At 72.4% G+C, this 55,767-nt stretch carries 55 protein-coding genes (1 of these 55 running past the window's edge); 23 read left to right on the forward strand and 32 right to left on the reverse strand.

Translation table 11 applies throughout. From position 1 onward, the window contains the following. Nucleotides 1–408, reverse strand: the 5' end (the start) of a protein-coding gene (locus tag ACZ7LT_RS22200) for an ATP-dependent helicase (protein ID WP_471237785.1). It extends 3,009 nt beyond the left edge of the window; only the first 408 of its 3,417 coding nucleotides appear in the window; its start codon is at nucleotides 406–408; its stop codon lies beyond the left edge, outside the window. 218 nt (nucleotides 409–626) lie between these two features. Next, entirely contained in the window at nucleotides 627–1,022 is a 396-nt protein-coding gene (locus tag ACZ7LT_RS22205; RefSeq protein WP_471237786.1) for an MGMT family protein, read from the reverse strand. A 206-nt stretch (nucleotides 1,023–1,228) separates the two neighbouring features. Here ACZ7LT_RS22205 and ACZ7LT_RS22210 point away from each other — a divergent pair, with 206 nt between their 5' ends. From ACZ7LT_RS22210 to ACZ7LT_RS22220, 3 genes are all read left to right on the forward strand, one after another. Further along, the gene (locus ACZ7LT_RS22210) at nucleotides 1,229–4,033 is read left to right on the forward strand and encodes a lysylphosphatidylglycerol synthase domain-containing protein (RefSeq protein WP_471237787.1); all 2,805 of its coding nucleotides are present in this window, start codon (nucleotides 1,229–1,231) and stop codon (nucleotides 4,031–4,033) included. A 93-nt stretch (nucleotides 4,034–4,126) separates the two neighbouring features. Next, a complete protein-coding gene (locus ACZ7LT_RS22215; RefSeq protein ID WP_471237788.1) occupies nucleotides 4,127–5,701 on the forward strand; it encodes an alpha/beta hydrolase in 1,575 nt (524 codons plus the stop codon). A 71-nt stretch (nucleotides 5,702–5,772) separates the two neighbouring features. Beyond that, nucleotides 5,773–7,353, forward strand: a complete 1,581-nt coding sequence (locus ACZ7LT_RS22220; protein WP_471237789.1) for an alpha/beta hydrolase — start codon at nucleotides 5,773–5,775, stop codon at nucleotides 7,351–7,353. Between the two features lie 77 nt (nucleotides 7,354–7,430). On the opposite strand, the gene moeZ is transcribed toward ACZ7LT_RS22220, so the two are convergent. From moeZ to ACZ7LT_RS22255, 7 genes are all read right to left on the reverse strand, one after another. Beyond that, nucleotides 7,431–8,609 (reverse strand): adenylyltransferase/sulfurtransferase MoeZ, encoded by a 1,179-nt coding sequence (gene moeZ, locus ACZ7LT_RS22225; RefSeq protein ID WP_471237790.1) that lies wholly within the window; start codon nucleotides 8,607–8,609, stop codon nucleotides 7,431–7,433. Between the two features lie 72 nt (nucleotides 8,610–8,681). Beyond that, nucleotides 8,682–9,407 (reverse strand): spherulation-specific family 4 protein, encoded by a 726-nt coding sequence (locus tag ACZ7LT_RS22230; RefSeq protein WP_471237791.1) that lies wholly within the window; start codon nucleotides 9,405–9,407, stop codon nucleotides 8,682–8,684. Next, complete coding sequence (locus tag ACZ7LT_RS22235; RefSeq protein ID WP_471237792.1) at nucleotides 9,395–10,351, reverse strand: NAD-dependent epimerase/dehydratase family protein; 957 nt, start codon at nucleotides 10,349–10,351, stop codon at nucleotides 9,395–9,397. Before ACZ7LT_RS22235 ends, ACZ7LT_RS22230 begins: the two co-directional genes overlap by 13 nt. Nucleotides 10,352–10,489: 138 nt before the next feature. After that, the gene (locus ACZ7LT_RS22240) at nucleotides 10,490–11,722 is read right to left on the reverse strand and encodes a hypothetical protein (protein ID WP_471237793.1); all 1,233 of its coding nucleotides are present in this window, start codon (nucleotides 11,720–11,722) and stop codon (nucleotides 10,490–10,492) included. Further along, nucleotides 11,715–13,358 (reverse strand): DUF3492 domain-containing protein, encoded by a 1,644-nt coding sequence (locus ACZ7LT_RS22245; protein WP_471237908.1) that lies wholly within the window; start codon nucleotides 13,356–13,358, stop codon nucleotides 11,715–11,717. Before ACZ7LT_RS22245 ends, ACZ7LT_RS22240 begins: the two co-directional genes overlap by 8 nt. A 253-nt stretch (nucleotides 13,359–13,611) precedes the next feature. Then, nucleotides 13,612–14,913, reverse strand: a complete 1,302-nt coding sequence (locus ACZ7LT_RS22250; protein WP_471237795.1) for a DUF3152 domain-containing protein — start codon at nucleotides 14,911–14,913, stop codon at nucleotides 13,612–13,614. Nucleotides 14,914–14,921: 8 nt separating this feature from the next. Further along, entirely contained in the window at nucleotides 14,922–15,905 is a 984-nt protein-coding gene (locus ACZ7LT_RS22255; protein ID WP_471237796.1) for an alpha/beta fold hydrolase, read from the reverse strand. 160 nt (nucleotides 15,906–16,065) lie between these two features. On the opposite strand from ACZ7LT_RS22255, the gene ACZ7LT_RS22260 reads away from it, so the two are divergent. The 4 genes from ACZ7LT_RS22260 to ACZ7LT_RS22275 all read left to right on the forward strand — a co-directional run bounded on the left by ACZ7LT_RS22260 (nucleotide 16,066) and on the right by ACZ7LT_RS22275 (nucleotide 17,946). Beyond that, a complete protein-coding gene (locus ACZ7LT_RS22260; RefSeq protein WP_471237797.1) occupies nucleotides 16,066–16,290 on the forward strand; it encodes a hypothetical protein in 225 nt (74 codons plus the stop codon). Nucleotides 16,291–16,434: 144 nt separating this feature from the next. Next, nucleotides 16,435–17,076, forward strand: a complete 642-nt coding sequence (locus ACZ7LT_RS22265; RefSeq protein WP_471237798.1) for a TetR/AcrR family transcriptional regulator — start codon at nucleotides 16,435–16,437, stop codon at nucleotides 17,074–17,076. A 148-nt stretch (nucleotides 17,077–17,224) separates the two neighbouring features. Next, complete coding sequence (locus ACZ7LT_RS22270) at nucleotides 17,225–17,452, forward strand: DUF3107 domain-containing protein (protein WP_471237799.1); 228 nt, start codon at nucleotides 17,225–17,227, stop codon at nucleotides 17,450–17,452. Nucleotides 17,453–17,676: 224 nt separating this feature from the next. Further along, the gene (locus ACZ7LT_RS22275) at nucleotides 17,677–17,946 is read left to right on the forward strand and encodes a hypothetical protein (protein WP_471237800.1); all 270 of its coding nucleotides are present in this window, start codon (nucleotides 17,677–17,679) and stop codon (nucleotides 17,944–17,946) included. A gap of 72 nt (nucleotides 17,947–18,018) precedes the next feature. Here ACZ7LT_RS22275 and ACZ7LT_RS22280 read toward each other — a convergent pair whose 3' ends face one another. Then, the gene (locus ACZ7LT_RS22280; RefSeq protein ID WP_471237801.1) at nucleotides 18,019–18,768 is read right to left on the reverse strand and encodes a ferritin-like fold-containing protein; all 750 of its coding nucleotides are present in this window, start codon (nucleotides 18,766–18,768) and stop codon (nucleotides 18,019–18,021) included. Between the two features lie 467 nt (nucleotides 18,769–19,235). On the opposite strand from ACZ7LT_RS22280, the gene ACZ7LT_RS22285 reads away from it, so the two are divergent. Both ACZ7LT_RS22285 and ACZ7LT_RS22290 read left to right on the forward strand, forming a co-directional pair. Next, a complete protein-coding gene (locus ACZ7LT_RS22285; RefSeq protein WP_471237802.1) occupies nucleotides 19,236–21,260 on the forward strand; it encodes a DEAD/DEAH box helicase in 2,025 nt (674 codons plus the stop codon). 88 nt (nucleotides 21,261–21,348) lie between these two features. Next, nucleotides 21,349–22,269, forward strand: coding sequence for an alpha/beta fold hydrolase (locus tag ACZ7LT_RS22290; RefSeq protein WP_471237803.1), 921 nt, complete (start codon nucleotides 21,349–21,351; stop codon nucleotides 22,267–22,269). 18 nt (nucleotides 22,270–22,287) lie between these two features. Here ACZ7LT_RS22290 and ACZ7LT_RS22295 read toward each other — a convergent pair whose 3' ends face one another. After that, complete coding sequence (locus ACZ7LT_RS22295) at nucleotides 22,288–23,223, reverse strand: NYN domain-containing protein (RefSeq protein WP_471237804.1); 936 nt, start codon at nucleotides 23,221–23,223, stop codon at nucleotides 22,288–22,290. Between the two features lie 172 nt (nucleotides 23,224–23,395). On the opposite strand from ACZ7LT_RS22295, the gene ACZ7LT_RS22300 reads away from it, so the two are divergent. Continuing rightward, the gene (locus ACZ7LT_RS22300) at nucleotides 23,396–23,548 is read left to right on the forward strand and encodes a hypothetical protein (protein ID WP_471237805.1); all 153 of its coding nucleotides are present in this window, start codon (nucleotides 23,396–23,398) and stop codon (nucleotides 23,546–23,548) included. 81 nt (nucleotides 23,549–23,629) lie between these two features. On the opposite strand, the gene ACZ7LT_RS22305 is transcribed toward ACZ7LT_RS22300, so the two are convergent. The 4 genes from ACZ7LT_RS22305 to ACZ7LT_RS22320 form a co-directional block, all read right to left on the reverse strand. Next, nucleotides 23,630–24,235, reverse strand: coding sequence for a MarC family protein (locus ACZ7LT_RS22305; RefSeq protein WP_471237806.1), 606 nt, complete (start codon nucleotides 24,233–24,235; stop codon nucleotides 23,630–23,632). Nucleotides 24,236–24,375: 140 nt separating this feature from the next. Continuing rightward, nucleotides 24,376–25,236 carry a PHP domain-containing protein gene (locus tag ACZ7LT_RS22310; protein ID WP_471237807.1) on the reverse strand — a complete coding sequence of 287 codons (861 nt, stop codon included), beginning with the start codon at nucleotides 25,234–25,236 and terminating at the stop codon, nucleotides 24,376–24,378. A gap of 150 nt (nucleotides 25,237–25,386) precedes the next feature. After that, nucleotides 25,387–26,028 (reverse strand): DUF6758 family protein, encoded by a 642-nt coding sequence (locus tag ACZ7LT_RS22315; protein WP_471237808.1) that lies wholly within the window; start codon nucleotides 26,026–26,028, stop codon nucleotides 25,387–25,389. A gap of 85 nt (nucleotides 26,029–26,113) precedes the next feature. Further along, on the reverse strand, nucleotides 26,114–26,698 hold the full coding sequence (locus tag ACZ7LT_RS22320; RefSeq protein ID WP_471237809.1) for a suppressor of fused domain protein: 585 nt from the start codon (nucleotides 26,696–26,698) through the stop codon (nucleotides 26,114–26,116). Between the two features lie 452 nt (nucleotides 26,699–27,150). On the opposite strand from ACZ7LT_RS22320, the gene ACZ7LT_RS22325 reads away from it, so the two are divergent. Continuing rightward, nucleotides 27,151–28,287 carry a magnesium and cobalt transport protein CorA gene (locus ACZ7LT_RS22325; protein WP_019889228.1) on the forward strand — a complete coding sequence of 379 codons (1,137 nt, stop codon included), beginning with the start codon at nucleotides 27,151–27,153 and terminating at the stop codon, nucleotides 28,285–28,287. Nucleotides 28,288–28,301: 14 nt separating this feature from the next. After that, the gene (locus tag ACZ7LT_RS22330) at nucleotides 28,302–28,811 is read left to right on the forward strand and encodes a hypothetical protein (protein WP_471237810.1); all 510 of its coding nucleotides are present in this window, start codon (nucleotides 28,302–28,304) and stop codon (nucleotides 28,809–28,811) included. A gap of 90 nt (nucleotides 28,812–28,901) precedes the next feature. On the opposite strand, the gene ACZ7LT_RS22335 is transcribed toward ACZ7LT_RS22330, so the two are convergent. Then, the gene (locus ACZ7LT_RS22335; protein ID WP_471237811.1) at nucleotides 28,902–29,657 is read right to left on the reverse strand and encodes a hypothetical protein; all 756 of its coding nucleotides are present in this window, start codon (nucleotides 29,655–29,657) and stop codon (nucleotides 28,902–28,904) included. A gap of 175 nt (nucleotides 29,658–29,832) precedes the next feature. On the opposite strand from ACZ7LT_RS22335, the gene ACZ7LT_RS22340 reads away from it, so the two are divergent. The 3 genes from ACZ7LT_RS22340 to ACZ7LT_RS22350 are packed head-to-tail and all read left to right on the forward strand — an operon-like array spanning nucleotide 29,833 to nucleotide 32,861. Then, nucleotides 29,833–31,119, forward strand: coding sequence for a magnesium transporter MgtE N-terminal domain-containing protein (locus ACZ7LT_RS22340; protein WP_471237812.1), 1,287 nt, complete (start codon nucleotides 29,833–29,835; stop codon nucleotides 31,117–31,119). Further along, a complete protein-coding gene (locus ACZ7LT_RS22345) occupies nucleotides 31,106–31,684 on the forward strand; it encodes a DUF1003 domain-containing protein (RefSeq protein ID WP_471237813.1) in 579 nt (192 codons plus the stop codon). Before ACZ7LT_RS22340 ends, ACZ7LT_RS22345 begins: the two co-directional genes overlap by 14 nt. A gap of 43 nt (nucleotides 31,685–31,727) precedes the next feature. Further along, entirely contained in the window at nucleotides 31,728–32,861 is a 1,134-nt protein-coding gene (locus tag ACZ7LT_RS22350) for an Mrp/NBP35 family ATP-binding protein (RefSeq protein ID WP_028797941.1), read from the forward strand. A gap of 61 nt (nucleotides 32,862–32,922) precedes the next feature. Here the strand turns inward: ACZ7LT_RS22350 and ACZ7LT_RS22355 are convergent, their stop codons facing one another. From ACZ7LT_RS22355 to sigE, 5 genes are all read right to left on the reverse strand, one after another. After that, complete coding sequence (locus ACZ7LT_RS22355) at nucleotides 32,923–33,552, reverse strand: hypothetical protein (RefSeq protein WP_471237814.1); 630 nt, start codon at nucleotides 33,550–33,552, stop codon at nucleotides 32,923–32,925. A 101-nt stretch (nucleotides 33,553–33,653) separates the two neighbouring features. Next, nucleotides 33,654–34,100 (reverse strand): sec-independent translocase, encoded by a 447-nt coding sequence (locus tag ACZ7LT_RS22360; RefSeq protein WP_471237815.1) that lies wholly within the window; start codon nucleotides 34,098–34,100, stop codon nucleotides 33,654–33,656. A gap of 90 nt (nucleotides 34,101–34,190) precedes the next feature. Next, a complete protein-coding gene (locus tag ACZ7LT_RS22365) occupies nucleotides 34,191–36,254 on the reverse strand; it encodes a S1C family serine protease (protein WP_471237816.1) in 2,064 nt (687 codons plus the stop codon). Between the two features lie 90 nt (nucleotides 36,255–36,344). Then, complete coding sequence (locus ACZ7LT_RS22370; protein WP_471237817.1) at nucleotides 36,345–37,310, reverse strand: zf-HC2 domain-containing protein; 966 nt, start codon at nucleotides 37,308–37,310, stop codon at nucleotides 36,345–36,347. Further along, entirely contained in the window at nucleotides 37,307–38,065 is a 759-nt protein-coding gene (gene sigE / locus ACZ7LT_RS22375) for an RNA polymerase sigma factor SigE (RefSeq protein ID WP_471237818.1), read from the reverse strand. Before sigE ends, ACZ7LT_RS22370 begins: the two co-directional genes overlap by 4 nt. Before the next feature lie 163 nt (nucleotides 38,066–38,228). Between sigE and ACZ7LT_RS22380 the strand changes: the two genes are divergently transcribed. Beyond that, complete coding sequence (locus tag ACZ7LT_RS22380) at nucleotides 38,229–38,894, forward strand: O-methyltransferase (protein WP_471237819.1); 666 nt, start codon at nucleotides 38,229–38,231, stop codon at nucleotides 38,892–38,894. Nucleotides 38,895–38,983: 89 nt separating this feature from the next. On the opposite strand, the gene ACZ7LT_RS22385 is transcribed toward ACZ7LT_RS22380, so the two are convergent. Beyond that, a complete protein-coding gene (locus tag ACZ7LT_RS22385; RefSeq protein WP_006346801.1) occupies nucleotides 38,984–39,151 on the reverse strand; it encodes a DUF3117 domain-containing protein in 168 nt (55 codons plus the stop codon). A gap of 299 nt (nucleotides 39,152–39,450) precedes the next feature. Between ACZ7LT_RS22385 and chcB the strand changes: the two genes are divergently transcribed. Then, a complete protein-coding gene (gene chcB, locus ACZ7LT_RS22390; RefSeq protein ID WP_471237820.1) occupies nucleotides 39,451–40,251 on the forward strand; it encodes a 2-cyclohexenylcarbonyl CoA isomerase in 801 nt (266 codons plus the stop codon). 30 nt (nucleotides 40,252–40,281) lie between these two features. On the opposite strand, the gene ACZ7LT_RS22395 is transcribed toward chcB, so the two are convergent. Next, a complete protein-coding gene (locus tag ACZ7LT_RS22395; protein ID WP_471237821.1) occupies nucleotides 40,282–40,872 on the reverse strand; it encodes a DNA-3-methyladenine glycosylase I in 591 nt (196 codons plus the stop codon). After that, nucleotides 40,869–41,237, reverse strand: a complete 369-nt coding sequence (locus ACZ7LT_RS22400; protein WP_471237822.1) for a DivIVA domain-containing protein — start codon at nucleotides 41,235–41,237, stop codon at nucleotides 40,869–40,871. The genes ACZ7LT_RS22395 and ACZ7LT_RS22400 overlap by 4 nt, the downstream gene beginning before the upstream one ends. A 105-nt stretch (nucleotides 41,238–41,342) precedes the next feature. Here ACZ7LT_RS22400 and folP point away from each other — a divergent pair, with 105 nt between their 5' ends. Continuing rightward, nucleotides 41,343–42,203 (forward strand): dihydropteroate synthase, encoded by an 861-nt coding sequence (folP, locus tag ACZ7LT_RS22405; protein WP_471237823.1) that lies wholly within the window; start codon nucleotides 41,343–41,345, stop codon nucleotides 42,201–42,203. A 72-nt stretch (nucleotides 42,204–42,275) separates the two neighbouring features. Here folP and ACZ7LT_RS22410 read toward each other — a convergent pair whose 3' ends face one another. After that, on the reverse strand, nucleotides 42,276–43,025 hold the full coding sequence (locus ACZ7LT_RS22410; protein WP_471237824.1) for an LOG family protein: 750 nt from the start codon (nucleotides 43,023–43,025) through the stop codon (nucleotides 42,276–42,278). Between the two features lie 96 nt (nucleotides 43,026–43,121). Beyond that, entirely contained in the window at nucleotides 43,122–44,222 is a 1,101-nt protein-coding gene (gene dapE / locus ACZ7LT_RS22415; protein WP_471237825.1) for a succinyl-diaminopimelate desuccinylase, read from the reverse strand. Between the two features lie 31 nt (nucleotides 44,223–44,253). Between dapE and ACZ7LT_RS22420 the strand changes: the two genes are divergently transcribed. After that, on the forward strand, nucleotides 44,254–45,198 hold the full coding sequence (locus tag ACZ7LT_RS22420; RefSeq protein ID WP_471237826.1) for a VldE C-terminal domain-containing protein: 945 nt from the start codon (nucleotides 44,254–44,256) through the stop codon (nucleotides 45,196–45,198). 326 nt (nucleotides 45,199–45,524) lie between these two features. Further along, complete coding sequence (locus ACZ7LT_RS22425; protein ID WP_471237827.1) at nucleotides 45,525–45,980, forward strand: ATP-binding protein; 456 nt, start codon at nucleotides 45,525–45,527, stop codon at nucleotides 45,978–45,980. A gap of 85 nt (nucleotides 45,981–46,065) precedes the next feature. On the opposite strand, the gene ACZ7LT_RS22430 is transcribed toward ACZ7LT_RS22425, so the two are convergent. Together ACZ7LT_RS22430 and fdxA are read right to left on the reverse strand one after the other, a co-directional pair. Continuing rightward, a complete protein-coding gene (locus tag ACZ7LT_RS22430; protein WP_471237828.1) occupies nucleotides 46,066–47,163 on the reverse strand; it encodes a bifunctional succinyldiaminopimelate transaminase/glutamate-prephenate aminotransferase in 1,098 nt (365 codons plus the stop codon). Nucleotides 47,164–47,244: 81 nt separating this feature from the next. Then, nucleotides 47,245–47,565 (reverse strand): ferredoxin, encoded by a 321-nt coding sequence (gene fdxA / locus ACZ7LT_RS22435; protein WP_019889199.1) that lies wholly within the window; start codon nucleotides 47,563–47,565, stop codon nucleotides 47,245–47,247. A gap of 113 nt (nucleotides 47,566–47,678) precedes the next feature. Here fdxA and ACZ7LT_RS22440 point away from each other — a divergent pair, with 113 nt between their 5' ends. Both ACZ7LT_RS22440 and ACZ7LT_RS22445 read left to right on the forward strand, forming a co-directional pair. Beyond that, nucleotides 47,679–48,725 (forward strand): GNAT family N-acetyltransferase, encoded by a 1,047-nt coding sequence (locus ACZ7LT_RS22440; RefSeq protein ID WP_471237829.1) that lies wholly within the window; start codon nucleotides 47,679–47,681, stop codon nucleotides 48,723–48,725. Between the two features lie 4 nt (nucleotides 48,726–48,729). Further along, nucleotides 48,730–49,563: a transglutaminase-like and tetratricopeptide repeat-containing protein gene (locus ACZ7LT_RS22445; RefSeq protein WP_471237830.1), complete on the forward strand. Its 834-nt coding sequence runs from the start codon at nucleotides 48,730–48,732 to the stop codon at nucleotides 49,561–49,563. A gap of 82 nt (nucleotides 49,564–49,645) precedes the next feature. On the opposite strand, the gene ACZ7LT_RS22450 is transcribed toward ACZ7LT_RS22445, so the two are convergent. From ACZ7LT_RS22450 to ACZ7LT_RS22465, 4 genes are all read right to left on the reverse strand, one after another. After that, nucleotides 49,646–51,706 (reverse strand): hypothetical protein, encoded by a 2,061-nt coding sequence (locus ACZ7LT_RS22450; RefSeq protein ID WP_471237831.1) that lies wholly within the window; start codon nucleotides 51,704–51,706, stop codon nucleotides 49,646–49,648. A gap of 154 nt (nucleotides 51,707–51,860) precedes the next feature. Next, complete coding sequence (locus tag ACZ7LT_RS22455; protein WP_471237832.1) at nucleotides 51,861–52,265, reverse strand: DUF6113 family protein; 405 nt, start codon at nucleotides 52,263–52,265, stop codon at nucleotides 51,861–51,863. Continuing rightward, nucleotides 52,262–53,149, reverse strand: a complete 888-nt coding sequence (gene mshB / locus ACZ7LT_RS22460; RefSeq protein ID WP_471237833.1) for an N-acetyl-1-D-myo-inositol-2-amino-2-deoxy-alpha-D-glucopyranoside deacetylase — start codon at nucleotides 53,147–53,149, stop codon at nucleotides 52,262–52,264. The genes ACZ7LT_RS22455 and mshB overlap by 4 nt, the downstream gene beginning before the upstream one ends. 86 nt (nucleotides 53,150–53,235) lie before the next feature. Continuing rightward, entirely contained in the window at nucleotides 53,236–53,430 is a 195-nt protein-coding gene (locus tag ACZ7LT_RS22465; RefSeq protein WP_028797933.1) for a hypothetical protein, read from the reverse strand. A gap of 179 nt (nucleotides 53,431–53,609) precedes the next feature. On the opposite strand from ACZ7LT_RS22465, the gene ACZ7LT_RS22470 reads away from it, so the two are divergent. Then, nucleotides 53,610–55,748, forward strand: coding sequence for a S9 family peptidase (locus ACZ7LT_RS22470; protein WP_471237834.1), 2,139 nt, complete (start codon nucleotides 53,610–53,612; stop codon nucleotides 55,746–55,748). The last annotated feature ends 19 nt before the right edge of the window (nucleotides 55,749–55,767 follow it).

Consider the following 55,767-nt stretch of genomic DNA (forward strand, 5'->3'; position numbering starts at 1 on the left):
CTCGGCGAAGAGATCCGCGTCCTGGTGCGCGCGGATCAAGGCGTAGCAGTAGGAGTGGAAGGTGGTGGCCTGCGGCGTCCGCGCGCCCCCAAGACGCGCCGCCATGCGGTCCCGCAGTTCCACCGCCGCCTTGCGGCTGAAGGTGAGGACGAGCAGCCGTTCCGGATCCGCGCCCCGAGCCACGCGCGCGGCGACCGACTCGACCAGGGTCGTCGTCTTGCCAGTGCCGGGACCTGCGAGAACGAGCAGCGGTCCGCGCTCGTGCTCAACCACGGCCCGCTGCGACGCGTCCAGGAGAGGGGGGTCCACCGGGTCCGGCGGGGTACGCACCAGTCGGTACGCGCCCGGGGGCTTCGGCCGCACCGGTCCCTGGTACGGCGTACGCCGGGTGGTGGAGGAGGAACTCACGTGGATCGCCGGTCCTGGTGGGTGTGCTGGTGGTGAGGGAGCTCGGGGTGCCGGAAAACGCTACGCGACGTGAGGCCCGGCACGCAGGCGGTCCACGCCGGAGGCCGTGGGGCGCCGGTACCCGCCGTCCGCGGCCACCGCACAACTCGAACCAACGCCCGGCACGTACTCCGTACGCTCCTCAGGGTGCCCGTCGCACCGCCGGATGGCCGAAGCTGTCACGTGTGAGCTCCCGCACTCCCCTCGGCGTCCGCGCGATCGCCGCCGCCACCGCCGCCGTCCCACCGCGCCCTGCGCATGTCGAGGCGCGGCACATGCCCCTGCGCGCTGCGCGCCGCCTCCCGCAGGGGCGTACCCTCCGCGCGGTAGTGGCCGAGCGCCCTCAGCTCATGGCCGGGCAGCAGCGTGCCGTCGGAGCGCACCACGCGCCACCACGGGACCGCGGAGCCGTACAGCGCCATCACCCGGCCCACCTGGCGCGGGCCGCCCTCGCCCAGCCATTCGGCGACGTCCCCGTACGTCATCACCCGGCCGGGCGGGATGTGTTCGGCGACCTCCAGCACCCGCTCGGCGTACTCAGGCAGCTCGGGCAGATCCGGCACCTCATCGCTCATCCGGCCCATCCTGCCTTACGGCGCGGACAGTGCACGCTGGAACGTGAGACCGGTGGCACGGTGGAGCTGAGGGCGCCGCTTGCGCACCGCGCGCCCCCGCCATGCACCCTGATGGCTTCCGCTGTCGGCCGGTCATGCCACCATCGTGCGGGCGGTGACTGGTGATACGAGATCAAGAAGAGACCGAGATGACGAAGGGGCACGGCGTGCAGCCTCCGAAGGGCGAACGCACCCCTGACGCCCAGCCACGCCCGGAATCACCGCGTCCGGAGCGCGGCCCCGAGGCGGGCCCCGACCACCGCGATCCCGAGGCCGGCCACGCGCCCACCCCCGGCCCTGATCCCGTTCCCGACCCGGACGCCGACCGCGAGCCCGACGACCGCCCCCAGCCCGACGAACGCCCCGACGAGCGCTCCGAGGAGCACGTCGAGCGGGTCTCCGGCGACGAGCCGCTGCTCGCTGCGCGCGTGCACCGCCCCTCCGACCTGCTCCGCCTGCTCGTCGGCGTCCTCGCGATCGCCGTCGTCCTCGCCATCGCCGCCTTCGCGCACGGCACCACCACCGGCCTCGAACAGGACATCAGCAAGGGCACCCAAGGCGCCCCCCGCGTCTTCGTCAACTTCGCCGGACTCGCCTCCAGCATCGCGGTCCTGCTCGTCCCGGTCGCCTTCGCCATCGAGCGGCTGATCAAACGCGACGGCCTGCGCATCGCCGACGGCGTCCTCGCAGCCGTGCTCGCGCACGGAGTCACCCTCGCCACCGATCTCTGGGTCGCCAGGGCGGCTCCCGGCTCGCTCCAGGAGGCCCTGACCCGTATCCAATCGGGCGGCGGCCTGACCGATCCGGTGCACGGCTACCTCGCACCGGTCATCGCGTACATGACCGCCGTCGGCATGGCCAGGCGGCCCCGCTGGCGCGTGGTGCTGTGGGCGGTGCTGCTGCTCGACGCGTTCGCGATGCTGGTCGCCGGGTACACCACGCCGTTCTCGATCATCCTGACCGTGCTGATCGGCTGGACGGTCGCGTACGGCACGCTCTACGCGGTCGGCTCCCCCAACGTCCGGCCCACCGGGCAGAACCTCCTCGCGGGGCTGCGCCGGGTCGGATTCCGCCCGGTCACCGCGATGCGCGTCGAGGGCGCCCCGGAGTCGTCCGACCACGGCGACCGGGGCCGGCGCTACATCGTCACCCTGGAGGACGGCCCGCCGCTCGACGTCACGGTCGTCGACCGCGAACAGCAGGCGCAGGGGTTCTTCTACCGGGTCTGGCGTCGGCTGACCCTGCGCGCCATCACCACCCGGCGCTCCATCCAGTCGCTGCGCCAGGCCCTGGAGCAGGAGGCGCTGCTCGCGTACGCGGCCATCGCCGCCGGGGCCAAAGCGCCCAAGCTGATCGCCACCTCCGAGCTGGGGCCGGACGCGGTCATGCTCGTCTACGAGCACCTGGGCGGCCGTTCCCTGGACTCGCTGGCGGACGAGGAGATCACCGACCAGGTGGTAGGCGACGCCTGGCAGCAGGTGCGGGCGCTCCAGTCGCGCCGGATCGCGCACCGCAGGCTCACCGGCGACGCCATCCTGGTGGATCGTTCCGGCAAGGTGATCCTGACGGATCTGCGCGGCGGCGAGATCGCGGCCGGCGACATCGTGCTGCGGATGGACATCGCCCAGCTGCTCACCACGCTCGGCCTGCGGGTCGGCGCGGAGCGCGCGGTGGCCGCCGCGGTCGAGGTGCTCGGTCCCGACGCCATCGCCGACTGCCTGCCGCTGCTCCAGCCGATCGCGCTCAGCCGCTCCACGCGCGCGACGCTGAGGAAACTGGCCCGGGAGCGCTCCAAGCGGGAGCGCGAGGCGGTCCTCGCCGCGTCCGAGGCGGCCAAGCAGGCCCGGTCGGAGGCGGCGCGGACCGGTGAGGGGAAGGCGGCGCGCAAGGCCGTGCGGGCCGAGAAGCTGGCCGAGAAGCGCGCCGAGAAGCGGGCCCTGGACGTCGCGCTCGACGAGGCCCGCGAGGAGGACCTGCTCGCCCAGATCCGCCAGCAGGTGCTGTTGATCAAGCCGCAGGCCCCGGTGGAACCGGTGCGTCTGGAGCGCATCAAGCCGCGCACGCTCATCAGCCTCATCGCCGGTGCCATCGCCGCGTACTTCCTGCTCTCCCAGATCGCCCGTACGCCGCTGTCGACGATCGCCCAGGCCAACTGGGGCTGGCTCATCGCGGCGGTGCTCTTCTCGGCGCTGACCTACGTGGCGGCCGCGATGAGCCTGCTCGGGTTCGTGCCGGAGCGGGTCCCGTTCTGGCGGACGGTGGTGGCGCAGGTCGCCGGGTCCTTCGTGAAGATCGTGGCGCCGGCGGCGGTCGGCGGTGTCGCCCTGAACACCCGCTTCCTGCAGCGCTCCGGGGTCCGCCCCGGCCTCGCGGTCGCGAGTGTGGGCGCCTCGCAGCTCTTCGGGCTCGGCGCGCACATCCTGCTGCTGCTCGCCTTCGGCTATCTGACCGGCACGGAGAAGACCCGGTCGTTCACCCCGTCCAGGACGGTGATCGCCGGGCTGCTGACCGTGGCGGTCCTCGTGCTGGTGGTCACCGCGATCCCGTTCCTGCGGAAGTTCGTCTCGACCCGGCTGCGGTCGCTGTTCGCCGGTGTCGTCCCGCGCATGCTGGACGTCCTGCAGCGGCCGATGAAACTGGTCACCGGCATCGGCGGCATGCTGCTGCTCAGCGGCCTCTTCGTGCTCTGCCTGGACGCGTCGATCAGAGCCTTCGACCACGGAAACCAGCAGCTGACCTATGCCAGCATCGCCGTCGTCTTCCTGGCCGGCAACGCGCTGGGGTCGGCCGCGCCGACACCGGGCGGTGTCGGCGCCGTGGAGGGCGCCCTGACCTTCGGTCTGGTCGCGTTCGGACTGCCGCTGGAGGTCGCGACACCGGCGGTGCTGCTGTACCGGCTGCTGACGCTGTGGCTGCCGGTGCTGCCGGGGTGGTTCAGCTTCAACTCACTCACCCGGCGTGGCTCCCTCTAGGCACGCCCGGACGGCTGTCCGCGCCGACCGGCCGAGCCACCCGCTTGGCCTCCGCCCCGCGCGGGGCCGGGCGGCCCGGCGCACGATGGACGCATGCCGACCTCCTCCGCCGCGCGGCGCGCCGCGTTCCTCGCCACCGCCGCCGCCGGCGCGGCAGCCGTCCTGATCACCGCCGGATGCACCGACAACGGAGACAAGGACGCGGCCGCGGACGGCCCCAGGGACCTGGCCACCCAGACGCTGGAATGGTCGAAGTGCCCGGCGCCGTCCGAGGCGGAGGGCGGCGGCACCGCCCCTTCGCCGCTGCCCGGCGGCACCATCTGGGAGTGCGCCTTCATGGACGCCCCGCTCGACTACGCCAAGCCCGACGGCGAGACCATCGAGCTCGCGCTGATCCGCGCCCGCGCCACCGACCAGGCCCGTCGCATCGGCTCGCTGATCTTCAACTTCGGCGGCCCCGGCGGCTCCGGCATCACCGGCCTGCCGTCCTTCGCGAAGGACTACGAGCGGCTGCGCACCCGCTACGACCTGGTCAGCTTCGACCCGCGCGGGGTCGGCCGCAGCGAGGCCGTCGAGTGCCTGGACAACCGCCAGCTCGACGCGTACTACGCCGAGGACTCCTCCCCCGACGACGCCGCCGAGGAGAAGACCTTCACCGACGGCCTGAAGAAGTACGCGGAGGGCTGCGAGAAGAACTCCGGCGACGAGCTGCCGTTCGTCGGGACCACCAACGCCGCGCGTGACCTGGACCTGATGCGCCAGGTCCTCGGCGACGACAAGCTGTACTACTTCGGCGTCTCCTACGGCACCGAACTCGGCGGCGTCTACGCCCACCTGTTCCCCAAGAACGTCGGCCGCGCCCTCTTCGACGCCGTCATCGACCCAACCGCCGGTACGCAGCAGGGCGCGCTCGCCCAGACGAAGGGGTTCCAGCTGGCGCTGGACAACTTCTCCGCCGACTGCGTGGCCCGCGGCGGGGAGTGCCGGCTGCCCGGCTCCACCCCCAAGGAGATCGAGTCGTTCATCACCGGGCTCCTGGCCGAGCTGGAGAAGAAGCCGATCGACGGCATGGGCGACCGCCGGCTCACCCAGTCGCACGCCGTGAACGGCATCCTCCAGGCGCTCTACTCCAAGGAGCTGTGGCCGCTCCTGGAGCAGGGGCTCGACGAGGCCGACGGAGGCAACGGCGCCCTGCTGCTCGCCCTGTCGGACGCGCTGAACGGCCGCAACCAGGAGGGCGACTACAGCAACCTCCAGGCCGCCAACGCCGCCATCAACTGCGTCGACTTCAAGGAGCGCTACAACGCCGAGCAGGCGAAGGCGAAACTCCCCGAGTTCCGGGCCGCGTCGCCGGTCTTCGGCGACTACATGGCCTGGTCCCTGATGAGCTGCTCGCAGTGGCCGGTGTCCGGCACCTGGGACCACCCCGATGTCAGCGCCCCCGGCTCCGCCCCCATTCTGGTGGTCGGCGGCACCGGCGACCCGGCGACTCCTTACGAGGGAACCCGCAAGATGGTCCAGGCCCTCGGCAAGGGCGTCGGTGTGGAGATCACGTACCGCGGTGAGGGCCACGGCGCCTACAACAGCGGCAGCAAGTGCGTGCAGAACACCGTCGACGCGTACTTCCTGTCCGGGAAGATCCCGGCCGCCGGAACGGTCTGCCAGTAGCCGTCGCTCCCGCCGAGTGTCCGAGCCGCCCCCTAGGATGGCGGTCCGGTTCCGGATAGCGGGGGTACGGCATGACGATGCGGGTACGGGCCGCGGCACTGACGGTCGCCGCGCTGATGGTCGTCGGCACGGCCGTCGGCTGCGACGCCCCAGGCGCCGAGGGCGCGGAAGGTGCCTCCCCGTCGCCCGGCGACGCCAAGAACCCCGCCTCTCCCTCCTCCGTCCCCTCCCCCACCGAAGATGGGGGTCCACTGCCCGTCTCGCTCACCGGACAGCGCCCGGTCTGGGGCGACTGCAAGGCTCCCGAGGGCGGCGAGCGCCCCGCTGCGGCCTGGCGCTGCACGCGCGTGAAGGTCCCGCTGGACTACGCGAAGCCGTCCGGCCCGACGATCTCCGTGGCGCTGATCCGCAAGGAGTCCCGCGACAAGGACCGGCGGATCGGCTCCCTCCTCTTCAACTTCGGCGGCCCCGGCGCCTCGGGCGTCGACATCCTGCCCCGGATGGCCGGCGAGTACGAGAAGCTGGGCGGCCGCTACGACCTGGTGGGCTTCGACCCGCGCGGCGTCTCCCGCAGCTCGGGCGTGGTCTGCCGGGACGACAAGGAGATGGCCCGCTCCGAGGCGGACACCGACCTCACCCCGGAGACGGACGCCGAGGTGGCGGCGTACATCAAGGACAACAGCGACTTCAGCGCCGGCTGCGCGCGCCGCTCCGGCCCGGTCATCCCCCATGTCGCCACGAGCAACGCCGCCCGGGACCTGGATCTGGTCCGCCAGGTCCTCGGCGACGACAAGCTCCACTACTTCGGTATCTCGTACGGCACCCAACTGGGCGGCGCGTACGCCCATCTGTTCCCGAAGAACGTGGGCCGGGTGGTCCTGGACGCGGTCATCGACCCGACCGCGGACTCCACGGGCCACGCGCGCGGCCAGGCCACCGGATTCCAGCGGGCGCTCAACAACTACCTCACCAGCACCGGCGAGGACCCGAAGAAGGGCACCGACCGGATCGCGAAGCTCCTGGCGAAGCTGGACCTTTCGCCGCTGCCGACCGCCGACGGCCGACGGCTCAGCGACGGGCTCGCCCTGACCGGCATCGCGCTGACCCTGTACTCCAAGACCAACTGGCCCTATCTGACCGAGGCGCTGGACCAGGCGGGGCGGGGCAAGGGCGACGCGCTGCTCGCCCTCGCGGACTCGTACAACGACCGGGACAAGAAGGGGCATTACGGCACCCAGTCCCACTCCCAGCGGGCGATCTCCTGCGCCGACAGCAGCCTGCGGCCCACGCCGGCGCAGGCCAAGGCGCTGCTGCCGGAGTTCCGGAAGATCTCACCGGTCTTCGGGGAGTTCCTCGCCTGGGACACGGCCGGCTGGTGCGCCGACTGGCCCGTCAAGGGCGAACACGACACCCCGCCGGCGAGCGCGCCGGGCGCCGCGCCGATCCTGGTGGTCGGCACGACCGGAGACCCCGCGACGCCGTACGAAGGCGCTCGGCGGATGGCGGACGAGCTCGGCCAGGGCGTCGGTGTGCTGCTCACCAACAAGGGTGAGGGGCACGGCGCGTACGGCACGGCCTCCTGTGTGACGAAGACGATCGACGCGTATCTGCTCGACGGCAAGGTCCCGTCGCACGGCACGACCTGCTCATGACGGCGTCCTGACCGCCGGCCGACGAGAAGGGGCCGGACCCGCCATGGGTCCGGCCCCTCGTGCGTCTCAAGCGCGGTCTAGTAGACCGGCTTCTCCGGCTCGATCTGGTTGACCCAGCCGATCACGCCGCCGCCCACGTGGACGGCGTCGGCGAAGCCGGCCGACTTCAGCACCGCGAGGACTTCCGCACTGCGGACACCCGTCTTGCAATGCAGGACGATGCGCTTGTCCTGGGGCAGGTCCTGGAGGGCGTTGCCCATCAGGAACTCGTTCTTGGGGATCAGCCGGGCGCCCGGGATCGAGACGATCTCGTACTCGTTGATCTCGCGGACGTCGATGATGTCGATGTTCTCGCCGTCGTCGATCCACTCCTTGAGCTGCTTGGGAGTGATCGTGGAGCCGAGCGCCGCCTCCTGGGCCTCCTCGGACACGACGCCGCAGAAGGCCTCGTAGTCGATGAGCTCGGTGACTGTGGGGTTCTCGCCGCAGACCGCGCAGTCGGGGTCCTTGCGGACCTTGACCTGGCGGTACTGCATCTCCAGGGCGTCGTAGATCATCAGGCGGCCGACCAGCGGGTCGCCGACCCCGGCCAGGACCTTGATCGCCTCGGTGACCTGGATGGAGCCGATGGACGCGCAGAGCACGCCCAGGACGCCGCCCTCGGCGCAGGAGGGGACCATGCCCGGCGGCGGGGGCTCGGGGTAGAGGCAGCGGTAGCAGGGTCCGTACTCGGACCAGAAGACGGAGGCCTGGCCGTCGAAGCGGTAGATCGAGCCCCAGACGTACGGCTTGTTCAGCAGCACGCAGGCGTCGTTGACGAGGTAGCGCGTGGCGAAGTTGTCCGTGCCGTCGACGATCAGGTCGTACTGGCTGAAGATCTCCATCACGTTCTCGGCCTCGAGCCGCTCTTCGTGGAGGATCACGTTCACGTACGGGTTGATGCCGAGGACGGAGTCCTTCGCGGACTCGGCCTTGGAGCGGCCGATGTCCGACTGGCTGTGGATGATCTGACGCTGCAGGTTCGACTCGTCGACCTCGTCGAACTCCACGATGCCGAGCGTGCCGACACCGGCCGCGGCCAGGTACATGAGGGCCGGCGAACCGAGGCCGCCGGCGCCGACACAGAGCACCTTGGCGTTCTTGAGCCGCTTCTGCCCGTCCATCCCGACATCCGGGATGATCAGGTGGCGGGAGTACCTGCGGACCTCGTCTACGGTGAGCTCGGCAGCCGGCTCGACCAGGGGTGGCAGCGACACGGAGACCTCATCAATACAGCTGGTCGGTGAGTCAAAACGATTGTTCTCCCCGTAACACTGCCACGGCCCTTCTCATTCCGAGACACTCGGTCCAATGCGCGAGACGATTTCGTCCCAGTAGCCGGGCAGGGCCTGGAACGACCCGTTCTGTCCGGTGCGGTCCGTGAAGAAGATCGTCGCGGCGCCCTGCCAGCGGGCGATCCGCATGGCCTCCTCGAGGTGGGTGCGCGGCACTCCGTGGACGAGGTGGACGAAACGCTCCGGGGGATGGTCCGCGGTCCACTCCGCCACCTGCGACCAGCGGTAGTCCGTCCAGGGCCCGGAGAAGGTGACCAGCTGGTCGGCGATCTCCAGGTAGCCCTGATACGGGTGCGAGCCGTGGCCGAGGACGAGATGGCCGCGGTGGTCGAGGACGGCCTCCAGGGTGGCCGCCATGCGCCGCACCTCCGGCAGGTCCACCCGGTCGGTGGGGCAGCGGTCCAGGTAGTAGCCGTCGACGTGGTACCAGTCCAGGAAGCGGTGGGCGTCCGCGATCACCTCGCCGAACGGGCGTGACCCATGGGCGAGGTCGAGGTGGCCGAGGACCCTGACTCCGGCGTGGCGGAGCCGGCCCGCGGCCTCCAGACAGTGCGGGTCGGGACGGCTGCCCGGCCCGTCGGCGACATTGAGCACGGCCCAGTGCAGGGGGGCGCCGGGGCGGGTGAGCTCGGCCCATTCGACGGGGGCGAGCAGCGGATGCGCGTATCCGGGAACGCCGACGCCGAGCCGCTCCGCCCCGGTGGTGGTCAGATACGGCACGCCGCCTCCATCCAGATGTCCGCGAGCGACTCCTCCAGATTGATCCGGGGGCGCCAGCCGAGCCGGTCGCGGGCCGTGCGGACGTCCGCCTGCTGCCAGCTGCCGCAGCCGTCGGGGTACGGGTAGGGGGCGGCCAGGTGCTCGGTGACCGTCTCGCCGCGCGGGGCGCCGATGACGGGGCGCTGGGGCGGGCCGTCCAGCTCGTGCAGGGAGCCGGCGTAGCCGGCGACCCTGGCGAGGACGGCGGCGGCGTCCCGCAGGCGCACGGCCCGCCCGGTGCCGATGTTGACGACGCCCTGGGCGGCCGAGAGCGAGGCGGCGTGGACGGCCCGGGCCACGTCCCTTACGTCGACGAAGTCGCGCTGGACGCCGAGACCGCCGAGCTTCAGCTCGCCGTCGCCGGACTGCATGGCGCGGCGCATCGCCTCGGCGAGCCGGCCGAGCGGCGACCCGGCGGGGGTGCCGGGCCCGACGGGCGAAAAGACCCGCAGGACGACGGCGTCGAGGCCGGAGCCGAGGACGAGTTCGGTGGCGGCGAGCTTGGAGACGCCGTACGGGCCTCCGGGGCGGGGCACCGCGTCCTCGGCCGTGGAGGAGCCCGGCTGGCTCGGCCCGTACTCGGAGGCGCAGCCGACCTGGACCAGGCGGGCGCCGCAGCCGCTGCGGCGCAGGGCCTCACAGACGGTGGCGACGGCGACGGTGTTGTGCCGGGTGAGCTCGCGGGCGCCGCCGCGGGTGGCTCCGGCGCAGTTGACGACGACACCGGGGTGGACGGCGTCGAGGAAGCGGGTGAGGGCGCCGGGGCTGCCTCCCGCCAGGTCGAACCGTACGTCGGCGTCGTCACCGCGTCCCAGGGCGGTGAGGTGCACCGCGGGGTCGGCGAGGAGCCGGTCCGCGACGAATCGGCCGATGAACCCGTTGGCACCGAGCAGCAGGACCCTCATCGCGCGGCCCCTTGGTGCCGACCGGCCGTTGCTGGGGGTTGGGGGGTCATCTCTGTGTCTCCTTGGTGAGGGTGCGGCGGATGCCGGGGAACCGGGGGGCACGCCCGCGGCGTCGGCTCCGCGGGTGCGCGTGGGGGTCTAGGGGGTGGCGTGCGCGGACGCCCGGGAGAGCGCGACGGTGGCGTGGGCCAGCAGCGCGGCGGCCGCGAGGCCGCAGATCAGGGTGGGGATCGCCGCGGGGCCCCAGGCCGCGGCGGCGGCCCGGGCCGGCAGGGCGAGGAGCTCGCAGCCGGGGAGGCGGGCGGCGAGGACGGACGCCAGGGCGAACGCCTCGGCGGCGCAGGCGGCGCCGAGTGCCCTGGCGGCGGGTTCGGGGCAGCCGTGGACGGTGAGGAGCCGGGCGACCAGCAGCAGCGTGCCGAGGGCCGCCGTGTGGACGGCGCCCGCTCCGCCGTAGGCCTGTGCGGTGAGGGTGAGCAGACCGGTCAGGACGCACAGGTGGAGGGCCACCGCGCCGAGGAGGAGGGGGCGGGTTCCGGCGGCGAAGTCGTCGAGGCCGCGGCTGCGGGCGAGCCTGCGGCGGGCCCCGGCGGCGAAGAGGCGGGCGCACCAGGCGGCGGGGGCGATGGAGAGGGCGAGGGCGAGCAGCGGGGCGGGGGTGAGCGGCCAGAGCCCTTCGGGGCCGCCGGTGAGCAGCTCGTCGAGGAGGCCGTCGCCGCCGGTCGCGTAGGCGAGCAGCCAGCAGACCCACAGTCCGGCGGTGGGGACGGTCCGTCCAGGGGCCCTCAGCGGTCCGCGCCGGAGACAGAGGGTGAGGGACAGGGCGAGCGCGACGGCTCCGGCGGTCGCGACGGCGGTCTTGGGGGTACCGTCGGTGACGAGGAGTCCGGCGGCGGTGAGCGCGGCGGCGGTGCCGGGCAGCAGGGCGAGGACGGCCCACCCGGGGGCGGGCGGGGCGGCGGCCGCCCCCGCAGGGGCGTGGGCGGTGTCGGTGGCGCGGGGCACGCGCGCGTAGAGCTCCTCGGCGAGCGCGAAGACGTCCCGGTGCCGGAAGCGGGCGGCGGTCCGGTCGGTCATGCCGTGGGCCTCCAGGCCGGCGGCGATCTCCAGCGGATCGACGGCCCGTTCGCACAGCTCCCGGTGCCGGTACAGCAGCGCCTTGACCGGGTCGGCGGGGCCGCGCCGGGGCGGCTTGAGGGCGGGGGCGCCGGGCGCCCCGGGGGTGGCGGCGTGCGGCGCCATGGCGGAGGCCGCCGTCAGGGCCTGCTCCTCCAGGAGCGCCTCGCCGTGGCTCTCCCCTTCCTCGTGGCCGTCGGCGGACCAGGGCTCGTCGCCGGTCCGCTCGCCCCACAGGGGCGCTCCGTCACGCATCGCCGCGCCTCCTTCCCGCCGCCGCGCCCGCCGGGGCGGGTCCGTCGGCCCAGCTGGGGGTGCGGCCCGGGCCGGTCCAGGTACCGGGGAGGAAGGCCTCGGCGGGGTGGGCGAAGGGGACGCCGGTCTCGGTGCGGCGGACCGGGGCGTGCGAGAGGAGCTCCAGGTAAATGCCGTGAAATGCGGCGATGTTCTGCTCGACGGTGAACAGTTCGAGCGCCCGTGCGCGCGCGGCGGCGCCCAGCCGCTGTCGTCGCTCGGGGTCGCGCAGCAGCGCCAGGCAGGCGTCGGCGAGCGCCCGCGGATTGCGCGGGGGTACGACGAGCCCGGTGCCGCCGATGACTTCGACCACCGCGCCGACGTCGGTGGAGACGGTCGCGCGGGCGCAGAACATGGCCTCGACGAGGCTGACCGGGAAGCCCTCGACGACGGAGGAGAGGACGACGACCGCACCGGCTGCGTAGGCGTCGGCGAGGGTGGGGGCCTCGGGGCCGCCGATCTCCTCGAAGGAGACGGGGTTGTCCCCGACGGCGTGCGGGTCGGCGGCCTCGTCTGGGAAGAGCTGGGCGGCCAGGGCGCGGCAGTGGGCGAGGTACGGAGCCGGGTCGCCGGCGCGTTCCGGCGCGGCGACGATCCGCAGCCGGGCGTGCGGCTCTTCCTTGCGGATCTCGGCGAAGGCGTGGAGGAGGGCGATGAGGTCCTTGGCGGGCTCGATCCGGCCGACCCAGACGAGGGTGTCGTCGTCGCCCTCGGTCTCGCCGACGGCGGTGAAGCGGCGGGCCTCCATGCCGGGGTGGACCGTGCGCAGTTTGGCCCGGTCGGCGCCGCACTTCTCCTGCCAGCGGCGGGTGTGGGTGTTGCCGGGGGTGATGACGGCTGCCTGACGGTAGACCTCTGCGGCCAGCCGGCCGTGAAACGCGGCGAGCAGGGCTCGTACGGGGGCGCTCGGTGCGTCGGCGGCGGATCCCGTGCCGAGGTAGTGCGCCCTCAGCTGGACTCCGTACTCGGTGACCAGCAGCGGCACGCCGAAGAAGCGTTTGGCCAACAGTCCGGGCAGGGCCGCCGGTCCGCCCGCGGTGGCGTGGCAGAGGTCGGCGGCGGCGAGGCCGTCGTCGCCGTACCAGTCGAGTGAGAGCGGGCGCAGCGCGCGCTCCAGCCGGTCGACGAAGTCGAGGTGGTCGAGGACGGTCGCACCGTGCACGCTCCGGCGCGCGCCGGGTGCGCGGCAGGCGGACTCCAGGGCCCTGACGGCGACTTCGGAGCGGAGGGCGGCATGGAGTCCGCCGCTTTCCCGGGCCAGCTCGGCGAGGCCGTAGAGCCCTTCGGCGAAGGCGTCGCCCGCGTCCTCGGCGCAGATCGAGGCGGCCAGTTCGGTGAAGTGGCGGGCGAAGCGGCGCCGGTCGCGGCGGCCGTGGGTGTGGCCGTCGTCCTCGGGAGCCCAGAGGGGGGCGGTGCATACCTGTCGTACGTGGGGAGGCAGGTCCACCAGGCCCGCGGCGGTCTGGCGGGCGCTGCGGCTGAGGGCGTAGAGGTCGAACTCATGCCGCGCGAGCCCGCGCACGAGCCGGTCGCACCAGACCCTGGACTCACCCGTCGCATACGGAAAACCACCGTCCATGAGCAGTCCGATCCGCACGAGCACACCCCCGATCTCCCTTGTGCGCGGCCACCGTTGGTCGGTGACTCGTAGCGGGACGACCGTAAGCGGACATGCCGGTGGCGCGATGGACGGTTGTCCGTCGCGCCACCGGAAGGGGTGAATACACGTAACTTTCACCCCACGGTCGCGTTTCGTCGCGCTACGGGGCGGAAAGATTACGGAGGGTCAGGCACCGGCCAACCCCTCGACCGCACGAGGGGCGAGAGAGGGGAACGGCCGGGCCGGGCGGTCAACCCCCGGGATGGACCCAGGGGTTGGGGCGGCACTTGATTCCCCCGATGTCCAGCGACTTGGTCTGCTGCTGCATTACCGGCGCCAGCGCACCGGGCGTACTGCAGTTCACATGGCTGTGCCCGAGGCGGTGCCCGACCTCGTGGTTGATCAGCATCTGGCGGTAGCTAAGCATCGCCTTGGGGCCGTAGGTGTCCGACCCCTGGGCCCAGCGGAACGCGTTGATCATCACGCGCTCGGTGGCGGCGGAGTCGCAGGAGACGTTGTCGACCGTGGTGTCCAGGCCCGACTTGGCACACCACGTGGCGGTGGTGCCGGGGCTGGCCAGGGTGATCACGAAGTCGGGTTCACCGCTCGCTATCCGCTCGAACGTCATCGCGCCGCCATGCGCCCAGCTGCGGTCGTCGTTGAGGGTCTTGTGGACGGCCTCGGCGAAGAGCTTGGCGTCGAGCCCGATGCCTTTCTCCACGTCGACGCGGTAGCGGACCTTGCGGCCCTTGCCCGGTGCCTTGGCGAAGCCCGGTACGGCCTCGAAATCGCCGGAGCCCGCGAGCTTCGGGTCGATGGGGAACTGACGCGCCATCTGCTGTTCGTAGCTCGGCGGCGGGGCGGGGCGGACCGGCTGCCGGGGCGGCGTCGGGCGGGCGTCGGAGCGTGAGGCGGAGCCGTCGGCGGTCCGCTCGCCGGCCTCACCGGCGGACCGGTTGACCGTGTCGCTGCCGGGCCGGCCCGCGACCTGCCCCGCGACGACGACGGCGAGGACGGTGGTGACGGCCGCGGCCGCGATGCCGGTGAAGGTACGTCCCTTGCCCGCCTTGGCGGGGCCGGACGCGGGCTCGGTGCCCTGGGGCGCCGTGAAGGCCTCGTCGGACTCCCGGCGCTGTGCCGGTATGAACGGCGTCTCGGGCCGGGGCGTGGTCTCAGGGGAGGTTGTGGGGTGGGGGGTTCGGGCGGCTCCCTGCCAGTCCCCGTACCTTTGCGGCGGTGTCTGCTGGGTGCCCCAGCCGCCGCCGGGCTCGTGATGCTCCGGGTGCCCGCCGCGGACGCGGGGTGCGCCGTGGGCGGGGGTGTCGTGGAGAGGGGTGCCGTGGGCCGGTGTGCCCTGATCGCCGTAGCCGTACACGGGCGTGCCGTGGGCCGGGGTGCCGTACTGCGCGCCGGGCGGCTGCTGCGGTCCGTCCGGGTTCCTTCGGCGGCGGCCCGTACCAGGCGCCACGGTCTGCGGCTCGCCGGCGCCCGTCCCGGCCCCGGTATCTCGAGGGGATACCGGGGCGGGGCCCTTGCGACTATGTCGTCCCACGCCCCGGATCAGCTCCCGCCCTGTTTCTCGTCCGTATCGTCGTTGTCGTCCATCAGCTCCCGTACGGCCTGGGCGACCGTCTCGGGGTACTCCATCATGGCGACATGGCCCGCGTCCGGGAGCGTCAGCAACCTGGAATCGCGGAACGCGGCGGCCGCCTTGCGGGCCATCCGGAACGAAATGAGCTGGTCACGGCAGCCATAGACGAGCAGCGTCGGCGCGAGCACCCGCTCGGCCTGTCGCCACAGCCCATGTTGACCGCCGAGAGTGTAGGCGTCGACGATGCCGCGCGCCGAGCGGGCCATCGCGTCCCAGAAGTACGGCAGCTCCAGGCGCCGCTCCATCTCCTCCACGGCGTCGCGCAGTCCCTGGTCGGTGACACGGCCGGGGTCTCCGTAGCAGAGCGCCATCACGCCGCGCACCCGCTGCTCGGCCGTCCAGTCCTTGGTGAGCCGGGCGAAGAGCGGGGCGACACCGGGCAGGGCGAGCATCGCGGTGGGCCAGGCGGCGCGCTGGGCGCGCAGCTCGGGGAGGGCCGGCGAGACGAGTGAGAGCGTACGCACCAGGTCGGGGCGGACGGCGGCGACGCGGGTGGCGACGGCGCCGCCCAGCGAGTTGCCGATCAGGTGCACCGGGCCGCGGCCGCCCGAGTCGAGCAGCCGGATGACGGCGCGCGCGTGTCCGGTCACCGAGTAGTTGCCGTCGTCCGGCGGCGGGGAGTCCCCGAAGCCGGGCAGATCGAGTGCCTCTCCGTCGACCTTGTCCGCGAGCAGCGGCATCAGGGACGACCAGTTCTGCGAGGAGCCGCCGAGCCCGTGTACATAGAGGGCGGGCGGCAGTCCGGCGCGCGTACCGGGCCGGGCCCGTACGGTCAGCGTCAGTCCGGGCAGGACCACGGACCGCAGCTCCTCGCCCGCGGCGACCCGCACGGCGCGCGCCCGCGCCACCGCGGAGGCGGCGGTGCGGGTTTCCGGCAGCTCGGTCGAAGACATGGCAGCGATATTACGAGACGATCACGCTCTGGCGCGTGTGTGCGCGGTCACAGCATCGCGTAGCGCCTGGAGAAGGGAACTCCTACGCTCGAAGAATGGGCCTTCCCCTTTGGGGAAGGCGCCCGACGGACCCTCCCGACATCGTGAGAAAGGGAGCCGTATGACTGTCGACCCGACGGACCCGGAAACCTTCCAGGAGAACGGCACCGACACGGTGGTCGAGCTCGGCGAGGAGACCCCCGAGGCCGACGCGGCGGAACAGCACACCGATGTCCAGCAGCAGGAGGACGATCGGGCGCACCGGCCCGACCCGGCGACCGCGAACGAGGCGGACGCGGCAGAACAGACGCGCGTGGTCGCCCTCGACGAGGACGACTACCGCTGATTTGATGCGTTCTCCCGTGAGCTGCGGGTTCCGCGCGCGTCCGGTCCGTGAAATTCTGCGTCCGCACCGCGCGATGCCGGGTTACCCAAAAGTACGATGGCGGGCGCGGCGCACAGCGCGCATGGATCGATCTTGGGAGGCGGCGTGACAGCCATCGAGCAGACAGAGGCGGCACGCCCGCGGGGCACGCGCCTTCCGCGCCGAGCCCGACGTAATCAGCTGCTGGGCGCGGCCCAGGAAGTGTTCGTGGCCCAGGGTTACCACTCGGCGGCGATGGACGACATCGCGGAGCGCGCGGGCGTCAGCAAGCCGGTGCTGTACCAGCACTTCCCCGGCAAGCTGGAGCTGTACCTGGCGCTGCTCGACCAGCACTGCGAGGCGCTGCTACAGGCGGTCCGTACGGCGCTGGCCTCCACCACGGACAACAAGCTGCGCGTGGCGGCCACGATGGACGCCTACTTCGCGTACGTGGAGGACGAGGGCGGCGCGTTCCGCCTGGTCTTCGAGTCCGACCTGACCAATGAGCCCGCGGTCCGCGAGCGCGTGGAGCGGGTGAGCCTGCAGTGCGCCGAGGCGATCTCGGACGTGATCGCGGAGGACACCGGGCTCTCCAAGGACGAGTCGATGCTGCTCGCCGTCGGTCTGGGCGGTGTCTCGCAGGTCGTGGCGCGCTACTGGCTCTCCAGCGAGTCGGCGATCCCCCGGGACAAGGCGGTGCAGCTGCTGACGTCGCTGGCGTGGCGGGGTATCGCGGGCTTCCCGCTGCACGGCGCCGAGGGGCAGTGACCCCGGTCACCGGCCCGGGGGCGGGTGACCACGCTCTGTTCGCTCCTGGCGTGCACGGGTGACCCGTTCCGGGTCCCCTCACCGGGCTAATGTGGGCGGGTACGGCGCGGCTGACCGCGCATCGCTGACCGTTCGGAGGGACATAGCCGTGGAGGTCAAGATCGGCGTGCAGCACGCGCCCCGGGAGATCGTTCTGGAGAGCGGGCAGTCCGCCGAGGAGGTCGAGAGCGCGATTGCCGACGCCCTGGCCGGTAAGTCGCAGCTGCTGAGCCTCACGGACGACAAGGGCCGCAAGGTCCTGGTGCCGGCGGACCGGATCGCCTACGTGGAGATCGGCGAGCCGACGCAGCGCCGGGTGGGCTTCGGCGCGCTCTAGGCACGGCAAGGCATGACGAAGGGCCCGGCGGGACGACCGCCGGGCCCTTCGTCATGCCGTGTCTGTTTTCATCGCGCCGGGTCGTGTCGACGGCGACCGCCGCGCGACCTCTCGTCGTGTCCACGACGATCACCGGGGTGGAGGAGGGTTGCATTCCGCGCGCTTCGGGTAGTACGGCCTACGACCGTTTTGCCCGCCCCGCACCGCCCGCGAGGTGATCCGCCGTGTTCTTGGAAGCTCTCGGTTCGGCCCTGCTCGGACTCGCCCTGGCCTGGGCCGCCGTGCACCGGCTGCCCGACCGCCTCCCCGCGCGCCCGGTGGTCCTCGCCACGGGTGGCCTGGGGGCCGCGTTCGGTGCGGTGGTGACGCACGCGGCGGTGGGGCCGGGCCATGTGCTCGGCACGCTCGCGGGGGCGGTCGCCGTCGGAGCCGTGCTGCTCTCGTTGCTGATCCGCCCGGCGGGCCGTCGCCTGCGCCGATCAGCGGCGGCGTGAATCACGCCGCCGCCGTCCTCCCGCCCGTAAGCCCTAGCCGTCCGTAAGCCTTGGCCGGCTCTGGCCGTACGCTCAGGCGGCCAGGCCCAGCGCGGCCATGCGCTTGGTGTGGGCCTTGGTGATACGGGTGAACATCTCGCCGACCGCGGCGAGGTCGAACCCGGCCGCCAGGCCGACACCGCCGACCAGCATGGTGGACAGCGCGTCCCGCTCGGCGACGACGCGCTGCGCCTGGGAGAGCGCCTCGCCCATCAGGCGGCGCGCCCACAGCGCGAGCCGGCCGCCGACCCGCGGGTCGGCGTCGATCGCGGCGCGCACCTTCTCCACGGCGAAGTTGCCGTGGCCGGTGTCGTCAAGGACGCCGAGCACCAGCGCGCGGGTGTCGGAGTCGAGGCGGGCCGCGACCTCGCGGTAGAAGTCGCTCGCGATCGAGTCGCCGACGTACGCCTTGACCAGGCCTTCCAGCCAGTCGGACGGCGCGGTCTGACGGTGGAAGTCGTCCAGCGCCTTGGCGAACGGCTCCATCGCGGCGGTCGGCTCCTCCTCGATGGCGGCGAGCCGGTCGCGCAGCCGCTCGAAGTGGTGGAACTCCGCGGAGGCCATCTTCGCCAGTTCCGCCTTGTCGGCCAGGGTCGGCGCGAGCTTGGCGTCCTCGGCGAGCCGCTCGAAGGCCGCGAGCTCGCCGTAGGCCAGGGCACCGAGCAGGTCGACGACCGCGGCGCGGTACTGCGGCTCGGCCGAGGCGGTGGCCCAGTCCTGGGCGGCGATCCCGGTGAGCTCTTCGGCTTCTTCGGGGGCAGTGGCGTTGTCAGGCGTCTCCATGAAGCGCACAATAGCCCGCTCCGCAGGCCGGGGAAGGCCCTGGTCAGTCACTGTGACCGCGCCCTCATTACGAATTCCCCCAACACACATGCGCGAATCCGGGGTACAGTGGTAAAGCGCCTGCTGAGTATTCAGACATGCCTGACATGTGTGAACGTGCTCGGTAGGCCATCTCATGAATGAGGATGCCCGGTCGGTCGCCCGGTCGGCTCCGACCCGACAGCCCTCCGTGCGCCCAGCCGCACACGAGGGAACCCTCAGCGGCACGACGCTCGAGCGACGGCCAGTGGTCCCGCGCCACCCGGCGGTGATCCTTTCGATCCACGGCCGGACGTGATCCGGCACGGTACGACCCCCGTCGTTCGCCTCGCGCCGCGTCTCACAGAAGAGGCAGCACCCTGACTACGACTTTCCGAGATCTCGGGATCCTCCCCGAGACCGCCGAGGCCCTTGAGGCCGTCGGCATCGTGTCCCCCTTCCCCATCCAGGAGATGACCCTTCCGGTCGCACTCTCCGGCACCGACGTCATCGGGCAGGCCAAGACCGGCACCGGCAAGACGCTCGGCTTCGGGCTTCCGCTCCTCGAGCGCGTCACCGTCCCCGCGGACGTCGAGGCGGGCCGGGCCAAGCCCGAGCAGCTCACCGACGCGCCGCAGGCGCTGGTGGTCGTCCCGACCCGTGAGCTGTGCACCCAGGTCACCAACGACCTGCTGACCGCCGGCAAGGTCCGTAACGTCCGCGTGCTCGCCATCTACGGCGGCCGGGCGTACGAGCCCCAGGTCGAGGCCCTCAAGAAGGGCGTCGACGTGATCGTCGGCACCCCGGGCCGACTGCTCGACCTGGCCGGCCAGCGCAAGCTCGACCTCTCCCACGTCAAGGCGCTCGTGCTCGACGAGGCCGACGAGATGCTCGACCTGGGCTTCCTGCCCGACGTCGAGAAGATCATCAACATGCTTCCGGCGAAGCGCCAGACCATGCTGTTCTCGGCGACCATGCCGGGCGCGGTCATCGGCCTGGCCCGCCGCTACATGTCGCAGCCCACGCACATCCGCGCCACCGCGCCGGACGACGAGGGCGCGACCGTCGCCAACATCAAGCAGCACGTCTTCCGCGCGCACTCGATGGACAAGCCGGAGTTGGTCTCCCGCATCCTGCAGGCCAACGGCCGCGGGCTCGCGATGATCTTCTGCCGGACCAAGCGCACGGCGGCCGACATCGCCGAGCAGCTGGAGCGGCGCGGCTTCGCCTCCGGCGCGGTCCACGGCGACCTCGGCCAGGGCGCGCGCGAGCAGGCCCTGCGGGCGTTCCGCAACGGCAAGGTGGACGTCCTCGTCTGCACCGACGTCGCGGCGCGCGGTATCGACGTCGAGGGCGTCACGCACGTCATCAACTACCAGTCGCCCGAGGACGAGAAGACGTTCCTGCACCGGGTCGGCCGTACGGGCCGCGCGGGCAACAAGGGCACGGCCGTCACGCTGGTCGACTGGGACGACATCCCGCGCTGGCAGCTGATCAACAAGGCGCTGGAGCTGGACTTCCACGAGCCGGTGGAGACGTACTCCACCTCGCCGCACCTCTTCGCCGACCTGGACATCCCCGAGGGGACGAAGGGTGTTCTGCCCCGGGCCGAGCGCACTCGCGCGGGCCTGGGCGCGGAGGAGCTGGAGGACCTCGGCGAGACCGGTGGCCGGGGTGGCCGTGGCCGCAAGGCCCAGGCCGCTCCCGTGGAGGAGCGTCCGGCCCGTACGCGTACGCCGCGCCAGCGTCGCCGCACCCGTGGTGGCACCCCGCTCGACGAGGCGGCCGCCACGCCCACGGCTGAGACGCCGGCGGCTCCGGCCGCTCCGGCGGACGAGCAGCCCACCGCGCCGCGCACCCCGCGCCGTCGTCGCCGCACCCGCGTCGGCGCGTCCGCCGAGGCCGCTGCGGCCGTCGCGACGGTCGAGGCCGTCCCGGCCCCCGCGGTCACCGAGGCCGCCCCGGCTCCTGTGACGCCGGTCGCGCCGGTCGAGGAGGCCCCGGTCGAGGAGGCGCCCAAGGCGCGCCGTCGCCGCACCACGAAGAAGGCCGCGGAGGCTCCCGCAGCGGAGGCCGCCGAGGCCGTCGTGGAGTCGATCGAGGCCGCGGAGGCCGTGGCGGAGCCCAAGCCGCGCCGCCGTACGGCGAAGAAGGCCGCCCCGGCCGCCGAGGCCGTCGTGGAGACGGTCGAGGCGACTGAGGCGACCGAGGCGAAGCCGCGCCGTCGCACGGTCAAGAAGGCCGCGCAGGCGCCCGTCGAGGCGGTGGCGGAGGAGGCTTCCAAGCCGCGTCGCCGTACGGTCAAGAAGGCCGCGCAGGCGCCCGTGGAGGCCGCGACGGAGGAGGCTCCCAAGCCCCGCCGCCGTACGACCAAGAAGGCCGTCGCCGCCCCGGTCGAGACCGTGGCGGACGAGGTGCCGAAGCCGCGTCGCCGTACGACGAAGAAGGCGGTCGCGGCTCCGGCCGAGAGCTGATCGCCCACAGGCACAGTCCAGCGGCCCGGTCCCCCACCAGGGACCGGGCCGCTGTGTGTCCGCGAAAGATCCCCATTACAGTCCCTGTATGAGCAAGCCCCGGTCCCTGGCCCTGCCGCCCCGCACGCGCGCGCGGCGGCTGGAGACCGCACGCGGGAGCTTCGCCGTGCTCGACGCCGCCGCGGCCGGTGAGGCGCGCGGGACCGTGCTGATGCTCCCCGGTTACACCGGCAGCAAGGAGGACTTCCTCGCGCTGCTCGGGCCGGTGAGCGAGGCCGGCTACCGCGTGGTGGCGGTCGACGGCCGGGGGCAGCACGAGAGTCCTGGGCCGCGCGGCCGGGCCGCGTACAGCAGGCGGGCGCTGGCGCTCGACGCGGTGGCGCAGGCCGCCGCCCTCGGGGACGGGCCGGTGCATCTGCTCGGCCACTCCTTCGGCGGACTGGTGGCGAGGGCGGCCGCGCTTCTGGCTCCGGCGGCCTTCCGCTCGCTGACCCTGCTGTCGTCCGGTCCCGGCCGGGTCGCCCGGCCGCAGCGGATCCGGGTCCGGCTGCTGCGCGGGGCGCTCGCGCTGCTGCCGAAGGAGCGGGTGTGGGAGGCGACGCGCTGGCTGGACAGCCGGGGCGAGGAGCCGGGGGTCACCGACCCGCCGGAGATCGTGCTGTTCCTGCGGCGGCGCTGGATGGCGACGCGGATCGCCCAGCTGTCGGCGACCGGGCGGCTGCTGCGCCGCGAGCCGGACGGCACCGACCAACTCGCCGCGCTCGGCCTGCCGTTGCACATCGCGTACGGCGCCGAGGAGATGATCTGGCCGACGCCGTTCCTGGCGGCGACGGCGCTGCGGCTCGGGGCGCAGCAGACGGTGGTGCCGGGGGCGGGCCACTCCCCCAATGTGTCGCACCCGGAGGAACTGGCCGCCCGGCTGGTCGCGTTCTGGGAGCAGTGCGCCCGCGTGGAGGCCGGGCCGCGCGCGGACGCGGGCGCCGACGAGGCGGGCGCCGGGACGGCCTGAGGCGGCGCCGGGCGGGCGCTAGTACTGGGCCTGGAGGTGCTGCCAGAAGCCGTCACGCAGGGCCCTGCGCAGCGCCGCGTGTCCGCGCAGCGAGCGGCTGAGCACCTTCTCCGCCTCTATCAGCAGGTCCTGGTCGACGGAGCCGGGCAGATACGGATGGCCGGGGAGCAGATCGGCCAGCGACTCGCGGCCCCGCTCGGCCAGCCAGGTCGCGGCGATCTGCGCGCCGACGAACCGCACCTCCTCGCGCGACGGCGGGGGTTCGCCCTCGTTCTCGTACGTCGTGACCGGACGGCGCGTCACATAGGGGCGGCAGAAGTCCAGGTCGAAGGTGCGCTGGCTGTCGACCTCCCAGAGCAGCGGCTCGGCCTGGTTGCGCCCTTCTCCGGCCTCGATGCCCCACAGGTGGACGCGGGCTCCGTAGCCCTGGGCGGCCTCGACCGCGGAGACGAGGTCCTCGTCGCCGCCGACCAGGGCGGCGTCGCTGATGGCGCGGTGGCGGGCGAGGGACTCCAGGTCCGAGCGGATCAGGGAGTCGACGCCCTTCTGCTGGTTGTTGGCGTTGAGGTTGCCGAGCCGGACCTTGACGTCGGGCAGTTCGGCTATGGACTGCTGCTCGGCGGTGTGGATACGGCGGCGGGCGCCGTCGTACCAGTACACGCGCAGCAGCCGGCTGTCGGCGAAGATCGTGCGGGCCTTGTCGATGAAGGCCTCGATGAGCCCCTCGGCGTCGAGGTCGAAGGAGCGGCGGTCCTCGGTGCCCGTCACAAGCAACCCGGCCGCAGCATAGACGTAACCGGCGTCGACGAAGATGGCATGGGTCGAGGGGGTCTTCGCCACCTCGGCGAGCATCCGCTGGAGGAGCTCATTGGTGCGCTCCAGGCGGGCGGCGAGGGTGCCGATGTCGGGGAGGTCTGCGGACCGATGGGGCTGGGGGTTCTTTGCGTCGTTCATACGGGGCTCATTGTCCGTTGATCACGATCCGCCCGCCAGCTCCCCACCTCCGGTCGTTAGTCATCCAAAAAATTTCCTTAGCGTAGGGAATGTTTGCTGGATGCATCCCGTTACACCGTACGTACCCCCAGTTCTCCTCCAGGAGGATCAACTCAGACGAAGGGAGAAGCCTGTGCGCTTCGAAATCCTGCGACTCGACGACATCGACGGCGCGGCCGTCGACAGCACGGTCGTGGACGCCGCCTCCGTCAACCGGATCGTTCAGCAGGCCGCCGCGATCGGCCAGCGCATCATGATCCGCCCGGCCGACAGCCCGGCCTCATAACCGCACCGACGCACTGCGCCCCCGCATGGACTCCGGCAGAGCCGGAATCCGTACGGGGGCGCAGTGGTGTCCGGGACCGGGCTATGCGCCCTGGATCACCTGCGTCACACCGTTGATGATCTGCTGTACGGCGATCGCGGAGAGCATCATGCCCGCGAGCCGGGTGACCAGCACCACACCGCCGTCCTTGATGACCCGGATGATCACCAGCGAGTAGCGCATGGTCAGCCAGAGCACGACGTGCATGGCGACGATCGCCGCCCAGACGGAGATCTGCTCCCCCACGCCGTTGGCGTGCTGCACGGCGAGGATCACCGAGACGATCGCACCGGGCCCAGCGAGCAGCGGCATGCCCAGCGGTACGAGGGCGACGTTGACGTCCTTGGTCTGCTTCGGCTCGTCGGTCTTGCCGGTGAGCAGGTCGAGCGCGATGAGCAGCAGGAGCAGACCACCCGCGATCATCAGCGCGGGGACCGAGACATGCAGATAGTCCAGGATCTGCTGGCCCAGGATGCCGAAGACGGTGATGACCCCGAAGGCCACCGCGACGGCCTGCCAGGCCATCCGGCGCTGCACCTTGGAGGCGCGGCCGGAGGTCAGGGCGAGGAAGATCGGAGTGATCCCGGGGGGATCCATGATGACAAAAAGGGTGAGGAACAGGGAGCCGAAGACGGCAACGTCGAACACAGTGAAGGGCCTTGCACGAGAGGGTGGTACGGAGGAGGCGGGCGCGGGACGAAAGGGGCCCGTGCCCCGGAGCCGGCCGGGCCGCGACGGGCGCGGCGTCGGACCGGAGGAAGAAGATGCGCCGGCGGGGCCGGACGGTGTCAGATACGTCCGCCGGTGCCGGGCACCGGGAAGGCGCCGGTCGCACGGCGCGTGATCTCGCCGTAGATTTCCGGGTCGGTGGTGTAGTCGCCGAGCCGACAGGTCTTACGGCTGCCGTGGTAGTCGCTGGAGCCGGTGGTGAGGAGGCCGAGCTCCTGGGCGAGCCCGCGCAGCCGGGCACGGGTGGGCTCGTCGTGGTCCATGTGGTCGATCTCGATGCCGTCGAGACCGGCGGCCGCGAGCTCGGCTATCGCGCTCTCGGGCACGGTCCGGCCGCGCTTGACGGCGCCCGGGTGTGCGAAGACGGTGACCCCGCCGGCCGCCTTGACCAGGCGGATCGCGGTGAACGGGTCGAGTTCGTGCTTCTCCACGTACGCGCGGCCGCCGTCCGCGAGCCACTGGGGCGTGAAGGCGTCGGAGACGCTCGCCACGACACCGAGCTCGACGAGGGCCTCGGCGATGTGCGGGCGGCCGACAGATCCGTCGCCGGCGATCCGGGCGACCCGCTCCCAGTCGACGGGCACGCCGAGCTCCTGGAGCTTTCCGATGACGGCGTGCGCCCGGGGCACCCGGTCGTCCCGCACCAGCTCACGCTCGCGCATCAGCTCGGGCTCGTCCGGGTCGAAGAGGTACGCCAGCATGTGCAGCCCGACACCGTCGAGCCGGCAGGAGAGCTCGGCGCCGGTGACGAGCGTGAGTCCCTCGGGGAGGGCGGCGACCGCCTCGGCGTGGCCGCGGGTGGTGTCGTGGTCGGTCAGCGCGACGACGTCCAGACCGGCGGCGGCAGCGCCGCGGACCAGCTCGGCCGGGGTGTCCGTACCGTCGGAGGCCGTGGAGTGGGTGTGCAGATCGATGCGCACGACGCGTGACTCCGGGGCTCGGGGACGGACAGGGGACGTTCAAGGATAACGGGCGAATCGAACGCCTCGGAGCACACCGCCGCCTCGCGGCCCACCGGCGCCTCGAAGCCCGTGGGTCGCACCCGCCCCTCCAGGACAGCGGCCTCGGCGTCAGCGCGACAGCAGCCTTGGCGTCAGCGCGCCGCAGGGCAGGAGTTCCACCTCCGCCCCCGCGTCCCTGAGGTCGGTCAGGACCAGTTCGTCGTACATCAGCAGCCCCGTCTGCTCGGGCCACACGACCGCCCACAGCCACAGGCCACGTGCCTCGCCCGCGAAGACCGCACGGTCCTCCGGAGTGCCGCTGACATGCCAGAGCGGCGTGGGACGGCCCGCGGCAAGCACCTTCGCCTGGGGCGGTCTGTCCACGCTCATCGCGGGCCCGGGATCGGGCCCGTCTATCCCGGCGAAGCGCGCGCCGAGCCCCACGCCGAGCTCCTCGGCGATCAGCAGCAGCTCGCCGACGCCCCCGAGCGGCCCGGGGCCCGAGCAGGCGACGGCCGTGGCGCGTCCGCCACTGCGGTCGTCACCCGCGTACGCCACGCCGGTGAACAGCCAGCCCACGGGCAGCGGCCAGGGCATCCATACGGGGACCTGTGCGCGGTGCACGACCACGCTGAGGGCCTCCACGCTGGGCGGGACCACGGGCTGCAACGGGTGGACCGCGCCATGCACATCGCACTGCCAGGAGTCGGCAAAGAGACCGGGCGCCCTGACCCGGCCACCACACTTCGGGCAACTGGGTTCGCCCCTCATAGCGTTCAACGGTCCTACCAGGCCGCCCTCGCGTCAAGGACGATCACCCGTCCGAACGGGTGAGTCGGCCGGAAGTCGGTCGCGGTCAGTCGAGGGTCACGGAGGTGCGCCGGGGATCGCGAAGGTCGGTCCCGTACGCCAGCCAGCGCTCCTCCAGCGCCTGTGCGCCGTGCACGCGCTTCCACGCCGCCTCGTTCGCCGTCATCGGCAGCAGCGGCAGGAAACGGACCGGATCCATGGGGTCGTCCAGCTCCAGGTCCTCCACCAGACCGCCCGGCTCGGCGACCAGGACGGAGCTGAACGGGGCGCCGGGCCACAGGGGTTCACCGACGTCCAGGGAGGCGCCAGGGGCCACGACGACACCCTCGACCTGCGGGGAGGCGGCGAGGACGGCGAGCGGCCGCAGCACCTTGTCGGTGTCGGCGAGCCCGGCCCGTACGGACAGCACCAGCTCGGCGCGCGGGCCCTTGACCGGGTCGGCGAGGACCGCCGTGGGATCCGCCATCGGCTGGCCGGACATACCGAGAGTGGCGTACCGCACCAGGTCACCCTCGGTGAAGCGCAGGACCTCGATCCGGTCCGTACCGAGGAACGTGACCGAGGCGCGCGCGTCCGGTTCGCCGAGCGCCGTCCGTAGCCGGGCCTCGACCAGAGCAAGAACTTCTCCCATGCAGGGAGCATAGAGCGCGTATGGAACGGGCAAAGTAAGGGATTGACCCTCTGTCGGCTGATAGTCTTGGCCGCTGGTCGGGACGGCATGCCGAGCATCGCCTTCGAGTCCCGACGACACGTCATCCCCCACGGGGGACCGGCCGGAGGAGGTGGGGCTGCGGTGGATCGAAGTCGATCGGGCAGTACCAACCGCTCTTCCGCACGACGCCTCCCTTCTTCGGTCTGACACCCTCCACGGGCCTTGTCCGACCGCACCGGGTGAGCGGCACTTCACGCATGCGCACGACGGAAGCCTGACGGAAGAGCGAAGAGCACTTCATCTTTGCCTGTCTGTAGCGAAAGCCGTCACCGCGATCCCACGGTGCCGCCCGCTTTGCGGACGTCGTTCTCCACGTCCCCATTCCGGGCTGCGCCACGCCTCGCGGCGGCCTCTCCGTGAAGGAGCACGCCATGTCGATGATCCGTGATCTGCGCGCAGCCGTACGCCCCTCGCTGCGTCCCGTCCAGCACAAGAGCAGCGCGCCCTACAGCTCGTACGACCCCACCCGGGACCCCTCCGCCTCCAGCGCCGTCGTCGACTGCGCGGTCTACCGCGACGGCCGTCGGCTGAAGGACTCGCCGGCCCGCAGCTGTCTGACGCCGCGCGAGGCGATGCGGCAGGTGCGCGAGGGCGGCGGGTTCGTCTGGATCGGGCTGCACGAGCCGACCGAGGCCGAATTCGCCGGTATCGCGGCCGAGTTCGGGCTGCACCCGCTGGCCGTGGAGGACGCCGTCCACGCCCACCAGCGGCCCAAGCTGGAGCGGTACGACGACACGCTCTTCACGGTCTTCAAGACGATCCACTACGTCGAGCACGCCGAGCTCACCGCGACCAGCGAGGTCGTCGAGACCGGTGAGGTGATGTGCTTCACCGGCCGGGACTTCGTCATCACCGTCCGGCACGGCGGCCAGGGCTCCCTGCGCAATCTGCGCCACCGCCTCCAGGACGAGCCGGAGCTGCTCGCCAAGGGCCCCTCCGCCGTCCTGCACGCCATCGCCGACCATGTCGTCGACGGCTACATCGCGGTCGCGGACGCCGTCGAGGTGGACATCGACCAGATCGAGATCGACGTCTTCTCGCCGCCCGCCAAGGGCAGTACGCGCGGCGCCGACACCGGGCGGATCTACCAGCTCAAGCGCGAGGTGCTGGAGTTCAAACGGGCGGTCACACCGCTGCTGCGGCCGATGCAGCTGCTGAGCGAGCGGCCGATGCGGCTGGTCGACCCCGACATCCAGAAGTACTTCCGGGACGTCGCCGACCACCTCGCGCGCGTGCAGGAGCAGGTCGTCGGATTCGACGAGCTGCTGAACTCGATCCTCCAGGCCAACCTGGCGCAGGCGACCGTCGCCCAGAACGAGGACATGCGCAAGATCACCTCCTGGGCGGCGATCGTGGCCGTGCCCACGGCGGTCTGCGGGGTCTACGGCATGAACTTCGACCACATGCCGGAGCTGCACTGGAAGTACGGCTACCCCATGGTGCTCACCGGCATCGTCGCCGTCTGTTTCACCATCCACCGCATGCTCAAGCGCAACGGATGGCTGTAGCTAAGCTTCGCCCCATGACAAACGCGCCGCTCGGGCCCGCCCTCGTCGAGGAGGCCACCAAGAAGTCCGGCCTCATCTGGGTGCGGGGCACGGGCCCCGCCCGCGCGCTGTGGCACGTGTGGCACGACGGCGCGGCCCACGTCGTGGGCGACGGCCCCGGCGAGCAGCCGCTGCCGGGGCTCGCGGACGGTTCCGTCGCCGAGGTGACCGTCCGCAGCAAGGACAAGGGCGGCCGGCTGGTCACCTGGACCGCGGCCGTCAGTGAGTTGGCACCCCGCTCGGAGGCCTGGCAGGCCGCGGTCGACGAGCTCAAGGGCAAGCGGCTGAACGCCCCGGACGGCGAGGCGATGCCGGAGCGCTGGGCGCGGGAGTGCCGGGTGCTGCGGCTGGAGCCCAGGGACGCGCTCACCGACCATCCGCACGGCTCGCTGGCCGAAACGCCCCTGGCCACCCCGGCCACGACCCGCCGGCCGATCCCGGCGGCCCTGCCCCGTCTGCTGCTCAAGCGGCGCGGACGGCGCTAGGGCGTGATTCGAAAGTAGCGTCGTCCGCCCGGAGGGCAGCCAGACGGGACTTTCGAAACACGCCCTGGCGGGCCCGGCGGGCGGTGCCGGTCAGGTTCGGGGCAGCTGCTTGCCGTAGTCGACCGTCTGGTCCTGCGAGGGCGGCGCCAGCGGGAAGTCCTTGTCCCACTCCGAGAGGACGACGACACCCGCGCCGCCGCCCCGGGCGAACTGGAGCGGGTACGGCTCGCCGTCCAGGGAGACGTCCATCGCGCCGCCCTCGCCCTGCTGACCGCCCAGGACCCGGATCGTGCGTTTGCCGCCGATCTTGTCCCGGTCGCCCTTGACGACCTCGCCGTGCAGCGAGATCAGCCCCTTCAGCAGCGGGCCCATGTCGGTGAAGCCCCGCAGCTGCTTGTACGACGGGTCGTCCTGGGGCACCTTCACGTACTTGTCGTCGAGCTTGTCCGCGGCCTCGGTGTCGGACTTGCTCGGCGCCTCGCCGCCCTCGCCGTGCGACCAGAAACCCTTGTCCGCCTTCAGATAGAGGGCGTCACCGATCCGCAGCAGCTCGAAGGTGCTGTTCTTGGTGACGACGGAGCCGGCCGCGCCGGACTGCTTCAGCCGCATGTTCAGCTTGAACGTGCCGCCCTTGCTGACCAGCGTCCCGGAGAGCCGTACCGCCTTGGCCGCGCCCGCCGTCGACCGGGCCTTGGACTCGATGGCGGCGGCCGGGAGCTTCCCGACCCCGTTCGTGCCCTCGTCGGGATCGTCGCCACAGCCGCTGAGCACGGCCGCCAGCCCGGCGCAGAGCGCGACGGGGAGCGCGGCCCTGCGGGTTCGCGAAGCCGGGGGGAGAGCGGTCACCTGCGCACTGCCTCTCATCTGCCTGTGGGGGATCGCAGACGGCAGCGTACCGGTGCCGCCCCGGGCGTCCGGCAAGCAGCCGGACGGACCCGCTTCCAGGGCGCACCGGATGGGTACGAGCTAGCCTGAACCAGGCATAAGTCGGCAATGGACGGCATAGAGGGAGGCGCTGGACATGGCTGCAGGCGCCCCCCGGATCTTCGTCTCCCACCTCGCCGGCGTCCCGGTCTTCGACCCCAACGGCGACCAGGTGGGCAGGGTCAGCGATCTGGTCGCGATGCTCCGGGTCGGCGGACGCCCGCCGCGGCTGCTGGGCATGGTCGTGGAGGTGCTCAGCCGCCGCCGCATCTTCCTGCCCATGACCCGGATCACCGGCGTGGAGTCCGGCCAGGTCATCACCACCGGCGTGGTCAACATGCGCCGCTTCGAGCAGCGCCCGACCGAGCGGCTGGTCCTCGGTGAGCTGCTGGACCGGCGGGTGCGGCTGGTCACCGACGGCGCGGAGGGTGAGGAGGTCACCGTCCTCGACGTGGCCATCCAGCAGCTGCCCGCCCGCCGCGACTGGGAGATCGACAAGGTCTTCGTCCGGCGCGGCAAGGGCGGGGCACTGCGCCGCAAGGGGGAGGCGCTCACCGTCGACTGGTCGGCGGTGACCGGTTTCTCGCTGGAGGAGGAGGGTCAGGGCGCCGAGAGCCTGGTCGCCACCTTCGAGCGGCTGCGCCCCGCCGACCTCGCCAATGTGCTGCACCACCTCTCGCCGAAACGGCGCGGCGAGGTCGCGGCCGCCCTCGACGACGACCGGCTCGCCGACGTCCTGGAGGAGCTGCCGGAGGACGACCAGATCGAGATCCTCGGCAAGCTCAAGGAGGAGCGGGCCGCCGACGTGCTGGAGGCGATGGACCCGGACGACGCCGCCGACCTGCTCTCGGAGCTGCCGGAGGAGGACAAGGAGCGGCTGCTCACGCTGATGCGGCCGGACGACGCGGCCGATGTGCGCCGGCTCATGGCGTACGAGGAGCGGACCGCGGGCGGTCTGATGACCACCGAACCGATCGTGCTGCGCCCGGACGCGACCGTCGCGGACGCGCTGGCGCGCGTACGGCAGCGGGACCTCTCCCCCGCCCTGGCCGCGCAGGTGTACGTGTGCCGTCCCCCGGACGAGACGCCCACCGGCAAGTACCTGGGCACGGTCCACTTCCAGCGGCTGCTGCGCGATCCGCCGTTCACGCTGGTCGGCGCGCTGGTGGACAGCGATCTGCCACCGCTCGCGCCGGACACCGCGCTGCCGGCCGTCACCAGCTACCTCGCCGCCTACAACATGGTCGCGGCGCCCGTGGTGGACGAGGGCGGTTCGCTGCTCGGTGCGGTCACCGTCGACGACGTCCTGGACCACCTGCTGCCCGAGGACTGGCGGGAGACCGAGTTCCACACCGAGGAGGAGCGCATCCATGGCACCCGGTGAGCGCGCCCAGGAACGAGAACGGGAACGCGAGCGGGAGCGGGAGCGGACGCTGCCGCGGATCCGGCTGGACCAGCCGCGAATGCGCCGCCAGCGGCTGCTGCCGGAGTACGACCCGGAGGCCTTCGGCCGGATCTCGGAGCGGATCGCGCGCTTCCTGGGGACGGGGCGGTTCCTCGTCTGGATGACCCTGACGATCATCGTCTGGGTGCTGTGGAACGTCTTCGCGCCGCCGTCGCTCCGCTTCGACGAGTATCCGTTCATCTTCCTGACGCTCGCCCTGTCCCTGCAGGCGTCGTACGCGGCGCCGCTGATCCTCCTCGCGCAGAACCGCCAGGACGACCGGGACCGGGTCAACCTGGAGCAGGACCGCAAGCAGAACGAACGCTCGATCGCGGACACCGAGTACCTGACCCGGGAGATCGCCTCGCTGCGGATGGGGCTCGGCGAGGTCGCCACCCGGGACTGGATCCGCTCGGAGTTCGACGATCTGCTCAAGGAGATCGACCAGCGGCGCGTTCTATTCCCGGCCGAGCCTCCCGTGCGGAGTGACGAAGCCGACCGCTGAGAGGCTTTCCGGGGGCCACGGTCCGCGCCGTACCATCGTCCGTATGGCTACGGAAGACGCGGTGCGCGAAGCACTGGCGACGGTGAACGACCCAGAGATCAACAAACCGATCACCGAGCTCGGCATGGTCAAGTCGGTGGAGATCGGGTCCGACGGCGCTGTCGCCGTCACGGTCTACCTCACCGTCTCCGGCTGCCCGATGCGCGACACGATCACCCAGCGCGTCACCGACGCCGTCTCCCGCGTCGAGGGCGTCACGCGAGTCGACGTCTCGCTGGACGTGATGAGCGACGAGCAGCGCAAGGAGCTGGCGGCCGCGCTGCGCGGCACCACCGCCGAGCGCGAGGTGCCGTTCGCCAAGCCCGGCTCGCTGACCCGGGTCTACGCCGTGGCCTCCGGCAAGGGCGGCGTCGGCAAGTCCTCGGTGACGGTGAACCTCGCCGCGGCGATGGCGGCGGACGGGCTGAAGGTCGGTGTCGTCGACGCCGACATCTACGGCCACAGCGTGCCGCGCATGCTGGGTGCGGACGGCCGTCCCACCCAGGTCGAGAACATGATCATGCCGCCGTCCGCGAACGGCGTGAAGGTCATCTCGATCGGCATGTTCACCCCGGGCAACGCGCCGGTGGTGTGGCGCGGCCCGATGCTGCACCGCGCGCTCCAGCAGTTCCTCGCCGATGTGTACTGGGGCGACCTGGACGTCCTCCTGCTCGACCTGCCCCCGGGCACCGGCGACATCGCGATCTCCGTCGCGCAGCTGGTCCCGAACGCGGAGATCCTGGTCGTGACGACCCCTCAGCAGGCCGCCGCCGAGGTCGCCGAGCGGGCAGGGTCGATCGCCGTGCAGACCCACCAGAAGATCGTGGGCGTCGTCGAGAACATGTCGGGCCTGCCGTGTCCGCACTGCGACGAGATGGTCGACGTGTTCGGTACGGGCGGCGGGCAGAAGGTCGCCGACGGCCTGACGAAGACGACCGGTGCCACGGTTCCCGTGCTCGGCTCGATCCCGATCGACGTGCGGCTGCGCGAGGGCGGCGACGAGGGCAAGCCGGTCGTCCTGACCGACCCGGAGTCCCCGGCGGGCGCGGCCCTGCGGGCGATCGCCGGCAAGCTGGGCGGGCGTCAGCGTGGCCTGTCGGGCATGAGCCTGGGCATCACGCCGCGCAACAAGTTCTGACCGTACGGCGAAGGGCGCCGCTCCCCGGGGAGCGGCGCCCTTCGCCGTACGTACGCGGCCTCTAGGTGTAGATCCCGAGGTCCACGACGGCCGCGAAACCGAGCCCGTAGGCGCTCAGGCCGCGCCCGTACGCGCCCAGGTGTACCCCGCCCGTCGTGGAACCGGCCAGCACCCAGCCGAACTCGGACTCGCGGTAGTGGAACGGCATCGGGACCCCGTCGACCGGCAGGGAGAGCGTCGACCACTCGGGCCCTTCGAGGTCGTCGGCGAGCTCGAAGGCGGCCTCGGTCTGCTGGTCGAGCCAGTCGTCGCGCCGGGAGTGGTCCAGCTGCGCGGGCCAGGTGTAGGCGAGAAGCCCGGAGCCGGCCAGCCAGGCGGCGGAGGAGACGGTGGTGGCGTCCAGCACGCCCGTACCGTCGCCGCTGCGCCGTACGGGGCTCGCGGCGACGGTGACGACGACCGCGAAGCGCTCCTTCTCGGTGGCGGAGGCATCGGACTTTATGGACGGCTCGTCCCCGTGGCCCATCGATCCGTGCTGCACGGTGCCGTCGGCCGCCGTGCCCACCTGCATCAGCCAGCGCGGGCCGGTGAAGGCCTCGTCCAGTCCGTACCAGCTGAAAGGTGCGCGCAGATAGCCCTCGGCCGTACGCCGGGCCGTGGGCACTCCCTCCACCCGACTCGTGGTCTCCATCTCGGGCCGCCTCCTCGATCGTTCGTGTCCGCGTCGGCGGACAACAGATGGAGGATAGCCATCCTGCCCCGGCTCGTCGGGAAGGACGGGGATCGGGTGGGTCAGGTGGCGTCGGCGTCGAACGGAGGTCGTTCGGCCTGCTCGGGCGTGTCGCGCTTCTTGAGCAGGTCCGGTGTGCCTGAGGCGCCGGAGCCGTTGACGGCGGCCGGGACCTCGGGCTCACGGCCGTTGACGGCGTCGGTGACCTCGGTGATCTCCTTCTTGAGATCGAAGCTGCTGCGCAGCTCGTTCAGTTCCTTGAGGTCGTCGTTCTCCGCGAGCTGCTTGCGGAGGAAGGCCTTCGGATTCAGGTCCTCGAACTCGAAGTCCTTGAACTCCGGGCCGAGCTCGCTGCGGATGTCGTGCTTCGCGCTCTCGGAGAACTCCCGGATCTTCCGGATGAAGCGGCTGGCGTCCTGGATGACCTTCGGCAGCTTGTCCGGGCCGAAGATGAGCACGGCGAGGATCACGAGCATGACCAGCTCGAGTCCGCCTATGTCGCTGAACACCTTGTTGCTCCTTCGCGGGGTCCGGGGCCCGCTCCACGGTACCCGGCGAATCTACCGGCGCGGTACCTTCCGGTGACGGACTGCCGACACTCAGGCGCCTTGGGAGGAACCGAGCGTCAACGTCTTGGTCAGTTCTTTGCCACCGCGCAGCAACGTCAGCTCCAGCCGGTCCCCCGGACGGTGGGCGCGGATCTTCACGATCAGCTCCTCGCCGTTGTGGACGCGCTGTCCGTCGACCTTGGTGATGATGTCGCCGGGCCGGATGCCGGCCTTGGCGGCGGGCCCGCCGACGGTGACGGACGGCGTGTCGTCCTTGCCCTTCTCGCCGACCCGGGCGCCGTCGCCGGTGTACTTCATGTCGAGGCTGACACCGATCACCGGGTGGGTGGCCTTGCCGGTGTTGATGAGCTCCTCGGCGACCCGCTTGCCCTGGTTGATGGGGATGGCGAAGCCGAGGCCGATGGAGCCGGACTGGGCGCCGCCGCCGTCGGGTCCCGAGCCGCTGCCGGCCGCGCGGATGGCGCTGTTGATGCCGATGACCCGGGCCTTGGAGTCGACGAGCGGGCCGCCCGAATTGCCGGGGTTTATCGGCGCGTCGGTCTGGAGGGCGTCGACGTAGGAGACGTCGCTCCCGTCGCCCTTCTCCCCGCCCGCGGTGATGGGCCGCTCCTTGGCGCTGATGATGCCGGAGGTGACGGTGTTCTGGAGGTCGAAGGGGGCGCCGATGGCGACGACGGGGTCGCCGACCCGGACGTTGTCGGAGTTGCCCAGCGGCAGCGGCTTGAGGTTGGAGACGCCGGTGACCTGGACGACGGCGAGGTCGTAGCCGCTGTCCTTGCCGACGAGCTTGGCCCGGGCGGTCTCGCCGCCGCTGAAGGTGACGGAGATGTCCCCGGAGGAGCCGGCCGGGTCGACGACGTGGTTGTTGGTGAGGATGTGGCCCTGCTGGTCGAGGACGAATCCGGTGCCGGTGCCGGCCGCGCCGCCGCCGCTGACGTGGATGGTGACCACGCTGGGCAGGGCACTCGCGGCGATCCCGGCGACGGAGTCGGGGGCGCGGCCGACGTCCTCGGGCCCGGCCTGCGGTAGTTCGACGGTGGTGATGCCGCCGTTGCGCTCGATGTACGCGCCGATGCCGCCGCCGAGTACGCCGGTGACCAGCGCGAACGCCAGCGCAGCGGCCAGCCCGAGCCCCCGCCGCGCCTTCCGCCCCGGCGGCTGGGTGAGCGGCCGCTGCCCGGGAGCGCTCCAGGGGTCGTACTGCACCCACGCCTGCGGTGGATGGGGGGCGGGCTGCGGGTTCGCGTACGCGGCCGGGGCCGGGGCGGGAGCGGGGGCGGGGGCTCGGGCTGGCCGCTGCACGGGCGGCGCGGGCGCCCAGGGCCCGGGCCCGCCGTAGGGCGGAGTGCTATACGGATCGGGCTGATGCAGCGGCACGGCGCGGGGGGCCTCGGCGGGGGCGGTGTCGGCGGGCGCGGGCCCTGCGGGCTCGGCGGCGGCCGGGGCGCCGGCGGGCGCGGATCCCTCGGCGGTCGGGGCCGTCACGGCCGTGGGCGCGGACTCGACTCCGTCGGCGGCGGTTAGGTTCGGGTGACCGGCCCCGGGCGTCGGCTCGTGCAGTGGCGGCGCGGGCGCGAGCCCTGCGGGCTCGGCTTCGGTGGCGGCGTCCGCCCGGTGCGGGTGGCCGGCCTCGGGCGTCAGGCCGTCCGACGGCGGCGCGGGGGCCTGCGCCGCGTCCACGGCCGGGGCGCCGGCGGGCGCGGATCCCTCGGCGGTCGGGGCCGTCACGGCCGTGGGCGCGGACTCGGCTCCGGCGGCAGCGGTCGGGTTCGGGTGACCGGCCCCGGGCGTCGGCCCATGCGGTGGCGGCGCGGGCGCGAGCCCTGCGGGCTCGGCTTCGGGGGCGGCGTCCGCCCGGTGCGGGTGGCCGGCGTCGGGCGTCAGGCCGTCCGACGGTGGCGTGGCCGCGGTGCCGAGCGACGCCCGGTGGTCGTCGGCGGCGGGCGGCGCCGGGGGGGCCAGGTCGAAGGAGTCTGGGGTGGTGTCCATCGCATCCGCGGCATCCGCGGCCGGCGGCGGTGTCGCCGGCCGGGGCGGACGGCTCCACCACTTCGCCTTCGGCGGCTTCGGCCCGGTCGGCTTCCCGTCGTTCATGCTCTCCCCGCAACTGGCCCGTCCGCGCCCCGGCGGGGCACCCTGCACGGGGATTCAACCAGGTCCGGCGGCCCCCGCGCAGGGGGGCCGTCAGCGTCGGGTGGTGAGCGGGCCGTCGGCCTGGGTCGGCGCGACGAGATGCGTCGGCACCGGCGTGACCATCGGCGAGACCCCTGGCAGGAAGGCGAGTTGGAGCGCGGGGCCCGTGGGCCGTATCAGCGGGGACACGGCCGTCGCCGCGAACTGCTGCACCGGCCGGCCCAGGTGGCCGGCCAACGGCGTCGGCAGGCCGGGCCGCACCGGGGCGGCCGGTGTCACCGCGGCCGGACGGTCCGCCGACCTCGCCGCGCCGTTGCCCGAACCCGGACGGTCCGCCGATCTCGCCGGGCCGTTGCCCGAACCCCGTCGGCGTTCGATCTGGGTGCCGGTGGCACTCGCCGTCCCCGTCGTGCTGCCGGGGGCCGCCCGCAGCGGGCTGACCCTGTTGCCGCCGTTCTCACCGCGCGCTTTCGCGTCCACGGCCGCCTCCATGGGCAGCGCGCCGCCCAGCGCGATCGCCGCGAAGGACACCGCACTGGCCGCCGCGAAGGCGAATCGCCGGCCGCGCCACAGGGAGCGGTCCTGACCGGGCCGCCCGACCTCGTGGATCCGGAAACCCCTGCCCGGTACGGCGCCGCTCGGCAGCACCGCCGCGGCAGGAGTCGGCGGGGGCGGGGGCGGCACATAGCCGAAGCCGTCCGTCCTCACCCCGAAGACTCCGTCGGTGAACCGTCCCGAGCCGAAGGGTCCCCCCCGGTCGTCCTCACCTCCCGTGCCCGATCCGCCGGGCAGCATATGAAGGCGCGCCAGCAGGCCCTCCGAGGGCGGAGGCGGCGCGGTCTGTGCAAAGACGCTCTTCAGGCGCCGCTGTGCGTCGGCCTCGGCCTTGCACTTGGCGCAGGTCGCCAGATGGGCGAGCACCCGCTCGCGGGCGTCATGCCCCAGCTCGCCGTCGATCAGTGCGGCGAGCCGGTCCCCGAGGTGCTGCTCGGCGGGGGTCGGACTGGTGCCACTCACGCGGGCCCGACCTCCCCTCCGACGGACGCGAACGCACGCTCCGCCCTGGCCTCCGGCGAACGGTGCTGCAGCGCCTTGCGCAGATGCGAGCGTCCGCGGTGGATCCGGCTGCGGACGGTGCCGAGCTTCACGCCGAGCGTGGCCGCGATCTCCTCGTAGGAGAGCCCCTCGATGTCGCAGAGGACGACGGCCGCGCGGAACTCCGGGGCGAGCGTGTCCAGCGCCTGCTGGACGTCCGCGTCGAAGTGGGTGTCGTTGAAGACCTGCTGCGGCGAGGGCTCGCGGCTTGGCAGCCGCTCGGCCGCGTCGTCGCCGAGGGCGTCGAAACGGATCCGCTGCTTGCGGCGGACCATGTCGAGGAAGAGGTTGGTGGTGATGCGGTGGAGCCAGCCCTCGAACGTACCGGGGGTGTACGTGGACAAGGAGCGGAAGACGCGCACGAAGACTTCCTGGGTGAGGTCCTCGGCGTCGTGCTGATTGCCGGTCAGGCGGTACGCGAGACGGTAGACCCGGCCACTGTGCGTGCTGACGATCTCCTCCCAGGTGGGCGGAGTCCACGCCTGCGATTCCGCATCCGATGCGAAGGTCGCGGTGGTGGGTGCGGCGTCGGTGGAGCGGAATCGGTCAGCGGTGTCAGTCACGGATTTCGGCTCACCCGCCGACCTGAGCAGGCGCTTCAGCACGCCTCTCCGATCCACAGGCGCAGCCGCACCTCCCCTGTCGGCTCTGGTGGTGTCCAGTGGAGCCCCTACCATAGCCACCTCGCCCGTTAGCTCCGGATAAGAATCTTTACGCGAATTTGGGTCGGCTCGCCGGTCCTGGTCCGGTCTTCCGCCCCGTCGTCCCCGCGTTTTCCTCTGCCCTTACCAACGCCCGGTCCCATCTGCGGGTTCCCGCGTCCAGCGGATACAGTCACCGTTGCGCCAACTACGGGGACAGGAGAGGGTCATTACCGCCAACCGGCAGACGAGCTGGGCGTTCGCCGACGCCTTTGTCGCCGAGGACGAAGCGCTGCGCTGGGCCCGTGAGCGGGCCCGGGAGGCAGGGCTGCCCTCGGTGTCGCCCGGCACCGGCGCCGCGCTGCGACTCCTCGCCGCCACGGCGGACGCGAAGGCGGTGGCCGAGATCGGGACGGGCACGGGTGTGTCCGGGATCTATCTGCTGCACGGGATGCGGCCCGACGGCGTGCTGACCACCGTCGACCCCGAGCCGGACCGCCAGCAGTTCGCGAAGCAGGCCTTCCGGGCGGCGGGTTTCGCCGGGAACCGGGCCCGGTTCATCCCCGGCCGCGCCCTGGACGTACTGCCCCGGCTCGCGGACGGCGGGTACGACCTCGTCTTCTGCGACGGCGACCGGCTGGAGTGCCTGGACTATCTCGCTGAATCGTTGCGCCTGCTGCGACCGGGCGGTCTGGTCTGCTTCGAGGGCGTCTTCACCGACGGCCGCACGGTCGATTCGGCGGCCCAGCCGGCGGAGGTGCTGCGGGTGCGGGAGCTGCTGCGGGCCGTACGCGAGAGCCAGGAGCTGATGGAGTCGCTGCTGCCGGTCGGCGACGGCCTGCTGTGCGCGGTACGGCGCGGCTGACACCCACCATCCCGGCGTCGTCCTGGTACGACTCTGCCCCGGCTCGGGGCTACCGTGCCGGGGCAGAGGAAAATCTGGGCGTTCTCGCGTCAGCCGACTACCTGCTTCAGGGCGTCGCCGAGTGCCTCGGCCTCGTCCGGGGTCAGCTCGACGACAAGCCGACCGCCGCCTTCGAGCGGAACGCGCATGACGATGCCCCGCCCCTCCTTGGTCACCTCGAGCGGGCCGTCGCCCGTCCGCGGCTTCATGGCCGCCATGCTCGTTCCCCTTCCTGAAACCAGCTCACGCAGCCGACGACCCAGGTGTCACCGGCATCGAACACATTGCTTCCAGGCCATTATCCCGCATGGCAGGACCCGATGACCAACATCGGACTGCATCGCTTACGCAACGCGCTCACTCAAAACCCCTCATTTCGGCGATCGGCCTGCGATACTTCGCCGCCGCAGGTCCGGACCGGTCCGGCGATTCTTTGACGCAGGTCACATGTCCGTCGCCGATGATCTCCGCCATGCTGGGCGGGTCATCAACGCCCACGCCGCAAAGGGGACCCGCCATGGCCGACACCGTGCTGTACGACGTGACCGACGGACTCGCCACGATCACGATCAACCGGCCCGAGGCCATGAACGCGATGAATGTCGAGACGAAGGTCGCGCTGCGGGAGGCGGCGCAGACGGCTGCGGCGGACCCCGCCGTACGGGCCGTGCTGCTGACAGCGACCGGGCGCGCCTTCTGTGTGGGCCAGGACCTCAAGGAGCACGTCGGTCTGCTGCAGAACGACAAGGAGACCGGCTCCCAGGACACGATGAGCACGGTCAGGGAGCACTACAACCCGATCGTCCGGGCGCTCACCGAGATGCAGAAGCCGGTGGTGGCCGGGGTGAACGGCGTCGCGGCGGGGGCGGGCTTCGGCTTCGCGCTGGCGGCGGACTACCGGATCGTGGCCGACACGGCCGCCTTCAACACCTCCTTCGCGGGCGTGGCCCTGACCGCCGACTCGGGCATGTCCTGGACCCTCCCCCGGCTGATCGGCCCGAGCCGCGCCGCCGACCTGCTGCTCTTCCCGCGCTCGATCTCGGCCCAGGAGGCCTACGACCTCGGCATCGCGAACAAGGTCGTCCCCGCGGCGGAGCTGGCGGCCGAGGCGGCGGCGGTCGCCCGCGCCCTGGCCGAGGGCCCGACCCTCGCCTACGCGGCCCTGAAGGAGTCCCTCGCCTACGGCGCGGACCACTCGCTGGCCGAGGCGCTGGAGAAGGAGGACGAGCTCCAGTCCAAGGCGGGCGCCTCGGAGGACCACACGATCGCGGTGCAGGCCTTCCTCGCGAAGGAGAAGCCGAAGTACGTCGGCCGCTAGGGCGGCCGGGAGGCACCGGGCCGGGAGGCGTCAGACGCGTCCTGCGCCCCGGGCCACGCAGGTGGCCAGATGGTCGTCGACCAGGCCGCAGGCCTGCATGAGGGCGTAGGCCGTCGTGGGGCCTATGAACCGCAGGCCGCGCTTCTTGAGAGCCTTGGACAGGGCCGTGGACTCGTCGGTGACCGCCGGGACGTCGGCGATCGTCCGCGGGGCGGGGCGGGCCGCCGCGTCGGGGGCGTACGACCAGATCAGCTCGTCCAGCTCGCCAGGGCGCCACTCGGCGAGCACGCGCGCGTTGGCGAGGGTCGCGTCGATCTTGGCGCGGTTGCGGATGATGCCCTCGTCGGCGAGGAGCCGCTCCCGGTCGGCGTCGGTGAACTCCGCCACGGCCGGGACCTTGAAGTCGGCGAAGGCACGGCGGAACCCCTCACGGCGGCGCAGGATCGTGATCCAGGAGAGCCCGGACTGGAACGCCTCCAGGCACAGCCGCTCGAAGAGCGCGTCGTCGCCGTGGACCGGGCGCCCCCACTCCTCGTCGTGGTAGACGGCGTAGTCCGCCGTGGACAGGCCCCAGGGGCAGCGCAGCCGCCCGTCCGGCCCGGCCAGCGCCTCGCCGCTCATCGGTCCGTCTCCTCGCCGGGCCGGTCGGCGCCGGGCTTCTCGAAGAGGTCGGGGCCGCCCACAGCCGTCGCCTGCGCTCCGGCGAGCGCCGCCTCCAGCTCGGCGATGCGGGCGTCACGCTCGGCGAGCTCGGCGGCCAGCCGGCCGAGGACGTCGTCGACGTCCGCCATGCGGTATCCGCGGGCCGCCACCGGCAGCCGTACGGCCTCGATGTCGGCGCGGCCGACGGGCCGGTGGGCCGGGAGCGGGTCCACGAGCTGCTCGGGCGCCACCTCGGGCAGCACCTCGCTGTCGCCGCCGCCGACCACCGCGAGCGTGACCGCGGCGACCACCACGACCATCGCTACAGCCAAGAACCAGAACACGCGCGTGCCTCTCCCCGGGAGCGGAAAACGTACCTGGTGCCGATCGTGCCATGCGCCACCGACAGTTAAGGTCGCAGGCGACGGAACGCGAGGAGGACATACGGGATGCTGCGCTTGGGACGGCGTGAATTCGGGCCGCACGAGCCGGTGATCATGGCGATCGTGAACCGGACCCCGGATTCGTTCTACGACCAGGGTGCGACCTTCCGCGACGAGCCCGCCCTCGCGCGCGTGGAGCAGGCGGTGGCCGAGGGCGCCGCCATCATCGACATCGGCGGGGTCAAGGCGGGCCCCGGCGAGGAGGTCACTGCCGAGGAGGAGGCGCGCCGGACGGTCGGCTTCGTCGCCGAGGTGCGCCGGCGCCACCCGGATGTGGTGATCAGCGTGGACACCTGGCGGGCGGAGGTCGGCGAGGCGGTCTGCGAGGCCGGCGCGGATGTCCTGAACGACGCCTGGGGCGGGGTCGACCCGCGGCTCGCGGAGGTCGCAGCCCGCTACGGGGCGGGTCTTGTGTGCACGCACGCGGGCGGCGCGGAGCCTCGGACGCGGCCGCACCGGGCCACGTACGACGACGTGATGGCGGACATCCTGCGGGTGACCGTCGGCCTGGCCGAGCGGGCGGTGGAGCTCGGGGTGCGCCGGGACGGCATCATGATCGATCCCGGCCATGACTTCGGCAAGAACACCCGCCACAGCCTGGAGGCGACCCGCCGGCTCGACGAGATGACGCGGACGGGCTGGCCCGTGCTGGTGTCGCTGTCGAACAAGGACTTCGTCGGGGAGACCCTGGACCGCCCGGTGAAGGAGCGCGTGATCGGGACGCTGGCGACGACGGCGGTGTCGGCGTGGCTGGGGGCGCGGGTGTACCGCGTGCACGAGGTGGCGGAGACCCGCCAGGTCCTGGACATGGTGGCGTCCATCGCGGGGCACCGCGAGCCCGCCGTCGCCCGGCGAGGGCTGGCCTAGCCGGGCCGGTGCGGCCGAGGCCGGCTGCGCCCCGCGCAACGGATGGGCACAACCGACCGGCCGCGGCGCGGCCTACCGGCCCGTCTCCTTGGACACCAGCGCCACCGCCTCCTCCACGTCGTCCGTGACGTGGAAGAGCATCAGGTCGTGCTCCGAGGCCTTGCCCTGGGCCACGACGGTGTCGCGCAGCCAGTCCACCAGGCCGCTCCAGTACGCGGTGCCGAAGAGGACGATCGGGAAGCGGGTGACCTTGCGGGTCTGGACCAGGGTCAGCGCCTCGAAGAGTTCGTCGAGGGTGCCGAGGCCGCCCGGCAGGACCACGAAGCCCTGCGCGTACTTCACGAACATCGTCTTGCGGACGAAGAAGTAGCGGAAGTTCACCCCGATGTCGACGTGCGGGTTGAGCCCCTGCTCGAAGGGGAGCTCGATGCCCAGGCCGACGGAGATGCCCCTGGCCTCCCGCGCTCCCCTGTTGGCGGCTTCCATCGCTCCCGGGCCGCCGCCTGTGATCACCGCGAAGCCCGCGTCCACGAGCGCCTTGCCGAGCTGGACCCCGGCCTCGTACTCCGGGCTGCCCGGACGGGTCCGGGCGGAGCCGAAGACGCTGATGGCGCTGGGCAGTTCGGCGAGCGCGCCGAAGCCTTCGACGAACTCCGACTGGATGCGCATGACCCGCCAGGGGTCCGTGTGCACCCACTCGGAGTCGCCCTCGGTGTCCAGCAGCCGCTGGTCCGTGGTGCTCGGCTGGATCTGTTCCCTGCGCCTGAGCACGGGGCCCTGCCGCTGCTCCTCCGGCCTTGCTGCTCCCTCGGGGTCGACCATGGCCTGCTCCCTCCGCCGATCCGTTGATCCACCGGACGATCCGCTGATCTTCCCGGTTCGGTCAGGGTAGGTCCACAGAGGTGACAAAAAGCGAAATTACGGCAGTCGGGCAGTGAGCCAGTCGCGGAGCCGCTCCTCACAGTGGCGGATCTTGTCGACGACCACATGCTCATCGCGCTTGTGCGCGTACAGAGGGTTACCGGGCCCGTAGTTGACCGCGGGCACACCGACCGCGCTGAAGCGGGAGACGTCCGTCCAGCCGAACTTGGGGCGGGCCGTGCCGCCGACCGCCGCCATGAAGGCCGCCGCGGCCGGATGCGAAAGGCCGGGCAGGGCGCCGCCGCTGTGGTCGTCCACCACGAACTCGCGCACGCCGCAGTCGGCGAAGACCTCCCGTACGTGCGCCTCGGCCTCGGCCATGGAGAGGTCGGGTGCGTACCGGTAGTTGACGACCACCGTGCAGGCGTCCGGAATGACGTTGGTGGCCACACCGCCTTCGATACGGACGGCGTTGAGGCCCTCGCGGTACTCCAGGCCGTCGATCACCGGCCGCCTCGGCTCGTACGCGGCGAGCTTGGCGAGGACCGGGGCGGCCGCGTGAATGGCGTTGGAGCCCATCCAGCTGCGCGCGGAGTGTGCCCGCTCCCCCTCGAGGTGGAGCAGGACGCGCAGGGTGCCCTGGCAGCCGCCTTCGACCTCGCCCTCGGAGGGTTCGAGGAGCACAGCGAAATCACCCTCCAGCCACTCGGGGTGTGCGTCGGCCACATGCCCGAGGCCGTTCAGGTGGGCGGCGACCTCTTCGTTGTCGTAGAAGACGAACGTGAGGTCGCGGTTGGGCTCGGGGACGGTCGCGGCGATCCGCAGCTGGACGGCGACACCGGACTTCATGTCCGACGTGCCGCAGCCCCACAGGATGCCGTTCTCGTCGAGGCGGGAGGGGACGTTGTCGGCGATGGGCACGGTGTCGATGTGGCCGGCCAGCACGACCCGCTCGGGCCGCCCCAGCCGCGTACGTGCCACGACGTTGTTGCCGTACCGGTCGACGGTGAGGTGCGGCAGTGCGCGCAGAGCCTGCTCGATCGCGTCGGCGAGGGGCTTCTCGGTGCCGCTGACGGACGGGAAGTCGACGAGGGCGGCGGTGAGCGCCGGGCCGTCCTGGGTCAGGTCGAGGGCGGCGGCGGGGGCGTTGTCAGGCATGGTGCCGACCCTAACGCGGCCCTCAAGTACGGTGGGCTCCGTGTCCGAGTCCGCCATCCTTCCCGGTCCCGCTCCCCAAGGCCGCCGCGGCCGCCGCGCCCGTATCGCGGCGGCGTTCGCCGTGCTCCTCGCGCTGGTGGGGTACGTGGCCGTGCAGTATCTGACCGGGGGCCCGGGCGCCCCGCGGTGCCAGGTGGGCAGCGGGGACAACACGTATGAATTCACCCCGGAGCAGGCATCGAACGCGGCGACGATCTCCGCGGTCGGCACGACCAAGGGGATGCCCGAGCGGGCGGTGACGATCGCCCTGGCCACGGCGCTCCAGGAGTCGGCGCTGCGCAACATCCGGTACGGCGACCGCGATTCGCTGGGCCTGTTCCAGCAGCGCCCCTCGCAGGGCTGGGGCACACCGCGGCAGATCCTCGACCCGGTGTACTCGGCGGGGAAGTTCTACGACGGACTGGCCGAGGTCCCCGGCTATTCGCGGATGCCTCTGACGGTGGCGGCCCAGAAGGTGCAGAAGAGCGGCTTCCCGCAGGCGTACGCCAAGCACGAGCCGGACGCGACGCTGCTGGCCGCCGCGCTGACCGGCCGGTCGGCGGCGTCCTTGACCTGTACGACGAGCGGGGGCGACGGGCGGCCGGGTGACCCCGTCAAGCTCCGCGCCGAGCTCGTGCGGGACTTCGGCAAGGGCGTGCTGCCGGGCGGCGGGGGCACGGCGGGGGCGCCCGCCGCGGCGTCGGCCGAGCTCTCCGTGCCCGTACGGGCCGCGGCGGCGGACGGCTCCGACGGGGAGGCCCGGCGCGGCTGGGAGCTGGCGCAGTGGGCGGTCGCGCGGGCGGACGTCCTGCGGATCGAGGAGGTGGCGTACGCGGGCCGGGTGTGGCGCGCCAAGGACGCCTCCGAGGGATGGCTGAAGGCATCGGAAGAACGGGCCGGGGATTTCTCCCAGGTTCGAATGCGCCTCGCACGATAGCCGCGCACGCGTACGGAAATTCACTCGGCCGAGGCATGTGTCCGCGCGCCTGGACGACTTTTTCAGCGGCTCTCCATGGGCCCCTTCCGGGGCACTGTCATGTCTGCGCAATTGCCGTGCGGCAGCTGGGAAGTGACGGTTCAGCAGGGTCTTTCGCATTGCCCCTGTTCGCCCGTTTCCCGCTCGACCGATAATGCGATGCATTGCACATTCTTTACCTTCGGCCGCCGCAACCTCCCCCCGCCCCGACGCGGTTGTCAGTGCGTCCGATTCGCTGGACAGTCCGATTGCCGGACACCCCATGTCCTCTCCGTCGAAGGAGCATCATGTCCCTCCCCCTGACCCGCCGGATCGCCCGCGCCGCGCTGCTCATCGCGGCAGGTGCAGCCCCCGTGGTCGGTGCGGCCGGCTCCGCGAGCGCCCTGGACCTCCCGGCCAGCAACACCCTCGGCGGCGTGTCCTCCGTCGACGGCGCCGGTCTCGGCAACACCGTCGACGGCGCCTCGAAGAGCGCCACCAAGACCGCGACCAAGACCGCCACCAAGGCCGCCGGTCACACCGGCGGCAAGGCCGTCGGCAAGGCCGTCCCGACCGCCGGCAAGACCCTCGGCGGTGCCGCCAAGACCGCCACCCCGGCCGCCCAGAAGGCCGCGGGCGACACCACCAGCACCACCGGCGAGCTGGTCGGCCAGACCACCGGTGCGGCCGACAGCGTCAAGCCCGCGGACGGCGGCCTGCCGACCGACCAGCTGCCGGTGAAGACGCTGCCGAAGCTCGGCTGACCGGCCGCATCGGCCGCGGACACGACGGAAGGGCCCGGGGAGTGCGCACTCCCCGGGCCCTTCCGTGTGCCGCTCGTCGGCCGACCTACCGGCCCAGGCGCTTGACCGCCGCTTCGACCCGCTCGTCGGTGGCGGTGAAGGCGACCCGTACGAACCGCTCGCCGGCCGCCCCGTAGAAGTCTCCGGGTGCCACCAGGATGCCGAGCTCGGCCAGATGCGCCACCGTGTCCCAGCACGGCTCGTCGCGCGTCGCCCACAGGTAGAGGCTGGCCTCGCTGTGCTCGATACGGAAGCCGTGGGACTCCAGCGCCGCCCGCAGCGCCGCGCGGCGCGCCGCGTACCGCTCCCGCTGCTCCTGGACGTGGCGGTCGTCGCCGAGCGCCGCGACCGTGGCCGCCTGCACGGGCGCGGGCGTCATCATGCCGCCGTGCTTGCGGATCTGCAGCAGCTCCCCGAGGACGGCCTCGTCGCCCGCGATGAACGCGGCGCGGTAGCCGGCCAGGTTGGAGCGCTTGGAGAGCGAGTGGACGGCCACGATGCCGTCGTACGAGCCGCCGCAGACGTCCGGGTGCAGGACGGAGACGGGCTCGGCCTCCCAACCCAGCTCCAGGTAGCACTCGTCGGAGAAGACCAGCACGCCGTGCTCGCGCGCCCAGGCCACGATCCGGGTCAGCTCGTCCTTCGACAGGACCCGGCCGGTCGGGTTGGAGGGCGAGTTGAGCCAGAGCAGCTTCAGACCGGTCGGGTCGAGCGCGGTGGGATCGTCGTAGACGACCGGCTCGGCGCCGCAGAGCCGGGCGCCGACCTCGTACGTCGGGTAGGCGAGCCGCGGATAGGCGACCTTGTCCCCGGCGCCCAGGCCCAGCTGGGTCGGCAGCCAGGCCACCAGCTCCTTGGAGCCGACGACCGGCAGGACGTTGCGGTGGGTGAAGCCGACCGCGCCGAGGCGCCGTCCGCACCAGCCGGTGAGCGCGTCGCGCAGCTCCGTGGTCCCCCACACCGTGGGATACCCCGGCGAGTCGGCCGCGGTGACCAGCGCCTCCTGGATCAGCGCGGGGACCGGGTCGACGGGCGTGCCCACGGACAGGTCCACGATGCCGTCCGGGTGGGCCGACGCGGTCGCCTTGTACGGCTCGAGCTTGTCCCAGGGGAAGACGGGCAGGCGCGAAGAGACTGCGCTCACGAGGTCGCTCACTTTCTGGTACGTACGTCGAAACGCGTCGGTCCCGTACAGCGGCTGCCGTACGGGACCGAGGGTGATCAATCAGCCGTTCTGCGGCGGCAGGGCGGCGATGAAGGGGTGGTCGCGCTCGATGAGGCCGAGCTTGGAGGCACCACCAGGCGAGCCGAGGTCGTCGAAGAACTCGACGTTCGCCTTGTAGTAGTCCTTCCACTCCTCCGGGGTGTCGTCCTCGTAGAAGATGGCCTCGACCGGGCACACCGGCTCACAGGCACCACAGTCGACGCATTCGTCCGGGTGGATGTACAAGGACCGGGAGCCCTCGTAGATGCAGTCGACGGGGCACTCCTCGATGCATGCCTTGTCCTTGACGTCGACACAAGGCTGCGCGATGACGTAGGTCACGCTGTCGTTCCTCCTCGGTAGGGCTGGTCTGCGCGGGAGCGCGGCGTCGTCGATGCCCGCACCTAGTATCTCCGTTCCGGGGGACGATCCGAACAGGAGGGGCGGAGAGAGCTGTGGATTTCACCGCAGGAGGACGGCTCGAGGTCCGGCTTACCGGCGCTGACGTGGGCAAACGCGTCTCCGTACGGTGTCTGGTGGACTCTGCGGACACAGATGCGAAGTTCACCGACACGGTCGGTGTTCTCACATCCTGGGACCATGGTGTGCTGGTGATCACACGACGCACCGGCGAAACCGTCCGTATCCCGGAATCCTCCCTGGTCGCGGGGAAGGTCGTACCGGCCGCACCGGCCCGGCGCCGGGGTCCGGCGGCCTCCTTCGAGGAGCTGGCGCGGGTCTCTGCGCGGGCCTGGCAGCCGGTGGAGAGCGAGCGGCTCGGCGACTGGACGCTGCGGGCTGCTTACGAGGAGGGGCCGCGCGAAGCGCGTCCTGGAGGGGCGGTGGTCGGGCGACGGGTGGGCTTCACGCGGCGGGCCAACTCGGTGCTGGCGCTGGGTGATCCCGGGCTGCCGCTGGACGAGGCCCTGGAGCGGGTACGCGCCTGGTACGGGGAGCGGGAGCTGCCCGCGTACATCCAGGCGGCCACCGGCGCCGAGGGCACCCAGGAGGGGCTGTGCGCCGCGCTGGAGGAGCGGGGCTGGCGGCGGGAGGTCTCCGCGCAACTGCGGATCGCCGCGCTGGCGCCGATCGGGGATCTGGCTGTGGATGTGGCGCGTGTCCGGCTGGAGCGACACGTGGACGAGGCGTGGCTCCAGCGCTACCAGCGGTTCGGTGTGGCCGGCCCCCATGTGCTCAAGGTGTTGAACAGCGGCCCCAGCGTGTGGTTCGCCTCCGTGCCCGGGGAGAGTGGCGTGCCGTTGGCGATCGGGCGGTGTGTGGTGGACGGCCGGTGGGCGGGGTTCATGGCGGTGGAGGTGGACCCGGGCGCCCGGCGGCAGGGGCTGGCCACGGCCGTGATGGCGGCGCTCGCCCGGCGGGCGCTCGACGAGGGCGCCTCGGCGGCCTGGCTCCAGGTGGAGGAGGACAACGGCGGGGCGCGGGCGCTGTACGACGGGATGGGCTTCACGACCCATCACAGCTACCACCACTTCCGGGCGTGACACCGTGTCCGCATCCACCGAGTGGCGGCGCGAGTTCGCGCAGGAGGCCCGCTCCGAGCGTCCCGACCTGGCGCGGCTGTGTCTGCTGATCGGCGCGGAGGGGGAGCCGGCGCTCGGCCAGGCTGGTCTTGACGAGGCCGACATCGAGCTGGACCGGCTGGCGGGACTGCTGCCGTACGGTCTGACCGGCCCCCGAGCCTGGGCCTCGGCCGTCGGCGAGCTGCTCGGCACGCGCCTCGGCTTCCACGGCACCCCGGCCGACTACCGGCGCCTGGAGTCCTCGCTGCTGCCGCAGGTGCTGCGGCGGCGGCGCGGGCTGCCGATCCTGCTCTCCGTCGTCTGGATCGAGGTGGCCCGCCGGGCCGGGGCGCATGTGTACGGCGTCGCGCTGCCGGGGCATTTCGTGGTCGGCTTCGGCGATCCGCAGGCGCCCGAGCAGGTCCTGGCGGACCCGTTCGCGGGCGGCCGGCTGCTGACCGGTCCGGACGCCGAACTGCTCGTCGCGGGGGCCACAGGCGGCTCCCTGGAGCCCTCGATGCTGCTCCCGGCGGACCCGCTGGACATCGTGGTGCGGGTGCTCAACAACATCCGGGCCTGGGCGGCCGCGCGGCCGGAGCGCACGGACGTCGCCCTGTGGGCCGTGGACCTTTCGCTGCTCCTGCCGTCCCATCCGGCCCGTCTGCGCCTGGAGCGCGCCCAGCTGCTGGTGCAGCGCGGCGAGTTCCTGGCGGGCGCGGCGGAGATGGAGGCGTACGCGGACGTGGTCGAGGCGGTGGAGCCGGCGACGGCCGACGCGGTCCGCCGCCGCGCCCACGCCGCCCGCGCCATACTCAACTGACGGCGCCGCGCCGAAGCCCCCGCTCCGGAGGGAACGGGGGCTTCGGTGTGCGGCCTGAAGGGGCCCTGGAGGGGCCGCGCGGTCAGCCCTTCGGGTCGAGCTCGATCACCTTGGTGCGCTCCGCGGGCGTCTTGCCGAGGAGGGCCTCCTGCATGGCCTGGGCCACGTCGTCGACGGAGAGCTGGTGCTTCTTGCCGTCGCCCTTGGTAATCATGATGCCGTCGAAGACGCCGTCGAGGAGCTCCTCGATGGCCTTCTTGTCGTACACCTCGACCAGCTTGCCGTTGATCGGCTTCATGGAGAGGATCTTCGGCAGCGACTTCGCCGGGCCGAACTTGATCTCTTTGCCGCCCGCCTTGATCGTGATCAGGCCGGACATGGCGGGCTCCGCGAACTCCTTCATCGCCCGGTCCAGTTCGGCCTTGGTGATGGTGGGCTCGCGGGTCACCACGGGCAGTTCGACCGTGTTCGTCCGGCCCGTCTCGACCTGGGCGCGGTAGGCGTCCTTCACCGAGATCATCGAGCGCTGGACGTCCAGGCCGCGGCCCGCCTGGCCGGGGACCGCGACGGCCTTGCCGGGGACGAACTTGATCGTGCCCTCGGTGACCGAGCCGGAGGCGCCGGCCATGTCGGTGAGCGCGACGCGCAGCTTCTCCTGGTCGACCGGGATTACCGGCTGGGCGATCCGCTCGCCGCCGAAGAGGGAGCCGATGACCGACATGGGGTTGTAGTCGCTGCCGGCGGCCCCGCGGACGGTCGCCTGGCTGTCCAGGGTGAGACCGGCCTTGTCCGGGGTGAGCTGCTGCTTCTTGCCCGCGACGGAGATCTCCAGCGGGGCGGTGGCCCGCTTGCCGAGGGCGGCGTCGAGCTTGTTGACGGCCTCCTCGCGGGTGCCGCCGCCGATGTCCACGCCGAGGACCGTCGTGCCCTTGGGCACGTCGGAGTGGTTGAGCAGGAGCCCCGCGCCGTAGGCGACACCGAGCAGGCCGAGCACGCCGAAGCCGGCCAGGACGATCTTGGAACGCTTCTTCACCGGCGCCTGCGGCGTCGGCTTCTTCGCGGCCGGGGCAGGGGCAGGGGCGGCCGCCGAGTTCGTACGGGCTCCCTGGGGGCCGCCCGCCGGGCCCGCGGGGCCCGGAAAGTCCGGCGTGGAGAAGCTGTCGCCGGGACCCGTGGAGGGGAACGGCGAGCCGGCCGGCGTCCGGTGCTCCGAGGGGACCACCGGGATGCCGCTGGTGAGCGTGTCGCCCGAGACGTGGCCCGAGGGCGGCGTCTGTTGCGGCGTGAGGACGGCGGTGTCGTCGGCCATGTGCGGGCCGCCGCCCATGGGGCCGGACGACATGGGGCCCGGAGCCATGGGGCTGGGCGCCATGGAGTTCGGCGCCAGCGGGTTGGGGGTCATCGGGCCGGGCACCATGGGGCCGCCGGTCAGCGGGCTGCTGCCGGTGACCGGGCCGCCGGTGGGACCCGTGGGACCGCCCGGCGGGCGCAGACCCGGCGGGGGCGTCGGGCCGCCGGGACGCGCGGCGCCCGGGGCTCCGTCGGAGAGGTACGGCAGGCCGCCGCTCTGGCCCTGCGGACCGCCCGGACGCGGGCCCTGCCCGGGACCGCCGGCACGGGGACCGCCCGCGGCCGGAGCCGACGGCGCGCCGGGGCCTGAGGGGGCGGCGGGCGGCGCCGACGACGCGGCCGGGGCCGCGGGCTTGCGCGGCGCGAACCAGTCGCTGGTCTTCTCCTCCGCCGGAGCAGGCTCCTCGGCCTGCACGACGGTGGGGACGGCCTTCTGGGACCCGTCGGGCCACGGCGAGATGCCCGCGGTGTCGCTCGCGGACTCCCCCGCGCCCTCCGCCGCGCCCGCCGTCCCCGACGCGTCGCTCATCGGCGTCCGCATCACGACCGGCGGGATCGGCCGCGAACCCGGGATGTTGATCCGGATGCGCGTGGTCAGCGTGGTCTCGGTCTTCTTCTCGTCCGGCACCGGCGGGGACGTACGCCCGGCGCCGTCGGCGGCGTCGCCCGGAGCGTCCTGCGCGGGATGGAGCGACGGATACTGGCGGGATCCGTAAGGCGGGGTACCCGAGGGGTACGCGGCTCCACCGCGCCCCTTGGCGCCGGAGGACGAACTGTCAGTTTCACGACTCAAAGCAGGTTCTCCCGGTTGGCTCCGCCGCCCGCTCTTGCTGGTACTGGTATGACCCGGGCGGCTCGGCGGCGCGCACCACCATACTGGCCGCCGCCGACACGCACCCGGCGACTACGGGAAAGGGGACGGGCATTCCGGCCGAAGTCCGGGCACGTCACCTGCCAAGTCGGCCCGGGAGACCGCCGGGTTGTGGCGACCGCGACATGGTGGCACAGATCACAGCGAGCGCCATCCCGCCCAGCAGGTAGAGCAGATCGCCCAGTCCGCCGGCGAGGAGGCCGTCCCCTTCGGGGCGGCCGATGCTCAGCAGGATGATGGCGACGAGCCAGCCCGCGGCCGGGGCCAGCGCCCCGGCCTGGGCGCCGGTGGCCCGCAGGCCGCCGTAGAACGTCGCGGCGGCGGCGAGCAGGGCGAGCAGCAAACCCCCGGGGAACCAGGCGGCTTGGACCAGCGTGCCCGCCGCGCCCACCAGCGCGCCCAGCGCGGCGAGACCGAGGTACGCGGCGGCCCGGCCCGCCTTGGCGCCCGCGCTCCGCGTCGGGTCCGCCCCGGCGCTCACGCGGTCACCCCGGCGAAGAGGTCGTGCTCCCGCTCACCCTCGGGCGCGCCGGAGGAGCCCTTCACCAACTGGTAGTACTCCATGGTGAAGATCGGCTGCCCGAGGTCGTTGGAGAGCGCGAAGAACGGCCCGTCCACGGCGATTTGGGTCACATGGGCGCGCATCGCGGCGGCCTTCCGGTCGGCGTAGGGCGTCCCGTCGATCTCGGCGGTGATCTCCTGGTCGTCGACCACGCCCGGTACGTCGGAAACCTCCCCGATCCCGGGGAAGTCGGCGCCGGCGGCCTTCAGCCGGGCGAAGCCCTCCTCAGCGGCCGACCGGGGCACCCGGTTCCAGTAGATCTTGGCGATGTCGTGCTCCGGCCCGAGGTCCCGCCGGAACGCCCGCTCGGCGGCGAGCTCGGCGGCGCGCATGGCGACCCGGTGGGCCTGGATGTGGTCGGGGTGGCCGTAGCCGCCGTTCGGGTCGTAGGTCACGAGCACCTGGGGGCGTACGGCGCGGATCACCTCGACGAGATACGGCGCTGCGTCGTCCACCGGGGTGTGCCAGAAGGCGCCCTCCCGGTGGTTCTGCGGGGCGCCCATCATGCCCGAGTCGCGGAACCGCCCGGGCCCGCCGAGGAAGCGGTGGTCGTCGACGCCCAGCTCCCGCATCGCGTCGGCCAGTTCGCCGACGCGGTGCGGCCCGAGCCGGTCCTCCTGGTCGGGTGCGAGATGGGCGAGATCGGGCGGGATGACCTCGCCCTCTTCGCCGAGTGTGCAGGTCACCAGCGTGACCTGGGCGCCCTCGGCCGCGTACTTGGCCATCGTGGCGCCGTTGTTGATCGACTCGTCGTCGGGGTGCGCGTGCACCAGGAGCAGACGACGGGCGGGAAGGTCCGTCATGCGGGACAGCCTACGAGGCCGGGCGTCAGGGATCCGTATCCCCTGGACGTACGGTCCTCAGCGGCGCCCGATGCCGCTGCCGCCGGTCAGAACTTCAGCCCGCCGATCATGCTCGCCACGCTCGTCGTGAACTGGGTGACCGTGGGGGCGATGGAGGAACTCGCGATGTAGAAGCCCAGGAGCATGCAGACCGCCGCATGTCCGGCTTTGAGTCCGGATTTCCTGACCAGCAGGAAGACGACGATCGCCAGCAGCACCACCGCCGAAATCGAGAGTGCCACGGCGGTTCACCTCCACATATTCGGCCGGATCGGGCAGCATGCATGTGCCAGTAGGTTCATACCCACCTAGCGCTACGGATCATAACTATCCGTGCCAATGCATCGATCGGTGCACGGCAGCACAGGGGGGCGCACGCGGACGCTAGGTCCGACCGGGCGGCGACGCTAGGTTCGGTCGTATGACCTCGAGGCAGCAGACCCACTTCCCGCTCTCCTTCCCTCGTCAGTACGCCCGGACGCAGCGCTTCACCCTGGGTGCGCCGCGTGCCTTCACCGTCTCGCCCGACGGTTGCCGGGTGGTCTTCCTGCGGTCACTGTCCGGTACGCAGCGGTCCCATCACCTCTGGGTGCTCGATCTCGAGGGGGAGGTCCGCGAGCGGGTCGCCGCCGATCCCGAGGCGCTGCTCGGCGGGGCGGCCGAGGAGCTGTCGGCGCAGGAGCGGGCGCGCCGGGAGCGCAGCCGGGAGGGCTCGGCGGGGATCGTGGGCTACGCGGTGGACGAGGCCGTGGAGTTGGCGGCCTTCACGCTGTCCGGGCGGCTGTTCACGGCCGAGCTGCGCGCCGGGACCGCCCGTGAACTGCCGGTTCCCGGCCCGGTGATCGACCCCCGCCCCTCCCCGGACGGGCGGCACATCGCCTATGTGGCCAAGGGGGCGCTGCGGGTGACCGGGGCGGAGGGGGACGGCGACCGGGCGCTGGCGGAGCCGGAGGACGGCGAGACGACGTACGGACTCGCCGAGTTCGTGGCGGCCGAGGAGATGGGGCGCTCGCGGGGCTTCTGGTGGGCGCCCGACTCGGACCGGCTGCTGGTGGCGCGGGTCGACGAACAGCCCGTGCGGCGCTGGTGGATCGCCGATCCGGCACATCCCGACCGTGAGCCCGCGGCGGTGCGATACCCGGCGGCGGGGACGCCCAACGCGGACGTACGGCTGTATGTGGTGGACCTGGACGGGGAGCGGACGGAGGTCGGGTGGGACCGCGAGCGGTATCCGTATCTGGCCCGGGTGCACTGGTCGGAGCAGGGCGCGCCGCTGCTCCTTGTGCAGAGCCGTGACCAGCGGGTCCAGCGGTGTCTGGTGGCGGACCCGGAGACCGGCGCCACGCGGACGGTCCATGTCGACGAGGACCCGGTGTGGCTGGAACTGATGCCCGGCGTGCCGGCCTGGGCCCCCGACGGGCGGCTGGTGCGGATCGCCGACGAGGGGGGTGCGCGGGTGCTGGCGATGGGCGACCGGGCGCTGACCGGCGGGGCGCTCCAGCTGCGCGCGGTGCTGGACATCGGCGCGGACGACGTGTTGGTGTCCGCGTCCGCCGGCGAGGAGGCGGCGGCGCCGGAGACCGGCGAGATCCATGTGTACCGGGTCGGAGACCGGGGTGTGGAGCGGATCTCGGAGGGGGTGGGGGTGCACTCGGCCGTCCGCGGCGGGGCCGTGACGGTCCTGTCCTCGGCCCGGCCGGACGCGCCCGGGGCGGTGACGCAGGTGCTGCGGGACGGCAAGCAGATCGCGGTCGTCGCCTCGCACGCCGAGAAGCCGGTCCTCTCCGCGGGCGTACGACTCCTGGAGAGCGGCGCGCACCGCATTCCGTGCGCCGTCCTGCTGCCGACGGGCCACGAGCCGGGGGACGGGCCGCTGCCGGTGCTGATGGACCCGTACGGCGGGCCGCACGGCCAGCGTGTGCTCGCGGCACACAATCCGCATCTGACCTCGCAGTGGTTCGCGGACCAGGGCTTCGCGGTCGTGGTCGCGGACGGCCGGGGCACGCCCGGCCGTTCCCCGGCCTGGGAGAAGGCGGTCAGGGACCGGCTGGATCTGGCTCTTGACGACCAGGTCGAGGCGTTGGAGTCGCTGGCCGAGCGGTTCCCGCTGGACCTCGGGCGGGTGGCGATCCGGGGCTGGTCCTTCGGCGGGTACCTCGCCGCGCTGGCGGTCCTGCGGCGGCCGGATGTGTTCCATGCGGCGGTGGTGGGGGCGCCGGTGACCGATTTCCGGCTGTACGACACGCACTACACCGAGCGGTATCTCGGGACCCCGCGGGAGAGTCCGGAGGTGTACGCGGCCAACTCGCTGCTCACGGACGACGGTCTGTCGGCACCGGAGAACCCGGCCAGGCCGATGATGATCATCCATGGTCTGGCCGACGACAATGTGGTGGTGGCCCATGCTCTGCGGTTGTCCTCGGCCCTGCTCGCGGCGGGGCGCCCCCATGAGGTGCTTCCGCTGAGCGGGGTGACGCACATGACGCCGCAGGAGCAGATCGCGGAGAATCTGCTGCTGCTTCAGGTCGACTTCCTGAAGCGCTCGTTGGGCCTGGTCTGATGCTGCGGCCGGCCCGGGG

This window comes from Streptomyces sp. NPDC039465 (genome assembly GCF_055639315.1).

Bases quoted from the DNA above. Each gene is read 5' to 3' on its own strand.
- ACZ7LT_RS22205 (WP_471237786.1), bottom strand. From the start codon at position 1,022: ATGAGCGATGAGGTGCCGGATCTGCCCGAGCTGCCTGAGTACGCCGAG.
- ACZ7LT_RS22215 (WP_471237788.1), top strand. From the start codon at position 4,127: ATGCCGACCTCCTCCGCCGCGCGGCGCGCCGCGTTCCTCGCCACCGCC.
- ACZ7LT_RS22220 (WP_471237789.1), top strand. From the start codon at position 5,773: ATGACGATGCGGGTACGGGCCGCGGCACTGACGGTCGCCGCGCTGATG.
- ACZ7LT_RS22235 (WP_471237792.1), bottom strand. From the start codon at position 10,351: ATGAGGGTCCTGCTGCTCGGTGCCAACGGGTTCATCGGCCGATTCGTC.
- ACZ7LT_RS22240 (WP_471237793.1), bottom strand. From the start codon at position 11,722: ATGCGTGACGGAGCGCCCCTGTGGGGCGAGCGGACCGGCGACGAGCCC.
- ACZ7LT_RS22255 (WP_471237796.1), bottom strand. From the start codon at position 15,905: ATGTCTTCGACCGAGCTGCCGGAAACCCGCACCGCCGCCTCCGCGGTG.
- ACZ7LT_RS22260 (WP_471237797.1), top strand. From the start codon at position 16,066: ATGACTGTCGACCCGACGGACCCGGAAACCTTCCAGGAGAACGGCACC.
- ACZ7LT_RS22280 (WP_471237801.1), bottom strand. From the start codon at position 18,768: ATGGAGACGCCTGACAACGCCACTGCCCCCGAAGAAGCCGAAGAGCTC.
- ACZ7LT_RS22290 (WP_471237803.1), top strand. From the start codon at position 21,349: ATGAGCAAGCCCCGGTCCCTGGCCCTGCCGCCCCGCACGCGCGCGCGG.
- ACZ7LT_RS22295 (WP_471237804.1), bottom strand. From the start codon at position 23,223: ATGAACGACGCAAAGAACCCCCAGCCCCATCGGTCCGCAGACCTCCCC.
- ACZ7LT_RS22315 (WP_471237808.1), bottom strand. From the start codon at position 26,028: ATGAGGGGCGAACCCAGTTGCCCGAAGTGTGGTGGCCGGGTCAGGGCG.
- ACZ7LT_RS22320 (WP_471237809.1), bottom strand. From the start codon at position 26,698: ATGGGAGAAGTTCTTGCTCTGGTCGAGGCCCGGCTACGGACGGCGCTC.
- ACZ7LT_RS22325 (WP_019889228.1), top strand. From the start codon at position 27,151: ATGTCGATGATCCGTGATCTGCGCGCAGCCGTACGCCCCTCGCTGCGT.
- ACZ7LT_RS22330 (WP_471237810.1), top strand. From the start codon at position 28,302: ATGACAAACGCGCCGCTCGGGCCCGCCCTCGTCGAGGAGGCCACCAAG.
- ACZ7LT_RS22340 (WP_471237812.1), top strand. From the start codon at position 29,833: ATGGCTGCAGGCGCCCCCCGGATCTTCGTCTCCCACCTCGCCGGCGTC.
- ACZ7LT_RS22345 (WP_471237813.1), top strand. From the start codon at position 31,106: ATGGCACCCGGTGAGCGCGCCCAGGAACGAGAACGGGAACGCGAGCGG.
- ACZ7LT_RS22350 (WP_028797941.1), top strand. From the start codon at position 31,728: ATGGCTACGGAAGACGCGGTGCGCGAAGCACTGGCGACGGTGAACGAC.
- ACZ7LT_RS22355 (WP_471237814.1), bottom strand. From the start codon at position 33,552: ATGGAGACCACGAGTCGGGTGGAGGGAGTGCCCACGGCCCGGCGTACG.
- ACZ7LT_RS22365 (WP_471237816.1), bottom strand. From the start codon at position 36,254: ATGAACGACGGGAAGCCGACCGGGCCGAAGCCGCCGAAGGCGAAGTGG.
- sigE (WP_471237818.1), bottom strand. From the start codon at position 38,065: ATGGTAGGGGCTCCACTGGACACCACCAGAGCCGACAGGGGAGGTGCG.
- ACZ7LT_RS22385 (WP_006346801.1), bottom strand. From the start codon at position 39,151: ATGGCGGCCATGAAGCCGCGGACGGGCGACGGCCCGCTCGAGGTGACC.
- chcB (WP_471237820.1), top strand. From the start codon at position 39,451: ATGGCCGACACCGTGCTGTACGACGTGACCGACGGACTCGCCACGATC.
- ACZ7LT_RS22395 (WP_471237821.1), bottom strand. From the start codon at position 40,872: ATGAGCGGCGAGGCGCTGGCCGGGCCGGACGGGCGGCTGCGCTGCCCC.
- folP (WP_471237823.1), top strand. From the start codon at position 41,343: ATGCTGCGCTTGGGACGGCGTGAATTCGGGCCGCACGAGCCGGTGATC.
- ACZ7LT_RS22410 (WP_471237824.1), bottom strand. From the start codon at position 43,025: ATGGTCGACCCCGAGGGAGCAGCAAGGCCGGAGGAGCAGCGGCAGGGC.
- dapE (WP_471237825.1), bottom strand. From the start codon at position 44,222: ATGCCTGACAACGCCCCCGCCGCCGCCCTCGACCTGACCCAGGACGGC.
- ACZ7LT_RS22425 (WP_471237827.1), top strand. From the start codon at position 45,525: ATGTCCCTCCCCCTGACCCGCCGGATCGCCCGCGCCGCGCTGCTCATC.
- mshB (WP_471237833.1), bottom strand. From the start codon at position 53,149: ATGACGGACCTTCCCGCCCGTCGTCTGCTCCTGGTGCACGCGCACCCC.
- ACZ7LT_RS22470 (WP_471237834.1), top strand. From the start codon at position 53,610: ATGACCTCGAGGCAGCAGACCCACTTCCCGCTCTCCTTCCCTCGTCAG.